The sequence below is a fragment of the Enterobacter sp. Res13-Sevr-PEC09-46 genome (assembly GCF_015672585.1).
GTDB lineage: Bacteria > Pseudomonadota > Gammaproteobacteria > Enterobacterales > Enterobacteriaceae > Enterobacter > Enterobacter hormaechei_C.
The window spans coordinates 1-56,577 of the sequence record NZ_JADABR010000012.1 but is presented as its reverse complement, the minus strand read 5'-3'; the positions used below and the strand labels follow the sequence as shown (position 1 = coordinate 56,577).

Genomic DNA, 56,577 nt, shown 5'->3' with positions numbered 1-56,577 from the left:
GCGGTGGCCGTCGGTATCTCACAGGGGTTACTGGCAGAAGAGGTTCGCGTGGAATTACCGGGCGGACGTCTTGATATCGCCTGGAAAGGTGCGGGTCATCCACTGTACATGACTGGCCCGGCGACACATGTTTATGACGGGTTTATCCATCTATGAAGCAACCAGGGGAAGAACTGCGGGAACCTGTAACGGAGCTGGACGACAGCGCTGTTGTGGATTACCTGCTGCACAATCCTGAGTTTTTTATCCGCAATGCACGCGTCGTCGAACAGATGCGCGTGCCGCATCCGGTTCGCGAGACCGTGTCGCTGGTTGAATGGCACATGGCGCGCTCGCGCAACCACATCAATCAGCTCGAAGAGAACATGACACTGCTGATGGAGCAGGCCAGCAATAACGAAAGCCTGTTCTACCGTCTACTGCACCTTCAGGCGCGTCTGGCTTCCGCGCACAGTCTCGAAGAGTTCCTCAACCGCTTCCACCGCTGGGCGCGCGAGCTGGGGCTGGCAGGCGCGACGATCCGTCTCTTCCCTGACCGCTGGCGCATTGGCGCGCCGTCCGGGTTTACCCATCTGGCGCTGAGCCGTCAGGCGTTTGAGCCGCTGCGCATTCAGCGTCTGGGCCATGAGCACCACTATCTGGGGCCGCTTAACGGGCCAGAACTGCTGGTGGTGCTGCCGGAAGCCAAAGCTATCGGCTCGGTGGCGATGTCGCTGATGGGGCGCGATGGTGACCTGGGCGTGATGTTATTTACCAGCCGCGACGCGCATCATTATGAACAGGGGCAGGGCACGCAACTGTTGCAGGAGATCGCCCTGATGCTGCCTGAGCTGCTGGAGCGCTGGATTGAGCGCGTATGACGGACGGATTGCTCGCCACTGACGTCAACCGCTTTCTGCGCTATCTGGGCGTAGAACGCCAGCTCAGCCCTATTACGCTGCTCAACTATCAGCGTCAGCTTGATGCCATCATGCAGCTTGCCGATGAAATCGGCCTGAAAAGCTGGCAACAATGTGACGCCGCCACGGTACGCGGGTTCGTCGTGCGTAGCCGTAAAAAAAATCTCAGCCCGGCGAGCCTGGCGCTCCGGCTCTCTGCCCTGCGCAGTTTCTTCGACTGGCTGGTCAGTCAGGGCGGTCTGAAAGCCAACCCGGCAAAAGGGATCGCCACGCCGAAAGCCCCGCGTCATCTGCCGAAAAATATCGACGTCGACGACGTAAACCGCCTGCTGGATATCGATCTTAACGATCCGCTGGCCGTGCGCGACCGCGCGATGCTGGAGGTGATGTACGGTGCGGGCCTGCGTCTCTCTGAGCTGGTGAACCTCGACTTAAAGCACCTCGATCTGGAGTCCGGCGAGGTGTGGGTAATGGGCAAGGGCAGCAAAGAGCGCCGCCTGCCGATCGGCCGCAATGCGGTCTCCTGGATTGAGCACTGGCTGGACCTTCGCGGGCTGTTTGGCGCCGACGAAGATGCGCTGTTCCTGTCGAAACTCGGCAAGCGGATCTCGGCGCGTAACGTGCAGAAGCGCTTTGCGGAGTGGGGCATTAAGCAGGGGCTGAACAGCCACGTTCACCCCCACAAGCTGCGCCACTCCTTTGCGACGCACATGCTGGAATCAAGCGGCGACCTGCGCGGCGTACAGGAGCTGCTTGGTCACGCGAATCTGTCGACCACCCAAATCTATACCCACTTAGACTTCCAACACCTTGCCTCGGTGTATGACGCGGCGCATCCACGCGCCAAACGGGGGAAATAATGCGTTTTTACCGCCCACTCGGTCAGATCTCAGCCCTGACGTTTGATCTTGATGACACCCTTTACGACAATCGTCCGGTGATCCTGCGTACTGAGCAGGAGTCGCTGGCGTTTGTGCAGAACTACCATCCTGCGCTGAAAGCGATGCAGAACAAAGACTTCCAGAAGCTGCGTCAGTCCCTGCGGGAAACCGAACCGGAGATTTACCACGACGTGACCGAATGGCGCCGCCGTGCGGTTGAGCAGGCGATGCTCAACGCCGGCCTGAGCGCGCAGGATGCGGCCACGGGGGCCGAAGCGGCCATGGAAAACTTCGCCAAATGGCGCAGTCGGATCGACGTGCCGCAGGAGACCCACGACACGCTGGCGAAGCTCGCCGAAAAGTGGCCGCTGGTGGCCATCACCAACGGCAACGCTCAGCCTGAACTGTTTGGTCTGGGGAACTATTTTCAGTTCGTGCTGCGCGCGGGCCCGCACGGACGCTCGAAGCCGTTCAACGATATGTATCATCTGGCAACGGAAAAACTGGATTTGCCGCTCGGTGAGATCCTGCACGTGGGCGACGACCTGACCACGGACGTCGCCGGGGCGATCCGCTGCGGCATGCAGGCCTGCTGGATCAAGCCGGAAAATGCCGATCTGATGACTACCCCGGATAGCCGTCTTCTGCCGCACGTGGAAATTTCACGGTTGGCATCCCTCACGACGCTGATATAATCATCAATTGTTCTGTATAAATTAACAGGGTTTTGGCGAATGGAAACATTTGCCTGCCCGACATGACGTGACGGTGCCAATGGACGTTTCTTACCTGCTCGACAGCCTTAATGATAAACAGCGTGACGCGGTTGCCGCCTCGCGTACAAACCTGCTGGTACTGGCTGGAGCGGGCAGTGGTAAGACGCGCGTGCTGGTTCACCGTATCGCCTGGCTACAGAGCGTGGAGAACTGCTCGCCGTACTCGATTATGGCCGTGACGTTCACCAACAAGGCGGCGGCGGAGATGCGCCACCGTATCGCACAGCTGATGGGCACCAGCCAGGGCGGCATGTGGGTTGGCACCTTCCACGGCCTGGCGCACCGTCTGCTGCGCGCGCACCATATGGACGCTAACCTGCCGCAGGATTTCCAGATCCTCGACAGCGAAGATCAGCTGCGCTTGCTGAAACGCCTGATCAAGGCGATGAACCTCGATGAGAAGCAGTGGCCGCCGCGTCAGGCGATGTGGTACATCAACGGTCAGAAAGACGAAGGGCTGCGTCCGCATCATATTCAGAGCTTCGGTAACCCGGTCGAGCAGACCTGGCAGAACGTCTACAAGGCCTATCAGGAAGCGTGCGATCGCGCCGGTCTGGTGGATTTCGCCGAGCTGCTGCTGCGCGCCCACGAGCTGTGGCTGAACAAACCGCATATCCTGCAACACTACCGTGAACGCTTTACCAACATCCTGGTGGACGAATTCCAGGATACCAACAACATCCAGTACGCCTGGATCCGCCTGCTGGCCGGGGATACCGGCAAGGTGATGATCGTAGGCGATGACGACCAGTCTATCTACGGCTGGCGCGGCGCGCAGGTGGAGAACATCCAGCGCTTCCTCAACGATTTCCCCGGCGCGCAAACCATCCGTCTGGAGCAGAACTACCGTTCTACCAGCAACATTCTGAGCGCGGCCAACGCCCTGATTGAGAACAACAACGGGCGCCTGGGTAAAAAGCTGTGGACCGATGGCGTCGACGGCGAACCGATTTCGATTTACTGCGCCTTCAACGAGCTCGACGAAGCCCGCTTCGTGGTGAACCGCATTAAAACCTGGCAGGAGAACGGCGGCGCGCTGGAGCAGTGTGCCATTCTCTATCGCAGCAACGCCCAGTCGCGCGTGCTGGAAGAGGCGCTGTTGCAGGTGAGCATGCCGTACCGCATTTATGGCGGTATGCGCTTCTTCGAACGTCAGGAGATCAAAGATGCGCTCTCGTATTTGCGTCTGATTGCCAACCGTAACGACGATGCGGCGTTTGAGCGTGTGGTGAACACGCCGACGCGCGGCATCGGCGATCGTACGCTGGACGTGGTGCGTCAGGCCTCGCGCGATCGTCAGCTCACGTTGTGGCAGGCGTGCCGCGAGCTGTTACAGGAAAAAGCCCTTGCCGGGCGCGCCGCCAGCGCATTGCAGCGCTTCCTGGAGTTAATCGACGCGCTGGCGCAGGAAACGGCCGACATGCCGCTGCACGTCCAGACCGACCGGGTGATCAAAGATTCCGGCTTGCGCACCATGTACGAGCAGGAAAAAGGCGAGAAGGGCCAGACCCGTATTGAGAACTTAGAGGAACTGGTGACGGCAACGCGCCAGTTCAGCTACAACGAAGAAGACGAAGACCTGATGCCGTTGCAGGCATTCCTCTCTCACGCCGCGCTGGAGGCGGGTGAAGGGCAGGCCGATACCTGGCAGGATGCGGTTCAGCTGATGACCCTGCACTCCGCAAAAGGTCTGGAGTTCCCGCAGGTGTTCATCGTCGGGATGGAAGAGGGGATGTTCCCGAGCCAGATGTCGCTGGATGAAGGCGGGCGTCTGGAAGAGGAGCGTCGTCTGGCCTACGTGGGCGTGACCCGTGCGATGCAGAAACTGACCCTGACCTACGCGGAAACCCGCCGCCTGTACGGGAAAGAGGTGTATCACCGTCCGTCGCGCTTTATCGGCGAACTGCCGGAAGAGTGTGTGGAAGAGGTGCGCCTGCGCGCCAGCATCAGCCGTCCGGTCAGCCATCAGCGTATGGGCTCGCCGATCTCTGAAACCGACACCGGTTACAAGCTGGGCCAGCGCGTGCGCCACTCGAAGTTTGGCGAAGGCACCATCGTCAACCTGGAAGGCAGCGGCGAGCACAGCCGTTTGCAGGTAGCGTTCCAGGGGCAGGGGATCAAATGGCTGGTGGCAGCCTATGCCAAGCTGGAAAGTGTGTAACTTTCAGAAAAATATCACTATTTTGTAATAATCTGCTAGCCTTATACGTTGAAGGTCAATTAATGCCCTTCAGCGTTCCGTTGCGTGTTGACGCCACAGTTATTGCTGGCGTAACATGCGCGCACGATTACGCTAAGAGGACATTCGCCTTGGACACACCCAGTAGATACTGGCTCAATTCCCTGTCATCCAGGAACAACTCCTAAGGCTATCTCCTCTTGCTGATGGCCTTAGTGGTTGTCAGCGACTGCATCATTCCCGTCGCGCTGAGTCAGGCTGTTTAATGGTCTGAAACCCAATTTGTTTCTGTGTGCCCACCGAACTGTCCGATATTTTTTGCATTGGGAGTCCCGGTCATGTTGAGCGCATTTCAACTCGAAAATAACCGACTGACTCGGCTTGAAGCCGAAGAGTCACAGCCCCTCATTGATGCCGTATGGGTGGATCTGGTCGAGCCGGACGACGATGAGCGCCTTCGCGTACAATCTGAACTGGGGCAAAGCCTGGCGACACGCCCGGAACTGGAAGACATCGAAGCATCCGCCCGTTTTTTTGAAGACGAAGACGGCCTGCACATTCACTCCTTCTTCTTTTTCGAAGATGCCGAAGACCACGCGGGGAACTCCACCGTGGCGTTTACCATCCGCGATGGCCGCCTGTTCACCCTGCGCGAGCGCGAACTGCCTGCGTTTCGTCTCTACCGTATGCGCGCCCGCAGCCAGGCGATGATGGACGGCAACGCCTATGAGCTGCTGCTGGATCTGTTCGAAACCAAAATCGAACAGCTGGCGGATGAAATCGAAAACATCTACAGCGACCTGGAAAAGCTGAGCCGCGTGATCATGGAAGGCCATCAGGGCGATGAGTACGACGAAGCGTTGTCCACGCTGGCAGAGCTGGAAGATATCGGCTGGAAGGTGCGTTTGTGTCTGATGGATACCCAGCGCGCGCTGAACTTCCTGGTGCGCAAGGCGCGTCTGCCGGGCGGTCAGCTGGAGCAGGCGCGTGAGATCTTACGCGATATCGAATCCCTGCTGCCGCACAACGAATCCCTGTTCCAGAAGGTCAACTTCCTGATGCAGGCGGCGATGGGCTTTATCAACATCGAGCAGAACCGCATCATCAAGATCTTCTCGGTAGTGTCCGTGGTGTTCCTGCCGCCGACGCTGGTGGCGTCCAGCTACGGGATGAACTTTGAGTTTATGCCGGAGCTGAAGTGGAGCTTTGGCTACCCGGGGGCGATTATCTTTATGATCCTCGCCGGGCTGGCGCCGTACCTGTACTTTAAGCGGAAGAACTGGCTGTAAAAATCTGGCGGGTGGCGCTGCGCTTACCCGCCCTACGATCGAATTCCCTCTCCCTGTGGGAGAGGGTTCCCCACAAAATAATGCCTGCACAGACGGCCCCCTCTCCCTTGAGGGAGAGGGCTGGGGTGAGGGGGAACATACGGCTCTGGTGGTCATTCCGTTCACTTTATGTTCCTTGCTACTCTGTCACGACATGACCGGTGAACGTGCCAGGGTGGCTCAGTCGCCACCACCCTGGCGACCCGGGCTTCCGGCGGAAAATCGCCGCTTCGCGGTGCCTTCGGCTTATTCCTTCCGGCTTATCGGGGACGGGCGGAGGTAACATCCCTGTAAAGCCCTCAGTTATTCTGAGGCAACGTTATCGCTTTTGCTTTCAAATTACTGGGGAACCCTCTCCCCTGTGGGAGAGGGTTAGGGTGAGGGCAACATCACAGCCCTTTGCGCACCCTGCGCTGGGTATAAATCGCATCCGCAACAAAGATGGCCAGCGCCACCCAGATAAAGGCGAACGTCACCATCTTATCCGCACCCGGCACCTCGCCGTAAAACACCACCGCCAGCAGGAACATCAGCGTGGGGCCAATGTACTGGAAGAAGCCCAGCGTGGAGAGGCGCAGACGCGTTGCCGCGCCGGTAAAGCACAGCAGGGGGATCGTTGTGACCACGCCTGCGGCCATCAGCATCAGGTTCAGCGACCATGGGTTGCTGCCCATGTGGCTGGTGGCGCTGTCGGCAATACCGAACAGGTAGATCGCGGCGACAGGCAGCAGCCACAGGGTTTCAAACAGCATTCCCGTCTGCGCTTCCACCGCAATCTTCTTACGCACCAGGCCGTAAAACGCAAAGCTGAACGCCAGCCCCAGGGCGATAACCGGCAGTGAGCCGAAGGTCCACAGCTGTACCAGCACGCCGCAGAAGGCCAGAATCACCGCCACCCACTGCATCCGGCGAAAGCGCTCGCCGAGGAAAATCATCCCCAGCAAAATATTGACCAGCGGGTTAATAAAGTAGCCCAGGCTGGCTTCGAGCATGTGATGGTTATTCACCGCCCAGATAAACAGCAGCCAGTTTCCGCCAATCAGCACCGCAGAGAGAGCGAGCAGGAAGACCTTCTTCGGGGTTTTCAGCAGCGTTTTGACGCCTGACCACTGACGGCTGATACTCATCAGCGCAATCATGAAGAAAAACGACCAGATAACGCGGTGAGTGAGGATCTCGTCCGCCGGGACATAGGCGATAAGTTTGAAGTACGCCGGTGCGATACCCCAAATAAAATAAGCGGCAAGGGCGAGTAAAACGCCCTGCCGCGTCTGTTTAGCATCCATCGGGAAAATCCGTTACAAAAAAGTGAAGTAATTTTACCCGAATTTGCCGTCTCAACCCACCATATAAGTGGCGGTTGCGCTGGCGATATAAACCTGCTCCTCGTTATGCAGCTCAACGCGGGCGACGGCAACTTTATTCCCGGCGCGCAGCAGGCTGCTGGTGCAGGTGAAGCGGTTTCCGCGTCCCGGACGCAGGTAGTCGACGCGTAAATCGATGGTGCCCATGCGCGACAGGCGCTGGCGTAACTCATCTTCGTTGATGGTGTCATGGCGCGTCAGCGTGCTACCCACGCACACCAGACCGGCCGCCACGTCCAGCGCGGAGGCAATGACCCCGCCGTGCAAAATGCTTTGCGCCCAGTTACCGACCATCATTGGCTGATTATTGAAACTCAGCTGAGCGAAGTCTTTTTCGTATCGCTCCAGCTCAAGACCCAGTGCACGGTTGAACGGCATGTGGTACACAAAAATCTCGCCCACGAGCTTTAAGGTTTCTTCGGCGGTGAGTGTGGCTGACATCTGACGTGGCATCCTTGTTGTTAACAAAATGTTGATTTTATGCTTCAGGATAAAGGAATGCCACTTTAAGAAACGAGGAAGCGGAAGTTATCGCAGAAGTCTGTAGAATGCCCGGACAAAACTATTCATTAAATGTCACCATTTCAGGAGAACACCACCGATGCGGACGTATCTGGGTTGGTTACTGGCGGCGGTTGCGCTGCCCCTCACAGCATATGCGCAGGAAGCGACGATCAAAGAGGTGCATGATAAACCTGCCGTTAAGGGCAGCATCATCGCCAATATGCTTCAGGAGCATGACAATCCGTTCACGCTGTACCCTTATGATACAAACTACGTGATCTACACCCAGACCAGCGATCTCAACAAAGAGGCGATAAGCTCCTATAACTGGTCTGATAATGCGCGTAAAGATGAGGTGAAGTTCCAGCTCAGCCTCGCCTTCCCGTTCTGGCGCGGCATCCTGGGGCCGAACTCGGTGCTTGGCGCGTCTTACACGCAGAAGTCATGGTGGCAGCTCTCCAACAGCGGGGAATCTTCACCGTTCCGCGAAACCAACTATGAACCGCAGCTGTTCCTCGGTTTCGCCACCGATTATGAGTTTGCAGGCTGGACGCTGCGAGACGCGGAGGTGGGCTATAACCACGATTCCAACGGTCGTTCCGACCCAACCTCACGCAGCTGGAACCGCATCTATACGCGTCTGATGGCGCAGAACGGCAATTTCATGGTGGAAGTGAAGCCGTGGTACGTGGTGGGCAGCACCGATGACAACCCGGATATCACCAAATATATGGGCTACTATCAGCTTAAAGTGGGCTATCAGCTGGGTGACGCGGTGCTGAGCGCCAAAGGCCAGTACAACTGGAATACCGGCTACGGCGGTGCAGAGCTGGGCCTGAGCTACCCGGTAACGAAACACGTTCGTCTTTATACTCAGGTGTATAGCGGGTATGGCGAATCGCTGATCGACTACAATTTCAATCAGACCCGCGTCGGTGTGGGCGTCATGCTGAACGATATTTTCTAAGCTGCTCGAATGTTTTTGCGTTAAACGTTGAAGTTTCTCTCTCAGGCGCTGAAAATAGCGCCTGTTTCATTTCTGGCATATGGGGTTAACGTGGCGCAGGCGGAAGTATTGAATCAGGAATCGCTGGCTAAACAGGTTTTGCAGGAAACCTTTGGCTACCAGCAGTTCCGTCCTGGCCAGGAAACCATCATTGAAACCGTGCTGGAAGGCCGCGATTGCCTGGTGGTCATGCCGACCGGCGGCGGTAAATCGCTCTGCTATCAGGTGCCCGCGCTGGTGCTTAACGGCCTGACGGTCGTGGTATCGCCTCTTATTTCCCTGATGAAAGACCAGGTCGACCAGCTGCTTGCCAACGGCGTGGCGGCGGCCTGCCTGAACTCGACGCAGACCCGCGAGCAACAGCAAGAGGTAATGGCCGGGTGCCGCACCGGGCAGATCCGCCTGCTGTATATCGCGCCAGAACGCCTGATGCTGGACAACTTCCTCGATCATCTGGCGCACTGGAATCCGGTGCTGCTGGCGGTGGATGAAGCGCACTGTATCTCCCAGTGGGGGCACGATTTCCGCCCGGAATACGCCGCTCTTGGCCAGCTTCGTCAGCGCTTCCCCGAGCTGCCGTTTATGGCGCTTACCGCCACGGCGGACGACACCACGCGTCAGGACATCGTTCGCCTGCTGGGGCTAAACGACCCGTATATTCAGGTCAGCAGCTTCGACCGCCCCAACATCCGCTATATGCTGATGGAGAAGTTCAAGCCGCTGGATCAGCTCTTACGCTACGTGCAGGAGCAGCGCGGTAAGTCCGGCATCATCTACTGCAACAGCCGTGCGAAGGTGGAAGACACCGCCGCCCGTCTGCAAAACCGTGGCTTTAGCGCCGCGGCCTATCACGCCGGGCTGGAGAACCATATCCGCGCCGACGTGCAGGAGAAATTCCAGCGCGACGACCTGCAAATCGTGGTCGCAACGGTGGCGTTCGGGATGGGGATCAACAAGCCCAACGTGCGCTTTGTGGTGCATTTCGACATTCCGCGCAATATCGAATCCTACTATCAGGAAACCGGCCGCGCCGGGCGTGACGGCCTGCCTGCGGAAGCGATGCTGTTTTACGATCCGGCGGATATGGCGTGGCTGCGCCGCTGTCTCGAGGAGAAACCGCAGGGGCAGTTGCAGGATATCGAACGCCACAAGCTTAACGCGATGGGTGCCTTCGCCGAAGCGCAAACCTGCCGCCGTCTGGTGCTGCTCAACTACTTTGGTGAAGGGCGTCAGGCACCGTGCGGCAACTGCGATATCTGCCTCGACCCGCCGAAGCAGTACGATGGCCTGATGGACGCGCGTAAGGCGCTCTCGACTATCGGACGCGTGAACCAGCGCTTTGGGATGGGCTACGTCGTTGAAGTGCTGCGCGGGGCTAACAACCAGCGTATCCGCGATATGGGTCACGACAAGCTGCCGGTTTACGGCATCGGGAAAGACCAGAGCCATGAGCACTGGGTGAGTATCATCCGCCAGCTGATCCATCTCGGCTTTGCCACGCAGAACATTGCCCAGCACTCTGCGCTTCAGCTGACCGAAGCGGCGCGACCGGTCCTGCGTGGCGAGGTTGAACTGAAGCTCGCCGTTCCGCGCGTCGTCGCCCTGAAGCCGCGCGTGATGCAAAAATCCTACGGCGGCAACTACGACCGCAAGCTGTTCGCCAAGCTGCGTAAGCTGCGTAAAGCCATTGCGGATGAAGAGAACATCCCGCCATACGTGGTGTTCAACGACGCGACGCTGATCGAGATGGCCGAGCAAATGCCGCTCAGCGCCAGCGAGATGCTCAGCGTCAACGGCGTTGGCACGCGTAAGCTGGAGCGCTTCGGGAAAGAGTTTATGGCGCTCATCCGCTCTCACGCCGACGGTGATGACGAGGAGTAGTCAGCCGGGCGAAAAAGTGCCAGGATGGTGACTCACTACATTATTTCCCCGCGAGCTAATTATGTTAATGCTATTTCTCACCGTGGCGTTAGTGCACATCGTGGCGCTGATGAGCCCTGGCCCTGACTTTTTCTTCGTGTCACAAACGGCCGTCAGCCGCTCCCGCAAAGAGGCAATGATGGGTGTGCTCGGTATTACCATGGGCGTCATGGTCTGGGCGGCGGTTGCGCTGCTCGGTCTGAACCTGATCCTGGCGAAAATGGCGTGGCTGCATAACATCATCATGGTCGGCGGCGGTCTGTACCTGTGCTGGATGGGCTACCAGATGCTGCGCGGGGCGCTGAAGAAAGAAGAGAAAAAGCCGGAAGAGCCAAAGGTTGAGCTGGCAACGGGCGGACGTAGCTTTGTGAAAGGGCTGCTGACCAACCTGGCGAACCCGAAAGCGATTATTTACTTCGGCTCTGTGTTCTCGCTGTTTGTGGGGGATAACGTCGGCGCGGGCGCGCGCTGGGGGATCTTTCTGCTGATCGTTGTTGAGACGTTCGCCTGGTTTACCGTTGTGGCAAGCCTGTTTGCCTTACCGGCGATGCGTCGCGGCTACCAGCGCATCGCGAAGTGGATCGACGGCTTTGCCGGCGCGCTGTTCGCCGGCTTCGGCATTCATCTCATCATTTCTCGCTAAGCATGACGCGCTGACGCAAGCAGCGCGCCAACCAGCATAAACAGCGAACCAAAGACTTTGTTCAGGGCCTTCATCTGTTTAGGCCCTTTGATCCACGCCGCAATTCGCTGCGCCAGCGTCGCGTAACCAATCATCACAATGATATCGACAATAATGGTGGTCGCGCCCAGCACCACGTACTGCATCACCTGTGGCTGATGCGGCACGATAAACTGCGGGAACAGGGCGGCGAGGAACACGATGCTTTTCGGGTTGGTCAGGTTAACGAACACCGCGCGTTTAAACAGGTGGCCGCGTGTTTGCGTCCGGGAGAGCGTATGCAGATCAATCGAGCCTGCGGCGCGCCACTGCTGAATACCCAGCCAGATAAGATACGCTGCGCCAGCCCATTTCAACACCTCGAAGGCCAGCACCGAACGGGAGAACAGCGTGCCCAGACCAATCCCCACCAGCACAATATGAATGCCAAGCCCGGTCTGTAAACCGGCGATTGACGCCGCCGCGCCGCGATAGCCGTGATTAATGGAGGTGGTCATGGTGTTGATTGCGCCCGAGCCAGGTGAAAGGCTGAGGATGATGGATGTCAGCAGGTAGGCGAACCACCATTCGAAGGTCATTTGAAACTCCCGGATCGTCTGTTTTTATGCCACAATACGCTATTGTTGAGTCATTTTGTGACCGGTGACGAAAAAAACGATATTCCCTGAATTACGGTCCCTGAATTACGGGGGGTGGAAACCCAATGTTTCAGCAGAAAAAGGACTGGGAAACACGAGAAAACGCATTTGCTGCTTTCTCCATGGGGCCGCTGACCGATTTCTGGCGCCAGCGTGAGGAAGATGAGTTTATGGGCGTCGGGGAAATCCCGGTACGCTTCGTTCGTCTCCGTGATGAAAAAAATGACCGGGTGATTGTGGTCTGCCCCGGGCGCATCGAAAGCTATATCAAATATGCCGAGCTGGCGTATGACCTGTTCCATCTGGGCTTTGATGTGTTAATTATCGACCATCGCGGGCAGGGGCTTTCTGGCAGGATGTTGCCGGATACCCATCGCGGCCACGTGGATAACTTCAGCGATTACGTCGACGATCTGGCCGCGTTCTGGCAGCAGGAAGTGCAGCCCGGACCGTGGCGCAAGCGTTATATTCTTGCCCACTCCATGGGGGGCGCGATCTCGACGTTGTTTTTGCAGCGCCATAAGCACCAGTGTGACGCCATTGCGCTGACCGCGCCGATGTACGGCATTGTGATACGTTTTCCTGACTGGATGGTGCGCCATCTTCTCGACTGGGCTGAGGGCCATCAGCGCATTCGAGAAGGCTATGCCATCGGAACAGGACGCTGGCGGGCATTGCCATTTGCCATCAACGTGTTAACCCACAGCCGGCAGCGTTATCGCCGCAACTTGCGTTTTTATGCCGATGAACCGCGTCTGCGGGTCGGCGGCCCCACCTGGCACTGGGTGCGGGAAGGTATTCATGCCGGTGAGCAGGTGCTGGCGGGCGTAGGCGATGATGACACGCCGACGCTCCTGATCCAGGCGGAAGAAGAGCGTGTGGTGGATAACCGCATGCATGACCGCTATTGTGAACTTCGCGCCGCTGCGGGCCATCCCTGTGAAGGGGGTAAACCGCTGGTCATCAACGGTGCGTACCATGAGATCCTTTTTGAAAAGGACGCTATGCGCTCAGTCGCGCTCAACGCCATTGTTGAATTTTTCAATAGGCATAACTGATTATTGTTTTCCACCAGAGGTTGAAATCCCTATGTACCAGGTTGTTGCATCTGATTTAGATGGCACGCTGCTTTCCCCCGACCACACCCTGTCGCCTTATGCGAAAGAGACCCTAAAACTCCTGACTGCCCGCGGCGTGAACTTTGTGTTCGCCACCGGTCGCCACCACGTGGACGTGGGACAGATCCGCGATAACCTGGAGATCAAGTCGTACATGATCACCTCTAACGGTGCGCGCGTACATGACACGGACGGCAACCTGATTTTTACCCATAATCTCGATCGTGACATCGCCACCGATTTGTTCGGCATTGTGCATAACAACCCGGATATCGTGACTAACGTTTACCGCGACGACGAGTGGTTTATGAACCGCCATCGCCCGGAAGAGATGCGCTTCTTCAAGGAAGCCGTATTCCAGTACTCACTGTACGAGCCGGGTCTGCTGGAGCCGGAAGGGATCAGCAAGGTATTCTTCACCTGTGTAAATCATGAGGAGTTACTGCCGCTGGAGCAGGCGATCAACGCCCGCTGGGGTGACCGCGTGAACGTGAGCTTCTCCACGCTGACCTGTCTGGAAGTGATGGCGGGCGGGGTGTCCAAAGGTCACGCGCTGGAAGCGGTAGCGAAACGGCTGGGCTTTGATCTGAAAGACTGTATCGCCTTTGGCGATGGCATGAACGATGCCGAGATGCTCTCCATGGCGGGTAAAGGCTGCATCATGCAGAACGCGCATCAGCGCCTGAAAGATCTGCACCCGGAGCTGGAAGTGATCGGCACCAACGGCGATAACGCCGTGCCTAAGTATCTGCGCAAACTGTTCCTTGAATAATCTTCAATTGATTGTTTATTGTTCAGATGTCAACTAAAGAGTTCGCTACAATGCCTCTCCTTCTTTCTGAGAGACAAGCATTGTGGCGCTACTCATTATCACCACTATCCTGTGGGCCTTCTCCTTTAGTCTGATTGGCGAATACCTTGCCGGATCGGTCGACAGCTACTTCTCGGTACTGATGCGCGTGGGGCTGGCGGCGCTGGTGTTCCTGCCGTTCCTGCGTACCCGCGGGCAGTCGCTAAAAACGATACTGCTGTACATGCTGGTAGGCGCGATGCAGCTCGGCATCATGTACCTGTTCAGCTTCCGGGCCTACGTTTACCTGTCCGTCTCGGAATTTCTGCTCTTCACCGTGCTGACGCCGCTCTACATCACGCTGATTTATGACTTGCTCAGCAGGCGCCGTTTGCGCTGGGGATATCTGCTGAGCGCTGCGCTGGCAGTCATTGGCGCGGCGATTATTCGCTATGACAAGGTAAGCGATCACTTCTGGACCGGGCTGATGTTCGTCCAGCTCGCTAATATCAGCTTTGCCATCGGGATGGTGGGTTACAAACGTCTGATGGAGACCCGCCCGATGCCGCAGCATAACGCGTTTGCGTGGTTCTATATGGGCGCGGCGATTGTCGCGGTAGCGGCGTGGTTTCTGCTCGGCAATCCGCAAAAGCTGCCGACTACCTCCGTGCAGTGGAGCGTTCTGGTCTGGCTGGGCGTGGTGGCGTCGGGGCTGGGCTATTTTATGTGGAACTACGGCGCTACGCAGGTAGACGCCGGAACGCTGGGGATCATGAACAACGTGCACGTGCCGGCGGGGCTACTGGTGAACCTCGCCATCTGGCAGGAGCAGCCGCACTGGCCGAGTTTCCTTATTGGGGGAACGGTGATCCTGGCTTCGCTGTGGGTACATCGCCGCTGGGTCGCTCCGCGCTCCGCACAAACGGAAGATGGTCGCACGCGTGGTTCCGCGCTGAGCGAATAAACGCTTCCGTAATCGTCTGACGCTGCTCGCCGTCGCGCACGGCGGCGTACAGCCGGCTCCACAGTCCTTCACCCAGGGTTTTGGTGACCACCAGACCCTGGCGTTCAACCGTCTCGACCACCCAGTGCGGCAGCGCCGCAATCCCCATTCTGGCCGCCACCATCTGAATTAACAGCAGCGTGTTATCCACGCTTTTCAGCTGTGGGCTGATGCCCGCGGGTTGCAGGAAATGGCGCCAGATATCCAGACGACTGCGCTGTACCGGGTAAATCAGCAGCGTCTCCGTTGCCAGATCTTCCGGCGTGATACGCGTTTTGGCGGCCAGCGGATGGTCCGGGGCCAGCACCAGACGCACCTCAAAATCAAACATTGGCGAATAGTGCAGACCGCTGCGCGGCAGAATATCTGAGGTCATCACCAGATCCAGCTCACCCTGCTGAAGCGACGGCTGCGGATCAAACGTGACGCCGGATTTGAAGTCCATCTCCACCTGCGGCCACTTCTGGCGGAAGTTCTCAAGCGCGGGGGTCAGCCACTGAATACAGCTGTGACACTCAATGGCGATGCGCAGGGTGGTCTGCTGCGGCTCGTTGCAGGACTGCAACGCGCTGGCAATCTGCGGCAGCACCTGGTTCGCCAGCTGAAGCAAAATTTCGCCCTGCGGCGTAAAGCGCAAAGGCTGGCTCTTGCGCACAAAAAGACGGAAGCCGAGGCGTTGTTCCAGATCGCTGAACTGGTGAGAAAGGGCAGACTGAGTCTGGTGCAGCGTGGCCGCTGCCGCCGCAAGAGAACCGCAGTTCCGCAACGCTTGTAGCGTTTTCAGGTGTTTTATCTCGATCATGAAAGTCCTTCACTTCGCCATGAACATTTTGCGCTTGAGGAATATACAGTACCTGCCAATTATAGAAGTGTAAACATCTGGACGTCTAAATAACGAATTTCTACAAGGGGTATGCCATGACAATCCGCACTCACACTCTCGGTTTCCCTCGCGTTGGTCTGCGTCGCGAGCTGAAAAAAGCGCAAGAAAGCTACTGGGCGGGTAACGCCACCCGCGAAGAACTGCTGGCGGTGGGGCGCGAGCTGCGCGCGCGTCACTGGGATCAGCAAAAACAGGCGGGCGTAGACCTGCTGCCGGTGGGCGATTTCGCCTGGTACGACCATGTTCTGACCACCAGCCTGCTGCTTGGCAACGTGCCGGCTCGTCATCAGAACAACGATGGATCGGTGGATATCGATACCCTGTTCCGCATCGGCCGTGGCCGCGCGCCAACGGGTGAGCCAGCGGCAGCGGCGGAAATGACCAAGTGGTTTAACACTAACTATCACTATATGGTGCCGGAGTTCGTTAAGGGCCAGCAGTTCAAACTGACCTGGACCCAGCTTCTGGATGAAGTGGACGAAGCGCTGGCGCTGGGTCACCAGGTGAAACCCGTGCTGCTGGGGCCGGTCACCTACCTGTGGCTGGGCAAAGTGAAAGGCGAGCAGTTCGACCGCCTCAGCCTGCTGAACGATATTCTGCCGGTTTATAAGCAGGTGCTGATTGAGCTGGGCAAACGCGGTATTCAGTGGGTGCAAATCGATGAACCGGCGCTGGTGCTTGAGCTGCCACAGGCGTGGCTGGATGCCTTCAAACCGGCGTATGACGCGCTCACGGGCCAGGTGAAGCTGCTGCTGACCACCTATTTCGAGGGCGTAACGCCGAACCTCGACACCATTACCGCGCTGCCGGTTCAGGGTCTGCACGTTGATCTCGTTCACGGCAAAGACGATGTGGTAGAGTTGCACAAGCGTCTGCCTGCGGAGTGGCTGCTCTCTGCCGGTCTGGTGAATGGTCGTAACGTCTGGCGTGCCGATCTCACCGGGAAATATGCACAAATCAAGGACATTGTCGGTAAACGTGAATTGTGGGTAGCCTCTTCCTGTTCCCTGCTGCACAGCCCGATCGACCTGAGCGTGGAGACCCGACTCGACCCTGAGGTGAAAAGCTGGTTTGCCTTTGCCCTGCAAAAGTGTGAGGAGCTGGCTCTGCTGCGCGACGCGTTGAACAGCGGCGACACGGCAGCGATTACCGACTGGAGCGCGCCGATCCAGGCGCGCCGTCACTCGACGCGCGTGCATAACCCGGCGGTGGAAAAACGTCTGGCGGCCATCACTGCCCGGGACAGCCAGCGCCAGAGCCCGTATGAAGTGCGCGCCGAAGCCCAGCGTGCGCGCTTTAACCTGCCCGCGTGGCCGACCACAACCATCGGCTCCTTCCCGCAGACTACCGAGATCCGCGGCCTGCGCCTGGACTTCAAAAAGGGCAATCTGGATGCGAATCACTACCGCACCGGCATTGCGGAGCACATCAAACAGGCGATCGTCGAGCAGGAACGTCTGGGTCTGGACGTGCTGGTGCACGGCGAGGCCGAGCGTAACGATATGGTGGAATACTTCGGTGAACACCTGGACGGCTTTGTCTTTACCCAGAACGGCTGGGTGCAAAGCTACGGCTCCCGCTGCGTGAAGCCGCCGGTGGTGATCGGTGACGTCAGCCGCCCGGAGGCGATCACCGTGGAGTGGGCGAAGTATGCCCAGTCTCTGACCGACAAACCGGTAAAAGGCATGCTTACGGGGCCGGTGACCATTCTCTGCTGGTCGTTCCCGCGTGAAGATGTATCCCGGGAAACCATCGCCAAACAGATCGCCCTGGCGCTGCGTGATGAAGTGGCGGATCTGGAAGCGGCGGGGATTGGCATCATTCAGATCGACGAACCGGCGCTGCGTGAAGGCTTGCCGCTGCGTCGCAGCGACTGGGATGCTTATCTGACGTGGGGCGTGGAGGCGTTCCGCCTCAACGCGGCCGTCGCGAAGGACGACACGCAGATCCACACCCACATGTGTTACTGCGAATTTAACGACATCATGGACTCCATTGCCGCGCTCGACGCCGATGTGATCACCATCGAGACCTCGCGTTCAGACATGGAGCTGCTGGAGTCGTTCGAAGAGTTCGACTACCCGAACGAAATCGGGCCGGGCGTGTATGACATTCACTCCCCTAACGTGCCGAGCGTGGAGTGGATTGAATCGCTGCTGCAAAAAGCCGCCCGGCGCATTCCGGCGGAACGCCTGTGGGTAAACCCGGACTGCGGCCTGAAAACCCGCGGCTGGCCTGAAACCCGCGCGGCGCTGGCGAACATGGTACAGGCGGCGCAGAATTTGCGTCAGGCGTAGTGGGGCTGGATTGCCCGGTTGGCGCAGCCGCCACCGGGCTTTTTGTATTACGCTTTCTTCCCGCCGTACTGGCTGAACCACGCCAGCATTCTCTGCCAGCCATCTTTCGCCGATTCTGCGTGATAGCTCGGACGATAATCGGCATTAAACGCGTGTCCCGCATCCGGGTACACCACGATTTCGGCCTTCGCGTTTGCCGCCCGCAGCGCGTGGCGCATGGTCTCGACGGTATCAAGCGGAATGCCGGTATCCTGGCCGCCATACAGCCCTAGCACCGGGGCATTTAAATCGGTGGCGATATCAACCGGATGTTTCGGCGAGTTCAGGGTCTTTTCACCCACCAGTTTACCGTACCAGGCCACAGCGGCTTTCAGCTGCGGATTGTGCGCGGCATACAGCCAGCTAATGCGTCCGCCCCAGCAAAAGCCGGTCACCATCAGACGGTGCGGGTCGCCACCGTTGCGCGCCGCCCAGCTGGCAACGTGGTCGAGATCGGCCAGCACCTGCGCGTCCGGCACTTTGCTGACCAGGTTGCTGAACAGCGTCGGGATGTCGCTGTAATCATTCGGATCGCCCTGACGGAAATAGAGTTCCGGCGCAACGGCCAGGTAACCTTCCAGCGCCAGACGGCGGCAGAGGTCGCGAATATGTTCATGAACGCCAAATATTTCCTGCACCACGATCACGATGGGCAGCGGGCCATCGGCGGATTTTGGCCGCGCGTGGTACGCTGGCATGTTCTCTCCCTGGGAGGGAATGGAGGTCTCGCCTGCGGTAATAGCCTCTTCAGGGGTTGAGACGATGGTTGAAGCATGCGGGGCCGCAGCAGGTGCAAAACCGATTTTTTCAGTCATGGCATTCTCCGTACCAATGAATGGATTAGCGCAAAGATAAATATAGACACCAGGTTAACAATCCACAGTGCCTTATAGCGTCTATCTTTTGTGCAGCACCCGGCGATATAACTTGTTAATGTGATGTGAATCACTATTTTATGGAAATTAACTGCAATCATTTTCATTCATGGTGAGGTGTGTCACGAAATAATGCACATTGCTTCTGTAAAGTACCGTTTTACTTCTTCTGACAAACCGACCCACAGAGGAGTCACCTATGTCTAAGTCTGATGTTTTTCATCTCGGCCTCACTAAAAACGATTTACAAGGGGCTACGCTTGCTATCGTCCCTGGCGATCCTGAGCGTGTGGAAAAGATCGCCGCGCTGATGGATAAGCCGGTTAAGCTGGCAGCGCATCGCGAATTCACCACCTGGCGCGCAGAGCTGGACGGTAAAGCGGTGATCGTGTGCTCTACCGGTATTGGTGGCCCGTCTACCTCTATCGCCGTAGAAGAGCTGGCGCAGCTGGGCATTCGTACTTTCCTGCGCATCGGCACCACAGGCGCCATTCAGCCGCACATCAACGTGGGCGACGTGCTGGTTACCACCGCATCCGTGCGTCTGGACGGGGCAAGCCTGCACTTTGCACCGATGGAATTCCCGGCAGTGGCCGATTTCGAATGCACCACCGCGCTGGTTGAAGCCGCGAAGTCCGTGGGCGCAACCACCCACGTGGGCGTAACTGCCTCTTCCGATACCTTCTACCCGGGCCAGGAGCGTTACGACACCTTCTCTGGTCGCGTGGTGAGCCGTTTCAAAGGCTCCATGGAAGAGTGGCAGTCGATGGGCGTCATGAACTACGAAATGGAATCTGCGACGCTGCTGACCATGTGCGCAAGCCAGGGTCTGCGTGCCGGTATGGTGGCGGGCGTTATCGTCAACCGTACTCAGCAGGAGATCCCGAACGCTGAAACCATGAAGCAGACTGAAAGCCATGCGGTGAAAATCGTGGTTGAAGCGGCGCGCCGCCTGATCTAATTCTCTCTTCAGTGCTGAAAGGTCGACATGCTCGGCCTTTTCTTTTTGCGTAACGCCTCGCAGGAAAACCCTTTCAAACTGGACGTTCATACAGCACAATTCTATTTTGTGCGGTAATACGTTGATGCAGGGGGCATTGTGGATATCTCAATCCTGATTTATGCAGTGATTGCGCTGGTGAGCGTGGGAATTGGCTGGCTCATTTCCGGCTACCAGCATGCGCAGCAGAAAGCCGAACAGCTGGCAGAGCGCGAGGAGATCGTCGCTGAACTTAGCGCGACGAAACAACAGCTTGCGCTGAGTGATCACTGGCGCGACGAATGCGAACTGCTCAATAACGAACTGCGCAATCTGCGTGATATCAATACCTCGCTGGAGGCCGATCTCCGTGAAGTGACCACCCGTCTTGAGTCCACCCAACTGCACGCCGAAGACAAAATCCGTCAGATGATCAACAGCGAGCAGCGTCTTAGCGAGCAGTTTGAGAACCTCGCGAACCGCATTTTTGAGCACAGCAATCGCCGCGTGGATGAGCAGAACCGCCAGAGCCTGAACAGCCTGCTGACGCCGCTGCGTGAACAGCTGGATGGCTTTCGCCGTCAGGTACAGGACAGCTTTGGTCAGGAAGCCCGCGAACGCCACACGCTGGCGCATGAAATTCGTAATCTCCAGCAGCTGAATGCGCAGATGGCGCAGGAGGCGGTTAACCTGACGCGCGCACTGAAAGGTGATAACAAAGCGCAGGGAAACTGGGGCGAAGTGGTCATGACGCGCGTGCTGGAGGCCTCTGGCCTGCGCGAAGGATACGAATACGAAACGCAGGTCAGCATTGAGAACGATGCGCGCTCGCGGATGCAGCCGGATGTCATTGTTCGTCTGCCACAGGGCAAAGATGTGGTTATCGACGCCAAAATGACGCTGGTGGCCTATGAGCGCTACTTCAACGCTGAGGATGACTACACCCGCGAAACAGCGTTGCAGGAGCACATCGCCTCCGTGCGTAACCATATCCGTCTGTTGGGCAGAAAAGATTATCAGCAGTTGCCGGGGCTGCGATCGCTGGATTATGTGCTGATGTTCATTCCGGTCGAGCCTGCGTTCCTGCTGGCGCTCGACAGACAGCCCGAACTGATCACCGAAGCGCTGAAAAATAACATTATGCTGGTCAGCCCCACCACGCTACTGGTGGCGTTACGTACCATTGCCAACCTGTGGCGCTATGAGCACCAAAGCCGTAACGCGCAGCAGATTGCCGATCGCGCCAGCAAGCTGTACGACAAAATGCGGCTGTTTGTGGACGATATGTCCTCGGTGGGGCAAAGCCTGGATCGCGCGCAGGATAACTACCGCCAGGCGATGAAAAAACTCTCCTCCGGGCGTGGCAATTTGCTGGCGCAGGCGGAGGCGTTTCGCAGCCTGGGGGTGGAAGTTAAACGCGAGATTAATCCGGAACTGGTGGAGCAGGCTACCGCTCAGGACGAAGAGTTTCGTCTGCGTGAAGGCGACGGTAAGCAAAATAGCCGCAATGAAGACAACGATTTAGCGGCGAGTTTATCCCCCGAAGCGCAGCCGGCGCGTTTCTTTCACGGTGGTTGAAACGTAGGGCAAATGCGCCCAATCTGTTACACTTCACGAACATTTGACTGATTAGCAGGCTCTGAGATGGTTGACGATTCACAAGACACAACGCACTTTGGCTTTCAGACTGTCGCCAAAGCGCAGAAAGCTGACATGGTGGCCCACGTATTTCATTCCGTGGCGGCGAAGTACGATGTGATGAATGATTTGATGTCATTCGGCATTCATCGCTTGTGGAAGCGCTTCACTATTGATTGCAGCGGCGTGCGCCGTGGACAAACGGTGCTGGATTTAGCCGGAGGCACAGGGGATCTGACCGCTAAATTCTCCCGTCTGGTTGGCGAAACCGGCCGCGTGGTGCTGGCGGATATCAACGACTCAATGCTGAAAATGGGACGCGAAAAGCTGCGTAATATCGGCGTGGTAGGCAACGTTGAATATGTTCAGGCCAACGCCGAAGCGCTGCCGTTCCCGGATAATACGTTCGACTGCATCACCATCTCTTTCGGTCTGCGTAACGTGACCGATAAAGATAAAGCGCTGCGCTCCATGTACCGCGTGCTTAAGCCGGGCGGTCGACTGCTGGTACTCGAGTTTTCTAAACCGATTATCGACCCGCTGAGCAAAGCTTACGATGCCTATTCCTTCCACGTTCTGCCGCGCATCGGCGAGCTGGTGGCAAACGATGCAGAAAGTTACCGTTATCTGGCCGAGTCCATCCGAATGCACCCGGATCAGGACACGCTGAAAGCGATGATGCAGGATGCGGAGTTTGAAAACGTGGAATACTTCAATATGACGGCGGGTGTCGTCGCGCTGCATCGTGGTTACAAGTTCTGAGTGGAGGTTTCCCGTGCCCATTAAACCCTTAGTCACCGCAGGCATCGAGAATGTACTGAATGCCTTTCTGTATCGCGCTCCGGCGCTGAAAACCGCACGTCAGCGGCTTAACGGAAAGGTGCTGCGCATCGTTTTAAAGGAGTTCTCGACGCCGCTTGTGCTGGTCTTCAGCGAACGCCAGCTTGACGTTCTGGGGGAGTGGGAAGGCGAGGCTGACTGCTCGGTGATTACGCACATGAGCGTATTGCCAAAACTGCGTGACCGTCAGCAGATGACGGCGCTTATTCGCAGCGGTGAGCTGGAGGTCGAAGGCGATATTCAGGTGGTACAGAACTTCGTTGCACTCAGCGATCAGGCTGAATTCGACCCGGCGGAACTGATGGCGCCCTATATCGGCGACATCGCGGCTGAAGGTATAAGCAAAACGCTGCGCACGGGTTCCGCTTTCCTTCGTAAAGGTCTGCTCCGTCAACAGCGCTACGCTGCCGAGGTGCTGACCGAAGAGTGGCGTATGGCGCCGGGGCCTTTAGAAGTCGCCTGGTTTGCAGAAGAGACCGCGGCAGTTGAGCGCGCAGTTGATGCGTTAACCAAACGGCTGGAAAAACTGGAGGGCAAATGACGCCTGGTGAAATTCGGCGCCTCTATTTTATCGTTCGCACCTTTTTGAGCTACGGGCTCGACGAGCTTATCCCCAGAATGCGTATCACCCTGCCGCTTCGGCTTTGGCGTCGCACGCTGTTCTGGATGCCGAATCGCCATAAGGATCAGGAGCTGGGCGCACGCCTGCGTCTTGCGTTACAGGAGCTGGGCCCGGTCTGGATCAAGTTTGGGCAGATGCTCTCAACACGTCGCGACCTTTTCCCACCGCAGATTGCCGATCAGCTCGCGCTATTGCAGGACCGCGTTGCTCCGTTTGACGGAGCGAGAGCGAAGAAACAAATCGAAGAAGCGATGGGCAATATCCCCATCGAGACCTGGTTTGATGATTTCGATATTCAGCCCCTGGCCTCTGCCTCTATTGCGCAGGTTCACACCGCGCGCCTGAAGGAAAATGGCAAAGAGGTGGTCATCAAAGTGATTCGTCCGGATATCCTGCCGGTTATCAAAGCAGACATGAAGCTGATTTATCGCCTGGCTCGCTGGGTGCCGCGTCTGTTGCCGGATGGTCGCCGTCTGCGTCCGCTGGAAGTGGTTCGGGAATACGAAAAAACGCTGATTGACGAGCTTAATCTGCTGCGTGAATCGGCGAACGCCATTCAGCTGCGTCGAAACTTTGAAGACAGCCCGATGCTGTATGTTCCTGAAGTCTATTCTGACTATTGCAGTCAGAACATGATGGTGATGGAACGTATCTACGGTATTCCGGTCTCGGATGTTGTTGCGCTGGAAAAGCAGGGCACCAACATGAAGCTGCTGGCCGAGCGTGGCGTGCAGGTCTTCTTTACTCAGGTTTTCCGCGACAGCTTCTTCCATGCAGACATGCATCCGGGCAACATTTTCGTCAGCTATGAGCACCCGGAAGATCCGAAATACATCGGCATCGACTGCGGTATTGTCGGCTCGCTGAATAAAGAGGATAAGCGCTACCTCGCTGAGAACTTTATCGCTTTCTTCAATCGCGACTACCGTAAGGTGGCCGAGCTGCACGTGGATTCAGGCTGGGTTCCGCCAGATACCAACGTGGAAGAGTTTGAATTTGCGATTCGCACCGTCTGTGAGCCGATTTTTGAAAAGCCGCTCTCGGAGATCTCTTTCGGACACGTCCTGCTCAACCTGTTCAACACCGCACGCCGTTTCAATATGGAAGTGCAGCCACAATTAGTTTTACTTCAGAAAACATTACTTTACGTTGAGGGCGTAGGCCGCCAGCTCTATCCTCAGTTAGACTTGTGGAAAACCGCGAAACCGTTCCTCGAATCCTGGATTAAGGATCAGGTCGGTATTCCAGCCCTGGTTCGCTCGCTTAAAGAGAAAGGCCCGTTCTGGATTGAAAAAATGCCTGAAATTCCTGAACTGGTTTACGACAGTTTGCGTCAGAGCAAGAACCTTCAGCACAGCATGGATAAAATCGCGCACGAGCTTCAATCCAGTCGCGTGCGTCAGGGGCAGTCCCGCTATCTCTTCGGAATTGGCGCGACGCTGCTGATAAGCGGCACGTTGCTGTTGATCAATCGTCCGGACTGGGAAATGATGCCAGCCTGGATTATGGCTGCCGGTGTGGTTGTCTGGCTTGCTGGCTGGCGAAAAACGCGCTGAATTAGCGTCGCTATCGAGAGATTGCATACGTATAATGCGATCTGACTAATTAATCATCTATCACTGGGGAACACGCATGGGTGGTATCAGTATCTGGCAGTTAGTGATCATTGCCGTCATCGTTGTGCTGCTGTTTGGCACGAAAAAACTCGGATCGATTGGTTCCGACCTGGGCGCGTCAATCAAAGGCTTCAAGAAAGCCATGAGCGATGATGAGAATAAGCAGGAAAAAACCAGTCAGGATGCTGATTTTACCGCTAAATCCATCGCCGATAAGCAGGACGAAGCCAAAAAGGAAGAGGCTAAACGTCACGATAAAGAGCAGGTGTAATTCGTGTTCGACATTGGTTTTGGTGAGTTACTGCTGGTCTTTGTGATTGGTCTGATTGTGTTGGGGCCGCAGCGTTTACCCGTTGCGGTGAAAACCGTCGTGGGCTGGGTGCGGGCGCTTCGCTCGCTGGCAACTACCGTGCAGAACGAGCTGGCGCAGGAGCTGAAGCTTCAGGAATTTCAGGACAGCCTGAAAAAGGTTGAAAAGGCGAGCATGGACAACCTGACGCCGGAGCTGAAAGCATCAATGGATGAGTTGCGCGAAGCGGCGGAATCCATGAAGCGTTCTTACAGCATTAACGATCCTGAGAAGGCGAGCGATGAAGCAAACACCATCCACAATCCGGTGGTGAAGGGTAGCGAAGAGCAGCGCGAGGGTGTAACGCCTTCCAGCGCGGAGCATCAGGCTGCTTCGCCAGAGCAATCGCCGCAGGAGCCCGAAGTGAAAAAGCAGGTGCCGCCGGAAGAGCCCGTGGTCAAAACGGCTGAGGTAAAACCCGCCGCGCCCGTTTCCGAATCATCCCCCTCGTCGAGTGATAAAGCGTAAACATGGCAGTAGATGATACTCAACCGCTTATTACGCACCTCATTGAGCTGCGTAAGCGCCTGTTAAACTGCATTATTGCGGTTTTCCTCATTTTTTTATGTCTGGTCTATTTTGCCAACGATATCTATCAGGTGGTTTCCGCGCCGCTGATTAAACAGATGCCTCTGGGCGCGACGATGATTGCAACAGACGTTGCTTCACCGTTCTTTACCCCGATCAAACTGACCTTCTGGGTGTCGTTGATTGCCTCTGCGCCGGTCATTTTGTATCAGGTCTGGGCATTTGTGGCGCCCGCGCTGTACAAGCATGAACGCAAGCTGGTTATTCCGCTGCTGGTGTCCAGTTCGCTGCTGTTTTATATCGGCATGGCGTTCGCCTACTTCGTTGTCTTCCCGCTGGCCTTCGGCTTCCTGACGCATACCGCACCGGAAGGGGTACAGGTGTCGACGGACATCGCCAGCTACCTCAGCTTCGTGATGGCGCTGTTTATGGCCTTTGGTGTCGCCTTCGAGGTGCCCGTAGCAATTGTCCTGCTCTGCTGGGTGGGGGTGACCACGCCTGACGATCTGCGTAAGAAGCGCCCGTACATCCTGGTGGGGGCATTTGTCGTAGGTATGCTGTTAACGCCACCGGACGTCTTCTCGCAAACCTTACTGGCGATACCTATGTACTGCCTGTTTGAAGTCGGCGTGTTCTTCGCTCGTTTCTACGTCGGAAAGGGGCGTACCCGGGACGAAGAAGACGAGCCGTCTGAAGAGACTACTAAAGAATAAAACCAACCGCCCGTCAGGGCGGTTGTCATATGGGGATACGTATGTTTGATATCGGGCTTAACCTCACCAGCGCCCAGTTTGCGAAAGACCACGATGAGGTGGTGGCGCGCGCCTTTGCCGCCGGCGTGGGTGGGCTGCTACTGACGGGAACGAATCTGCATGAGAGTGAGCAGGCACGGCAGCTGGCGCAACGCTATCAACACTGCTGGTCCACCGCAGGCGTGCATCCTCATGACAGCAGCCAGTGGACGCATGAAAGCGCTGAGGCGCTTCATCGTCTGGCACAAACGCCAGAAGTGGTTGCCATTGGCGAATGCGGGCTTGATTTCAACCGTAACTTCTCGACACCTGAAGAGCAGGAGAAGGCATTTACCGCCCAGCTCGCGCTGGCAGCAGAGCTGGAGATGCCGGTGTTTATGCACTGTCGCGATGCGCATGAACGTTTTATGGCGCTACTGGAACCCTGGCTGGAGAAACTGCCGGGCGCGGTGTTGCACTGCTTTACGGGCTCCCGTCAGGAAGCGCTGGATTGCCTGAACCGCGGGCTGTATTTGGGTATCACGGGCTGGGTCTGCGATGAGCGTCGTGGGCTGGAACTGCGTGAGCTGTTACCCGTTATCCCGGCCGATCGTTTGCTGCTGGAAACGGATGCGCCGTATCTGTTGCCCCGGGATATGCAGCCCAAACCGCCATCACGACGTAATGAACCGGCCTACCTGGGGCATATTGCTGAGCGAGTGGCGCACTGGCGCGGAGAAGATGCCCAGTGGCTGGCAGCACAAACCGATGATAACGTGCGTCGTCTGTTCGGCGTGCAGTTCTAAACTTTGCGGAAATCGGTGTTTTTAACGCTCTGCAACACCTCTTTGTTCAGCAGGTTGAGCAGCAGCATGGAGCGCGCTTCACCGTCCGGCTCAGCGAAGATGGCCTGTAACCCTTCAAAGGCGCCTTCGGTGATCACCACGCTGTCGCCGGCATAAGGGGTTTCCGGATCGGTAATATCTTCAGGCTGCTGGTAGACAGAAAGCTGATGAATAACCGATGACGGTACTCTTGCCGGATGGGCGCCAAAACGCACAAAATGGCTGACGCCGCGCGTGGCGCTGATCGTCGTGGTGTGGATCACTTCGGGGTCGAACTCGACGAACAGATAGTTCGGGAACAGAGGCTCACTGACGGTCGTGCGTCTTCCACGCTGCATTTTTTCAAGCGTGATCACGGGTGTCAGGCAGTTAACAGACTGACGTTCAAGATGTTCCTGCGCGCGCTGAAGTTGCCCGCGTTTGCAATACAGTAAATACCAGGCCTGCATAATCACTCTTCCCATTGTTCGGGGCGCAAGCATACCAAAACCCTGGCGGGATCGCTAAGGTGATTATAATGGCGAAAAAGAGAGTAAGTCGTGGAAGTTCACGCTAATTTAACAAAATTACAGCATCACGCGGTCTTACGCCGTATAATGAAGCGCTTACAGAGAGGCCATGATTAACTGCATGAAATACCACGATCTACGCGACTTCCTGGCGCTGCTGGAAAAGCAGGGCGAACTCAAACGCATTACGCTTCCTGTTGATCCGTATCTGGAAATGACAGAAATCGCTGACCGCACCCTGCGCGCGGGCGGCCCGGCGTTGCTGTTTGAAAACCCAAAAGGCTACGCCATGCCGGTGCTGTGCAACCTGTTTGGCACACCTCGCCGCGTGGCGCTGGGGATGGGACAGGAAGATGTCACGGCGTTACGTGAAGTGGGCAAACTGCTGGCCTTTCTTAAAGAGCCGGAGCCGCCAAAAGGGTTCCGCGACCTGTTCGACAAGCTGCCGCAGTTTAAGCAGGTGCTGAACATGCCCACCAAACGCATGCGCGGTGCGCCGTGCCAGCAAAAAGTGCTGGAAGGCGATGCGGTGGATCTGACCAAAATTCCCATCATGCAGTGCTGGCCTGACGATGCCGCACCGCTGATCACCTGGGGCCTCACCGTGACGCGTGGGCCGCATAAAGAGCGTCAAAACCTCGGCATTTACCGCCAGCAGCTGATTGGCAAAAACAAGCTCATCATGCGCTGGTTGTCCCATCGCGGCGGGGCGCTGGATTTCCAGGAGTGGTGCGCGGCCCATCCGGGCGAACGCTTCCCGGTTTCCGTCGCGCTGGGTGCCGATCCGGCAACCATTCTGGGCGCGGTGACGCCTGTTCCTGATACGCTGTCTGAATATGCCTTTGCAGGGCTGCTGCGCGGCACCAAAACCGAAGTGGTGAAGTGCATCTCCAGTGACCTGGAAGTGCCGGCCAGCGCAGAGATTGTGCTGGAAGGTTACATTGAACAGGGCGAGCTGGCGCCCGAAGGGCCGTACGGCGACCACACCGGCTATTACAACGAAGTGGATAACTTCCCGGTGTTCACCGTCACCCACATTACCCAGCGTGAAGATGCCATCTATCACTCCACCTATACCGGCCGTCCACCCGACGAACCGGCGGTGCTTGGCGTGGCGCTGAACGAAGTGTTTGTGCCGATCCTGCAAAAGCAGTTCCCGGAAATCGTTGATTTTTATCTGCCGCCGGAAGGGTGTTCGTATCGCCTGGCGGTGGTGACGATGAAGAAGCAGTATGCCGGTCACGCTAAGCGCGTGATGATGGGCGTATGGTCTTTCCTGCGCCAGTTTATGTATACCAAGTTTGTGATTGTCTGCGATGATGACGTCAATGCCCGCGACTGGAATGACGTCATCTGGGCCATCACCACGCGTATGGATCCGGCGCGTGATACGGTGTTAGTGGAAAACACGCCGATTGATTACCTGGACTTTGCCTCGCCGGTTTCCGGACTTGGCTCAAAAATGGGACTGGATGCCACGAACAAATGGCCTGGCGAAACCGACCGTGAATGGGGTCGCCCGATCGAAAAAGATCCTGCCGTGACCGCGCGAATTGACGCGATCTGGGACGAGCTGGCCATAATGAATAACGGTAAGGCAGAATAAGACCGTTTAGCCCTATAGACTTCCCGACAGAGAGAGCGAATGACAACCTTAAGCTGTAAAGTGACGTCGGTAGATGCTATTACCGACACCGTATATCGCGTCCGTTTGGTTCCTGAAGCGGCCTTCTCATTCCGTGCCGGTCAGTACCTGATGGTCGTGATGGACGAGCGTGATAAGCGTCCTTTCTCTATGGCCTCAACGCCAGCAGAGAAGGAATTTATTGAGCTGCATATTGGTGCGTCTGAGCTTAACCTGTACGCGATGGCCGTGATGGACCGCATCCTGAAAGAGCGTGAAATCGTGGTCGATATTCCTCACGGCGAGGCCTGGCTGCGTGAAGACGAAGACCGTCCGCTGATCCTGATTGCCGGTGGCACGGGCTTCTCATATGTCCGCTCTATTCTGCTGACCGCGCTGGCGCGCAACCCGAATCGCGATATCACCATCTACTGGGGCGGCCGTGAAGAGAAGCATCTTTACGATCTGTCTGAGCTGGAAGCGCTGAGCGTAAATCATCCAAACCTGCGCATTGAGCCGGTTGTCGAGCAGCCGGAAGAGGGCTGGCGCGGGCGCAGCGGTACGGTGCTGACTGCGGTATTGCAGGATCACGGGACGCTGGCCGGGCACGACATCTATATTGCCGGTCGCTTTGAAATGGCAAAAATTGCCCGCGACCTGTTCTGCAACGAGCGTGACGCGCGGGAAGATCGTCTGTTTGGCGATGCGTTTGCGTTTATCTGATTGAGAGACCCGCTTCGGCGGGTTTTTTACGCTCGGGCATTAGCCTGGCGAAAATTTAACCTTGAAATGGGCGGCGCATTGCCGTTATTCTTGTTCCCGTTAAATTTCGCCCTCAGGAGCGCCCCCCAAAAATGAACAAACACGACTGATGAATTTCGATCCTTGCTCAACGCACCGCGTCGGCAGGGGATGTTTTGATTTCATTCAGGAGTGCTTATGGCTCATTTTGCGCAGTCCCCCTCTTTTATTTTGCATCAGGTCACCTGTCAGTTTGCGACGGGCGATATCCTTTTTGGTCCACTGAATCTTTCTCTGGATGCGTCAGTGTGCGCGCTGGTTGGCCGCAACGGCAGCGGCAAAACACGGCTGCTGCGTCTGCTGGCAGGGGTTGATGAACCCGCCAGCGGTCATATTGAGCGCTTTGGTACACACGTCTATGTGGCGCAACAGCAGGATATTTCTGCGGATACCACGCTTGCAGGACTGCTTGGGTACGACGCGATCTTTGCGGCGCGCACGCGCATCGACAGCGGTCATTATGAACCCGACGATCTCGACACGCTTGACGGTTACTGGGATCTGGCTGAACGGCTGAGCCAGGCTTTTATCGCTGCAAAACTTCCCCCTTTTGACCCGAATAAACGCGCGGCAGAGCTGAGCGGCGGCGAGCGCATTCGTGCTTTGCTGTGCAGCGCATTCGCCGCAGATGCTGACTACCTGCTGCTGGACGAACCGACCAACCACCTCGACAGGCAAGGCCGCGTGTTGTTCTACGAGCAGCTTTCCCGGTATCAGGGCGGGGTGCTGGTGGCCTCCCACGACCGTGAGTTGCTGGCCCAGGTATCGCGTATCCTTGAACTGAGCGCATTGGGCCTGCGCAGCTACGGTGGGAATTATGCTGGCTATCGAACCCAGCGTGATGCTGAGCAGCTGGCTGCCCGCGCCGCGCTGGAGCATGCTGCCACCGAACGCAAGCGTACCCGCGCCCGTATGCATAAAGAGCATGACGACAGCCTGCGGCGTTCAGCCAAAACGCTTCGCACGGTCGACAGCCTTAACATCGCCTCGTTTGAACGGGTCAAATACAAAGGGGCGGCGAAAGAGCGTATTGGTTCCTGGAAAAAACAGCATAGCGATCAAAATCATGCTCTGAACGCTGCGGTCAACCAGGCACGCGAGCGGGTTGAAGAGGAGAACGCGGTGATGTTTACCCTGCCGGGCAGTGAAATCCCGGAAGGAAAACAGGTGCTGGTGCTGGAAGAACTGGTGGTTCCGCACGTGCCTGTCTCCCCGATAAACTGGCGAATGGATGGCCCGTTGCGCGTGGCGCTACGCGGGCCGAACGGCTGTGGAAAATCCACGCTGTTGAAAGTGATGTTGGGCGAAACAGCCCCTGTCACGGGAACCTGTAAGGTCTCTGTCAGGTGTGCGTATCTCGATCAGCATCTTTCCCGGCTGGATCTGTCGCAGTCGGTGATGACACACCTTAGCCTGGGCAATACGCCGCTCGAAGAAGGGGCGCTGCGTACCCGTTTAGCGCAGCTTCAGCTGGGCGCAGAGAAAGTGACACTACCACTGGCCGAACTGAGTGGCGGCGAGCGCCTGAAGGCCGCGCTGGCCTGCGTATTGTGGCGTGAAGCGGCAACGCAGCTGTTGCTTCTGGATGAGCCAACCAACCATCTTGATCTGGCCTCTGTTCAGGCTATAGAAGCGGCCTTAGCCGATTACCCCGGCGCGCTGCTGGTGGTGTCGCATGATGAAGCCTTTCTGGCAGGGCTGAAGTTGACGCATGAACTGGTGTGGGAAGAGACGGGATGGCGATGTGAAAGCCTGTAAACACAAGCCCCCGCAAGGGCGGGGGCAAACAAACTTTATCAGGCTAACTGCTTGCGAAGGTCAGGGTTTGCCTGGATCAGGCGCATCAGCTTTAGCTCGGCTGGGGTTGGTTTTTCACGTTTTGACTCCCACTCCAGCACCATCGCTACGCTGACACCCATCGCTCTTGCGAATTCATCTGTTTTCAGGCCCGATCCTTTGCGTAAACGCTCAAATTCACTAAAAGGATTGGACTTTTGATTCAGGGTAACCGTCGGCGGTACATCTTTAAAAATAATCTGTTCCAGGCTGCTCAGCAGCTCAAACTCAGGATCTTTTAATTCCATTGAGAACTCCTCATAAATCACACATCGGGATCATGAACATCAGAGAGCCTGTTAAGAATAGTCCCTAAACCAGACACAGGATCGTCACGGCTGTGATTAATTGTGCGATAACGATCGCTTTACGCGTTTCAGCTATATGGATAGTTATGCTAATTACCTGATTAGTCATATGTAGGGATGCACAGGTATTTTTTTGTAAATAGTCAGTACAAAAACGGGAATACCCGTTTTGCATGAAAACTCTATCTTGCAAGGCTGACCTGGACTATCCTTGTCAGCGTTGGGCACGCGTGTGCCGGTGTGCGCTTTTTGGGTGAAAGGAGTAATAAAATGGCGACAGGAAAGTCCTGCTCTCGCTGGTTTGCGCCTATTGCGGCGTTGTTGATGGTTGTTAGCCTGAGTGGGTGTTTCGATAAAGAAGGCGATCAGCGCAAAGCGTTTATCGATTTTCTACAGAATACAGTGATGCGTAGCGGCGAGCGTTTACCAACGCTGACTGCGGATCAGAAAAAACAGTTTGGTCCATTCGTGTCGGATTACGCCATTCTGTATGGCTATTCACAGCAGGTAAGCCAGGCGATGGATTCCGGTATTCGCCCGGTAGTGGATAGCGTGAATGCCATCCGCGTTCCCCAGGATTATATGACCCAGCGCGAACCGCTGCGCCAGTCAAATGGCGCGCTTGGGGTACTGAGCCAGCAGCTGCAAAATGCCAAAATGCAGGCTGATGCGTCGCGTTCCGCGTTGAAGCAGGGCGAGGATCTCAAACCGGTCTATGACCAGGTGTATGAGAAAGTCGTGACCAAGCCGTCAAACGCCTTGCAACCGCTGATCCCGGCGGCGCAGGTCTTTACTCAGCAGCTGGTTCAGGTGGGTGACTTTATTAGTGAACAAGGTACGCAGGTGAGCTTCGTCTCTAACGGTATCCAGTTCCCGACCTCCCAGCAGGCGAGCCAGTATAACGCGCTGATCGGGCCGCTCGCGTCCCAGCATCAGGCCTTTAGCCAGGCATGGAGCGCAGCGGTCGCTGCTACGGAATAAGAAAAACCCCCGCTTCGGCGGGGTTTTTTTTATGCTTGATGAAAATAACGCTTGTCATTCATCTATCACATCGGTATAACTATGTCCGTCGGTTTGTTACACAGACCTAAAGCAGTTTAGTAAAGCAGTCCAGATTGTTATCCATAGATACCCTTCGTAGTGACCCTTCCTTCATCGCTTAAAAATCTGTAACGCAATCCATCAAGCCGGAAGGCACAATATATTTGTTAATAAGGTAATTTCTATGTCTGCTAAAATGACTGGTCTGGTAAAATGGTTCAACGCTGATAAAGGTTTCGGCTTCATCACTCCTGACGATGGCTCTAAAGACGTGTTCGTACACTTCTCTGCTATCCAGAACGATGGCTACAAATCTCTGGATGAAGGTCAGAAAGTTTCCTTCACCATCGAAAGCGGCGCTAAAGGCCCAGCAGCTGGTAACGTTGTAAGCCTGTAAGCTTCCAACCCAGTAGCACAAAATTCAAAAACCCGCCTTCTGGCGGGTTTTTTCGTATCTACTGTTGTATCTGTGGGTTAACGCAGTTCTTATCCACTTTACCGCCGAGCGCGGCAATCAGATTATCCACGGCGGTCGCCGCCATATTGTAGCGTGTTTCATGAGTGGCAGAGCCGATGTGAGGCAGGGCGACGACGTTCGGCATGGTCAGTAGCGGAGAATCCACCGGCAGCGGCTCCTGTTCAAACACGTCCAGACCGGCGGCGTGGATCTCACCGTTTTGCAGTGCCTCAATCAGCGCCTTCTCATCGACCACCGGACCACGACCCGCGTTGATGAAAATGGCCGATTTCTTCATCTTTTCAAACGCCGCTTTGCCGATGAGATGACGCGTTTCATCCGTCAGCGGCAGGATCAGGCAGACAAAGTCGGCTTCCCGCAACAGCGTATCAAGCTCGCAATAGCGGGCATTGAAACGTTCTTCAGCTTCACTGTGGTGACGGCGTGCGTTATACAGGATGGGCATGTTGAAGCCGAAATGCGCGCGCTGTGCCAGCGCCAGTCCGATACGGCCCATCCCAACAATCCCCAGCGTTTTGCCATGAACGTCCACGCCGAACCAGTCCGGGCCAATGCTTTTCGTCCATTCGCCCGCTTTCACGCGCTCGGCCACTTCCACCACGCGACGGGCGGTGCTGAGCACCAGCGCCATCAGCGTGTCGGCGACGGTTTCCGTCAGGGCATGCGGCGTGTGCATCAGCAGGATGTTGCGTGCGTTTAGCGCATCCACGTCGAAATTGTCGTATCCCACCGAAACGGTTGAGGTAGCACGAAGCTTCGGCATTTTCTCCAGCAGCGCTGCATCCACCTTTTCGCTCGAACCCAGCAGGCCCTCGGCGCTGGCAAACGCGTCGGCGTGCTGCGCCACGGTTTCCGGGCTGAGGTTCTTTACCCGGGTAACGGTAAAGTGTTCCTCCAGGCGTTTTTGCAGATCTTCAGGCAGTGCTTTGTACAAAATGACGGACGGCTTCATGCTAATCTCCGTTGATTTTAAAAGGATTCAGGCGTGGCGTGCGCCGACGGGTAGCTGTTGATTATTAGCAGGCTTAACAATCAAAGTAAGCCATACCGAGGCAAAAAGCGCCACCCCCATAAAGATGTAAGAGGCCGACGGGCTGCCGGTGGTGCCGTTCAGATAGCCCACAAACCACGAGCCAAAGAACGAACCCAGCGCGCCCATACTGTTGATCAACGCCATCGCGCCCCCTGCGACGTTACGCGGCAGCATTTCCGGGATGATGGCAAAGAACGGACCATACGGGGCATACATGGCCGCACCCGCAATCACCAGCAGAGTGTACGAGACCCAGAAGTGGTTTGCGCCTACGGCCCAGGAGCCAATGAAGGCAAAAGCAGCGATCAGCAGCAGCGGCCAGACGAACAGCTTACGGTTTTGCAGCTTGTCCGATGCCCAGGAGACGATAATCATCGCGATGGTCGCAGCCAGGTAAGGCACCGATGACAGCCAGCCCACTTCCACCATGCCAAGGTTTTCACCGCCGCTGCGGATAATCGACGGTAGCCACAGCACAAAGCCGTACACGCCAATACTCCAGGTAAAATACTGTGCGCACAGCAGAATAACGTTCCGTGAGCGGAAGGCTTCGCCGTAGTTACGCACCGCTTTCAGCCCCTGCTGCTCTTTATCCAGCTGCGCCTGGAGTGCGGCTTTTTCGTCCTCAGAAAGCCATTTTGCCTGGGCTGGCTTATCTTTCACCAGCACCCACCAGCAGAAGGCCCAGATAATCGCGGGAACCCCTTCGATGATGAACATCTCGCGCCAGCCGAAGGACTGGATCAGGTAGCCGGAAACCACCGACATCCACAGCACGGTGACCGGGTTACCGAGTATCAGGAACGTATTGGCACGTGAACGCTCAGATTTTGTGAACCAGTTGCTGATATAAATCAGCATTGCTGGCATGACGGCCGCCTCAACCACGCCGAGAATAAAGCGAATAGCCGCCAGAGCAGGAATGTTATTCACCACGCCAGTAAGCGACGCACAGGCACCCCATAAGATCAGGCAGATGAAAATGAGCTTTCGCACGCTGCGGCGTTCAGCGTAAATCGCGCCGGGGATCTGGAAGAAGAAATAACCCAGGAAGAAGAGGGCACCCAGCAGGGAGGAGACCCCTTTGGTGATCCCGAGGTCTTCGTTGATCCCGGCGGCGGATGCGAAACTGAAGTTGGCACGATCCAGGTACGCCAGGCTGTACGTGATAAACACGATTGGCATGATGTACCACCAGCGTTTTACTGCATTGGTCGAACTGTTCATAGGCTTGCCTCTGTTGTTGAGGTTGTTGCCGCCGTTGTCTGTAGGGTACACGGTGGCTTAATTATCTGGTGCGGATTGCTGCCCTCACCCTGGCCCTCTCCCACAGGGAGAGGGAATTTAGACGCCGAGCTCTGCTCGTGTTGGTAATCCTTCGCTGTCGCCCTGCACCTGAATCGCCAGCGAACCAATTTTGTTGCCTCGCGCCACGGCCTGCGACAGCGGTTTGCCCTCCAGCAGAGCGCTGATGACCCCGACGGCAAACCCATCGCCCGCGCCCACGGTATCGACCACGTTGTCGACTTTTACCGCAGCGACAGCGCCTTGCTCACCGTCGGCAGTTTTGAACCATGCGCCGTCGGCACCGGTTTTCAGCACCACGGCTTTTACCCCTCTGTTGAGGTAAAAATCAGCAATGCCTTCGGGCGTGCTTTCGCCAGTGAGGATCATTCCCTCTTTTATGCCAGGCAGAACCCAGTCCGCCTGAAACGCCAGTCGGTTGAGTTTCTCAGCCATCTCCGCTTCGCTTTTCCACAGCACCGGGCGCAGGTTCGGATCGAAAGAGATCGTTTTGCCCTGCGCTTTCATTGCCGAAGCCGCGTGATCCAGTAAATCGTACGAGCTGGTCGAGAGCGCCGCCGCCACGCCGCTCAGGTGCAGGTGGCGCGCGGAGGAGAAATACGCGGCGTGATAATCATCCACGGAGAGATGGCTTGCCGCTGAGCCTTTGCGGAAATACTCCACGATGGGATCGGTTCCATTTTCAACTTTAGATTTCAGCTGAAAGCCCGTCGCAAAGCGTCCGTCGAGGGTCACGCCTGCGGCATCAATGCCCTCTTTTTTCAGTGAGTCGAGAACAAAATGGCCAAAGCTGTCATTTCCCACGCGGCTTACCCAGCCGACATTCAGCCCCAGCCGCGCAAGGCCGGTAGCAACATTCAGCTCGGCACCTGCCACGCGTTTAATGAAGTACTCCACTGCGCTCAGCTCGCCCGTTTCGGTGGCGACAAACATCGCCATGGCCTCGCCAATGGTGATGACATCCAGCGTCTTGTGCATGGTTTACTCCTCGCGCAGCAGGTTGACGTAATGGCGGGTGACGGCGGTGAGATCCGTCCCTTCCAGCGGAAATTCGATACCGCGTGGCGCATCGGCAGGGAGTTGATTAAGCAGATCCCGCCAGCGAGAATCGGTCTGATCCGGCGCGACGGCGCGGAACTGCGCCTTATGCGGGACTGCGGACTTCACATGAATATAGCTCACGGCGGGAGCCAGCTGACGTGCAGCCTCTTCCGGAGAGTCGCCAACCCACAGCCAGTTGCCCATATCGAACGTCAGCGTGACCGGCAGCGCCATTACCCGGCAGGCGGCTTTGAAGCGCTGCATCGGCGCGAGCTGCCCGCAGTCGGTCTGGTCGTTTTCCACCACCAGTGTCATGCCGCTTTCATCCAGCAGTGCGCGCAGGGCTTCAAGCGGCTGTTTGTCGCTGAAATGACCCAGCGAGACTTTAAGCCACAGCGCGTTCAGGGCGCTGGCTTCGCTAAGGTAGCGCGGGAGATCCGTGTTGAGGGTGCCATCGGGCATAAACAGGGGGGCCGGGGCGGAGTAGCACGCCAGTAAACCCAGCAGTTCAATGGACTCGCCGAGCGCAGGCAGGGCCATTAACTCGTCGTTGCTGAAGAGCTCGCGGCGGATTTCAACGCCATCAGCTCCTGCGCCGGCAATAACGGGAAGCATTGCCCGTTGACCGCCTGCCTGTCGCACCTGATCCGCACCATACGCGGCGGTGACCACCATAATTTTCCTGCTCATTTCCTGACTCCAGAGCGTAATCGATAGTATTACGCTAGATGGAACCGGTTCCAAAGAAAAGATCGGGATGCTGAATTTATGATCGCTGTCACGAAGGGGAAATTAACGGGCAGTAGAGCCGCGAACGATCAGTTCGCCGGAAAACACCTGCTCGCGTACGGCGTCGCGGGTGCCTTCAATGCGGCGAACCACTTGTTCAACCGCGGCATAGCCGATCTGCCAGGTGGGCTGTTTGAGGGTGGTGATGCCTACGCCAGCAAGTTCTGCCCACTCCAGTTCATCAAAGCCGAGTAAGCCGATGTCGCTGCCCCAGTGCAGGCCAATGCGTTTAAGCGAGCGGGCAACCTGAAGCGTCAGCGCCCCGTTCGCGGAGATCACCGCCTTGCGCATACCCCGATGGCGGGTATGGAACTGGCGCAGGGTATTATCCAGCTGCCCGGCTTCATGCAGGGGGATTTCGGCATTCTCGGCGATCACGCCGGGATATCGCGCCAGCGTGGCACGAAATGCAGCCAGGCGGTCGCGGCGGGTGTTAACCATGCCCAGCGGTTCGCTCAGGAATAAAATGGCTTCGAAGCCCTGTTCAATCAGGTGCTCGGTGGCGGTGGTAGCCGCCTGGGTGTTATCCAGCCCGACCACATCGCAGGCAAATTCCGGGATTTTTCGGTCAATAAGCACCATTGGCAGAGACGATTGTTGCAGACGATTTAGCCCCTCTTCTCGCATCCCGACGGCATTCACCACAATCCCTTCCACCTGATAGCTGCGCAGCAGATCGAGGTAATGCAGCTCCTGATCAACCTCGTTATTGGTGTTACAGACCAGCGGGGTAAAGCCTTTCTCACGGCATGCCGCTTCGATGCCGCTGAGGACGTTTACGGAGTAGGGGTTGGTGATATCGGCGATGATGAGGCCAATCAGACGGGTGCGGCCCCGCTTGAGGCCGCGCGCCATCAGGCTGGGACGGTAGTCGAGATCGGCAATGGCCTGTTCGATTCGCGCCAGCAGCGCATCGGAAAGCAGGTGTTTCTCGCCGTTGAGGTAGCGTGAAATGCTGGTTTTACCGGTTTTGGCGGCTTTCGCCACGTCGCTGATGGTGGCCCGGGTTGGTTTGATCATCGCTGATTTCCCTGAATTTAGTGAGAATACCTTAGCGGGAAAATCTGGCGAATCAAGCTATTTGCCGGGTGGCGCTGCGCTTAACGGAGGTTGCGGTCTGATGTCTTCACCCCAACCCTCTCCCACGGGAGAGGGCGCAAACACTAAAAACGGCAACGGGGTTACCGTTTTGCTTTTACCTACTGCACAGGACTCAACGTAATCTCAACGCGGCGGTTCTGCGCTTTGCCTTCCGCCGTGCTGTTGCTGGCGATCGGGTTAGCCGGACCCATGCCGCTGGTGCGGATGCGGTTCGCTTCTACGCCCTGGGCGATCAGCGAGCTGGCCACGGAATCGGCGCGCTGCTGGGACAGACGCATGTTCAGATCCTGGCTGCCGGTGCTGTCGGTGTAGCCAATCACGTTCACGGCAGTTTTATTGTACTCTTTCAGCACTGCGGCCACGCCGGTCAGGGTGTTTGCGCCTGCGGGTTTCAGCGTCGCGCTGCTGCTGTCAAAGGTCACGTTGTTTGGCATGTTCAGGATGATGTTGTCACCGCTGCGCGTCACGCTCACGCCCGTACCTTTCATTTTGTCACGCAGTTTTGCTTCCTGCACGTCCATGTAATAACCCACGCCGCCGCCCAGGGCTGCGCCTGCCGCTGCGCCAATCAGTGCACCTTTGCCGCGATCTTTCTTGGAGGAGGAGAGTGCGCCAACGCCAGCGCCCACCAGGGAACCAATACCCGCGCCAATGCCGGATTTGCCCGCTTCGCGTTCACCGGTGTAAGGGTTGGTTGTGCAGCCAGAAACAGCCAGTGCGCCGCTCACCAGAGCGGCAATAACGAGTACGCGTTTTTTCATCTTATTTCCTTAATCCTTTTTATTCTTTGCCACGATGGACGTGGCAGTGGATTATGACGTCCGGATACGGAGAAAATTCAGTGTATAACTCTGAAATTTGTCACAAACGATAAACTGCCTCAATGAAAGGCCGAAACACCTGCACGCAACCAGGAGCGCACGCTTTGAGCACCTCAACAAAAACCATTCTGACCGCCGCCCACTGGGGGCCGATGCTGGTCGAAACCGATGGCGACACTGTGCTGTCGTCTCGCGGGGCTTTGCCTTCGCGCCATCTCAACTCTTTACAGACCGTCGTTCGCGATCAGGTACACAGTAAAACCCGCGTCCGCTGGCCGATGGTGCGTAAAGGCTTTCTGGCGTCACCGGATAAGCCGCAGGGTATTCGTGGGCAGGATGAGTTCGTACGCGTGAGCTGGGACGACGCGCTGGCGCTGATCCATACCCAGCATAAACGCATTCGCGACAGCTATGGCCCGTCGTCCATTTTTGCCGGCTCCTATGGCTGGCGCTCGAACGGCGTGCTGCATAAGGCCGCAACCCTGCTGCAACGCTATATGAGCCTGGCCGGAGGATACACCGGCCATCTGGGCGATTACTCGACCGGCGCGGCGCAGGCAATCATGCCGTATGTCGTGGGCGGGAATGAGGTTTATCAGCAGCAGACCAGCTGGCCGCTGGTGCTGGAGCATGCGGAGGTGGTGGTGCTCTGGAGCGCCAACCCGCTCAATACCCTGAAAATTGCCTGGAATGCGTCCGACGAGCAGGGCGTTTCCTACTTTGATGCGCTGCGCAAAAGCGGCAAGCGCATCATCTGTATCGATCCGATGCGTTCTGAAACGCTGGATTTCTTCGGCGACAGCGCCGAGTGGATCGCGCCGCATATGGGCACCGACGTGGCGATGATGCTGGGCATCGCCCACACCCTGGTGGAGAACGGCTGGCACGATACGGAATTTCTGGCGCGCTGCACCACGGGCTTCGATAAATTTGCCGACTACCTGACGGGACAAACCGACGGTATCGCCAAAACCGCAGAGTGGGCTGCGGCGATTTGCGGCGTTGATGCCGTTAAAATCCGCGAACTGGCGACGTTATTCCATAGCCGTGTCACGATGCTCATGTCCGGCTGGGGGATGCAGCGCCAGCAGTTTGGCGAGCAGAAGCACTGGATGCTGGTGACGCTCGCCGCGATGCTCGGGCAGATTGGCACACCCGGCGGCGGTTTTGGGCTTTCCTATCACTTTGCTAACGGCGGCAACCCGACGCGAAAAGCCGCGGTGCTGGCCTCCATGCAGGGCTCGGTGCAGGGTGGCGTGGACGCGGTAGATAAAATTCCGGTGGCACGCATTGTTGAAGCCCTGGAGAACCCAGGCGGGTTTTATCAGCACAACGGCCAGGATCGGCATTTCCCGGATATTAAGTTTGTCTGGTGGGCGGGTGGGGCCAACTTCACCCATCACCAGGATACTAACCGCCTGATCCGCGCCTGGCAGAAACCGGAGCTGGTGGTGATCTCGGAGTGCTTCTGGACCGCGTCAGCGAAACATGCCGATATCGTTTTGCCCGCCACGACCTCGTTCGAGCGTAACGATCTCACCATGACGGGGGATTACAGTAATCAGCATATGGTGCCGATGAAGCGCGTCGTGGCTCCCCGGGATGAAGCGCGGGATGATTTTGATGTCTTTGCCGACCTGAGTGAAATGTGGGAAGCGGGCGGTCGGGAGCGTTTCACCGAGGGCAAAACCGATCTGCAATGGCTGGAAACGTTTTACCAGATTGCCAGCCAGCGTGGGGCTGCGCAGGGCGTGACGCTGCCGCCATTCGCTGAGTTCTGGGAGGCGAATCAACTCTTCGAAATGCCGGAAAGCGAGCAGAATGCGCGGTTTGTGCGCTTTGCTGACTTCCGTCGCGATCCGGAGAATCACCCGCTAAAAACCGAAAGCGGGAAGATTGTGATCTACAGCGAACGCATCGCCAGCTTTGGCTACGCGGACTGTCCGCCACATCCGGCGTGGCTGGAGCCGGACGAATGGCATGGCAATGCGCAGCCGGGGCAGCTTCAGCTGCTGTCTGCCCATCCCGCCCATCGTCTGCACAGCCAGCTCAACTATTCGGCTTTGCGCGAGCAGTATGCGGTGGCGGGTCGTGAGCCGATTGCGCTGAACAGCGATGACGCAAAGGCGCGGGGGATTAACCACGGCGACCTCGTTCGGGTCTGGAACGCGCGCGGGCAGGTGCTGGCAGGCGCCGTGGTGAGTGACGGGATCCGCCCTGGCGTTTTCTGCATTCATCAGGGCGCATGGCCGGATCTGGCGCTGGACGAGGGCGGTATTTGTAAGAACGGCGCCGTAAACGTGCTGACCAAAGATCTCCCCAGCTCGAAGCTGGGGAATGGCTGCGCGGGGAATACGGCGCTGGCATGGGTGGAGAAATATGAGGGGCCGGCGCTTACTCTTACGGCGTTTGATCCGCCTGCCAGCTCATGATCCACGTCGGGTGTTGGGTATCATCCTGCCAGGCGCTGTCTTCGATGCGAAAACCCTGAGCATGATAGAAATTCACCGCCCGCACGTTTTTCTGATACACCTCCAGAGTTAAATACGGATAGTGCTGCTGAACGTGGTTCAGCAGCGCACGCCCGATCCCCTTTCCGATGAACGCCGGGGCGACAAACAACGCCCCCACGAACTGGAACTGCATGACGCTGATAAAACCGCACAGGGTACCGTTTTCTTCCCAGACCCAGGTCTCGGCGGCGGGAAGGTATTCATCCCGCACTACCGCTTCATTCGCTTGCCAGTAACTTGCGTCGATAAACGGATGCGCCTCGGTGGTGCTCTCCAGCCACAGACTCAAAAGCGGAGCAGTGTCCTCACTTTGCCATTTGCGGATCATGGTGGCCCTCCGGATGGCAGAAGCAGCCCGTAATGTGGTCATTGATCAGCCCGCAGGCCTGCATAAAGGAGTAACAGATGGTGGTGCCCACAAACTTAAAGCCGCGTTTTTTCAGCGCTTTCGACAGGGCATCTGAGGCGGGGGTCGACGTTGGGATCTCTGCAAGCGTGGCGGCCTGCGTCACCTTCGGCTCGTTATCCACAAACGACCAGACGAATGCTGAGAAGGGTTCGCCGTTTTGCTCCATCGCCAGATAAGCACGCGCGTTACCAATAATGGCCTGAATTTTACCGCGATGGCGGATGATACCGGTATCCAGAACCAGCCTTTCCACGTCGTCGTCGGTCATGGCGGCAACCGCAGCCGGATCGAACTGGTGGAAGGCTTTGCGATAGTTCTCACGCTTTTTCAGAACGGTGATCCACGACAGTCCGGCCTGCTGGCCTTCAAGGCAAATCATTTCAAACAGTTTTTTACCGTCGGTTTCCGGTACGCCCCATTCCTTGTCGTGATAATCGATATAAAGCTGATCCTGGCTTACCCAGCCGCAACGTTGCATAGGTCATCTCCCTTCCTGATACGGTAAACGCAAAAATTTCAATCTGCCCGGCTTGACGTGTCTGCTAAAGAGACAATAGTTAATACAGGGCTATACGCCCTAATACCTCTTCGAACAATGACATATATCGCCGAACTCGGCTCTTTCTGGAGTCGCTTTGATGATGATAAAAAAAATCAGTGGTCGCCATGCTGCTTCTGGCCTGGTGGGTGTTTCAGTCTGCCTGCTTTTTTGTAACACCGCTTTTGCGTGGCAACAGGAATATATCGTTTCAGATGCTCAAAGTAATACGATGGAACGCTATACATGGGACGCCGATCACCAACCTCGTTATGAAGATATTCTCGCGGAGCGTATTAACCGCACGCAGAATGCTGCGGGGTTTACCCTGAACGATCCCTCCGGTTCGGATGCGGAAACCGTTCTGAGCGTTGGCTGGAATTTTCCCGTGGCGGGACATTTCACCACCGGGCCCGTAATGGCGTGGCGCACTGATGGCGCTCCCTCCGCACCAGTGAATGCGTTTGAGGATACAACCACCACGCAGTCGCTTACCGATCCACTATGGCATGCCAGCGTGAACTCATTGGGGTGGCGTGTCGATACGCAGTATGGTGATTTACACCCCTGGGCGAAGATCAGCTATAACCAGCAAACTGAAGAAGAATATTTATATACGCTGGGATTGAGCGCCAAATTTTAAAGGGTTGTCACTTTTTTAAACGCTGCCGTAACATATTTAATACAATAACGGCAGGGACTGTAGCGATAGTGATCGCTCACCTTTGAGCTTTTTCTTCTCCGGCAAGGTCATTCATTCCCGCTTCCAGGCATTTCATTCCGTTTCTCCTGCATTTCATGCCGTTTTACCCCTGGCGTTATGGGGTTTTGTTTATCGTGTCCTCAGCGAATTTCCTTAATTTATCTTGCAGGATACTGCCATGAACACATCAACTTATAACCGCACGCGTTGGCTGACGCTATTCGGCACCATCGTTACCCAGTTCGCACTGGGATCGGTCTATACCTGGAGCCTGTTTAACAGCGCCCTGTCTGATAAGATCGGCGCGCCGATAAGCCAGGTGGCGTTCTCCTTCGGCTTGCTGAGTCTTGGGTTAGCAATTTCCTCTTCCGTGGCGGGCAAACTTCAGGAGCGCTTCGGCGTGAAGCGTGTAACCATGGCCTCCGGGATCTTGCTGGGCGTGGGCTTCTTCCTGACGGCATATTCCGACAACCTGATGATGCTGTGGCTGAGCGCCGGGGTGCTGGTGGGGCTGGCGGACGGCGCAGGTTACCTGCTGACGCTGTCTAACTGCGTGAAGTGGTTCCCGGAGCGTAAAGGGCTTATCTCCGCGTTTGCCATCGGTTCATATGGCCTGGGCAGCCTCGGCTTCAAATTCATCGATGCGCATCTGCTGGCCTCGGTGGGGCTTGAGAAAACCTTTATGATCTGGGGCGTGATTGTGCTGGTGATGATCCTCTTCGGCGCAACGCTGATGAAAGACGCGCCGCAGCAGGAAGTGAAAACCGTTAACGGTGTGGTGGAGAATGATTTCACCCTTGCACAGTCCATGCGTAAACCGCAGTACTGGATGCTGGCGGTGATGTTCCTGACGGCCTGCATGAGCGGTCTGTATGTCATCGGCGTGGCGAAAGATATCGCGCAGGGAATGGTGAAACTGGACGCGGCGACGGCGGCGAACGCGGTAACGGTCATCTCCATTGCTAACCTCTCGGGTCGTCTGGTACTGGGTATCCTGTCTGACAAAATCGCCAGGATCCGCGTGATTACGCTGGGGCAGGTGATATCCCTGGTGGGGATGGCGGCGCTGCTGTTCGCTCCGCTGAACGAAGCGACATTCTTTGCGGCGATAGCCTGCGTAGCCTTTAACTTTGGCGGCACCATTACCGTCTTCCCGTCGCTGGTGAGCGAGTTCTTCGGGCTGAACAATCTGGCGAAAAACTACGGTGTGATTTATCTCGGCTTCGGTATCGGCAGTATTTGCGGATCGCTGATTGCCTCGCTGTTTGGTGGCTTCTACGTGACATTCTGCGTGATATTTGCCTTGCTGATTATTTCACTGGCGCTGTCCACCACGATTCGTCAGCCGCAACGCGAGGTCTATAAAGAAGCGCATGCATGATTCGATAAAAAGGGGCCGCAGGGCCTCTTTTTTTATCGCCATATCACTTCCGGACTTGTTATTTTGTAAAAATTTTCATCGATTCACATTCTCTGCTGCCACTTTTCTTCCTCGCTGTGGTCTACTTATCGCGCTTGTAGACGTTTCTGATAACGGTTTATCTCGCACCTACTTACTCTGTCTGCTTTCTCAATGAGATTCGGCGGGTCTTTATACCCCTTCCCCCAGGGTTGTTTGCATGAAATATATCAGGTCTCTTACCCAGCAAAGATTGTGTCTGATGCTGGCTGTCTATATCGGTTTGTTTCTGAATGGCGCGGTGCTGTTCAGAAGAGTGGAAGGTTATTTTGAACACCTCACCGTAAGAAACGGGATTTTCGCCGCGATTGAAGTGTTTGGCTCAATTCTGGCAACCTTCTTCCTGCTACGTCTGCTCTCGCTTTTTGGCAGACGTACATGGCAGGTTCTGGCCTCGCTGGTGGTGATTATCTCTGCCGCCGCAAGCTATTACATGACATTCATGAATGTGGTCATTGGCTACGGTATTGTGGCCTCGGTGATGACCACGGACATCGACCTCTCGAAAGAGGTGGTGGGGCAAGGGTTCATCATGTGGACGATTTTGACCTGCCTGATCCCGCTCTTCTTTATCTGGAGTAATACCTGTCGCTATACCCTGTTACGCCAGCTGCGTACCCGTGGGCAACGCATCCGCAACGTCGCCGTCGTTCTTCTGGCGGGTCTGCTGGTATGGGCGCCTATTCGCCTGATGGAAAAACAGCAAAAGCGGATCGAAAAAGCGACAGGCGTAGATATGCCAAGCTACGGCGGCGTGGTGGCTAACTCGTATCTGCCGTCTAACTGGCTGTCGGCGCTAGGTCTCTATGCCTGGGCTCAGGCGGACGAATCCAGCGATGTGAAATCGCTGATTAATCCGACCAAAAAGTTCACCTACCAGGCTCCGGCTGACGGGCTGGATGATACTTACGTGGTCTTCGTTATCGGCGAAACGACGCGCTGGGATCATATGGGTATTCTCGGTTATGACCGCGATACCACCCCGAAACTGGCACAGGAAAAGAACCTTGTAGCCTACCGCGGCTACTCCTGCGATACCGCCACGAAGCTCTCGTTGCGCTGTATGTTTGTTCGTGAGGGCGGTGCGAGTGATAATCCTCAGCGCACTCTCAAAGAGCAAAACGTGTTTGCTGTTCTGAAGCAGCTTGGATTTAGCTCCGATCTGTTCGCCATGCAAAGTGAGATGTGGTTCTACACCAACACCATGGCGGATAACATCGCCTACCGCGAGCAGATTGGCGCCGAGCCGCGTAACCGCGGAAAGAACGTTGATGACATGCTGCTGCTCTCTGAGATGGAACAGTCGCTGAAAAACCATCCGCAGGGTAAGCACCTTATTGTTCTGCATACCAAAGGTTCACATTACAGCTACTATCAGCGTTACACGCGCGATTTCGCCAAATGGACGCCTGAGTGCGTCGGCATTAACAAGAACTGTAGCAAGCAGGAGCTGATCAATGCCTATGATAACTCGATTCTGTATGTGGATACCTTCCTCAGTCGGGTGATCGACCAGCTTCGCGATAAGAAAGCGATTGTGATTTACGCGGCCGACCACGGCGAGTCCATCAACGAGAAAGAGCATTTACACGGCACGCCGCGTAAGCTGGCCCCGCCTGAGCAGTTCCGCGTGCCGATGATCATGTGGATGTCGGATAAGTACCTGGAAAACCCGGACAAAGCCAAAATGTTTGCCCATCTGAAACAGCAGGCAGAGATCAAGGTACCGCGCCGTCACGTTGAGCTGTACGACACCATTATGGGTTGTCTCGGCTATACCTCACCGAACGGTGGGATTAACGAAAACAACAACTGGTGTAAACTCCCTGATAACACCACAAAAGCCGCGCAGTAGCTGGTCTGGCGAGAATATCGCCAGTTGAATGGCTTTTTGAAAATAAGGGATTGACGGGGGCGCACCTCAGCAGTAAGATGCGCTCCGCATTCGGCGAGTAGCGCAGCTTGGTAGCGCAACTGGTTTGGGACCAGTGGGTCGGAGGTTCGAATCCTCTCTCGCCGACCACATTCTAAAAAGGGCTAACCGCAAGGTTAGCCCTTTTTGCATTAACGCGTTACCCCGCACGAGTCCTCAAAATACCCCTTAGCCCTGCTTCCCCCTGCCTGCTTGCGGTTTTGTGACATAATCCATTGTATTTTTTTATATATAGTTTGATCTTTTTTCGCGTTGCTTATGGATAACCTCAGCATTTTTCGCTGTGCGTTTTAACGTTCGCGGTATTTAGTGCTCAGATAATCACCATTCTGTAAGAAAATTTACCCATTCTGAATAAAACTTAATCACTGAGTGTTGCGAAATATGAAGATAATTGTGCTGCATCATGGCGAGTAGCATAAATTTCTCTGCTGAAAACTCACGGTCAGGGTTTTTTTAATCTTTGTTTGCGGTTTCTCACACTCCACGTAAATCCCCGCCACCTGTATTGACGTTTTCACATTCTGTTGACAGATTGTAGGGCACGAGGGGCATTTCAGGGAGGATCTGCGCTGCAACTCAAACGCTCTTCTGAAAGGATTCTCTATCCCTTTTAACGCCTTCGGGCATCACCGACCGGACCGGGTAAAAAATAAATAAAGGTCAGGCGGCGTAACACAACAAAGCAAAACATCACATTGGAGCACAATAATGAGTATTTCCTTGAAGAAGTCAGGGATGCTGAAGCTTGGTCTGAGCCTGGTGGCCATGACCGTTGCAGCAAGCGTACAGGCAAAAACCCTGGTTTACTGTTCTGAAGGCTCTCCGGAAGGCTTTAACCCACAGCTCTTTACCTCTGGTACGACTTACGACGCAAGCTCTGTACCGATCTATAACCGTCTGGTTGAATTTAAAACCGGCACCACGGAAGTAATTCCTGGCCTGGCTGAAAAGTGGGATATCAGCGAAGACGGTAAAACCTATACCTTCCACCTGCGCCAGGGCGTGAAGTGGCAGGACAGCAAAGAATTTAAACCTACGCGCGACTTTAACGCCGACGACGTTGTGTTCTCCTTCGACCGTCAGAAAAATGCCCAGAACCCGTACCATAAAGTGTCTGGCGGCAGCTATGAATACTTCGAAGGGATGGGTCTGCCAGACCTGATCGCTGAAGTGAAAAAAGTGGACGATAAAACCGTTCAGTTTGTGCTGACGCGTCCGGAAGCGCCATTCCTGGCTGACCTGGCGATGGACTTCGCCTCGATTCTCTCTAAAGAGTACGCTGACAACATGCTGAAAGCCGGCACGCCGGAAAAAGTGGACCTGAACCCAATCGGTACCGGCCCGTTCAAGCTGCTTCAGTACCAGAAAGATTCCCGTATTCTGTATAAAGCCTTCCCGGGCTACTGGGGCACCAAGCCGCAGATCGACCGTCTGGTCTTCTCCATCACGCCTGACGCATCCGTGCGTTACGCAAAATTGCAGAAAAACGAATGTCAGGTGATGCCGTATCCAAACCCGGCTGACATCGCGCGCATGAAGCAGGACAAAAATATCAACCTGCTGGAGCAGGCGGGCCTGAACGTGGGTTATCTCTCCTTCAACACCGAGAAGAAACCGTTCGATGACGTGAAAGTGCGTCAGGCGCTGACTTACGCGGTGAACAAAGAAGCGATCATCAAAGCCGTTTACCAGGGCGCGGGCGTTGCGGCCAAGAACCTGATCCCACCAACCATGTGGGGTTATAACGACGACATTAAGGACTACACCTACGATCCTGAGAAAGCGAAAGCGCTGCTGAAAGAAGCGGGCCAGGACAAAGGCTTCACCGTCGAGCTGTGGGCGATGCCGGTACAGCGTCCTTACAACCCGAACGCACGTCGTATGGCGGAAATGGTTCAGGCTGACTGGGCGAAGATTGGCGTACAGGCCAAAATTGTAACCTACGAGTGGGGCGAGTACCTGAAGCGCGCTAAAGCGGGCGAACACCAGGCGGTCATGATGGGCTGGACCGGCGACAACGGGGATCCGGACAACTTCTTCGCGACCCTGTTCAGCTGTGCGGCAGCGAAAGACGGTTCCAACTACTCTCGCTGGTGCTACAAGCCGTTTGAAGATCTGATCCAGCCGGCGCGTGCGACCGACGATCACAACAAACGTATCGAACTGTACAAGCAAGCTCAGGTTGTCATGCACGATCAGGCTCCGGCGCTGATTGTTGCTCACTCCACCGTGTACGAGCCAGTGCGTAAAGAAGTGAAGGGCTACGTGGTTGATCCACTGGGCAAACACCACTTCGAAAACGTGTCTGTTGAATAATAAGTAGGGTGTTCTCCCTCTCCCTGTGGGAGAGGGCAGGGGTGAGGGGCGTGCATGCATCCCCTCATCCTAACCCTCTCCCACAGGGAGAGGGAATTTACATTTGTGAGCAATACAGACGTCACGCCACTGGGCGTGCGTCATCAGAGAGAATCCGGGTTATGTTGCAGTTCATCCTCCGACGTCTGGGACTGGTTATCCCGACGTTTATCGGTATCACCCTTCTCACTTTTGCCTTCGTCCATATGATCCCGGGTGACCCGGTGATGATTATGGCGGGCGAGCGTGGTATCTCCCCTGAACGTCATGCGCAACTGCTGGCTGAACTCGGCCTTGATAAGCCGATGTGGCAGCAGTATCTCCACTATATCTGGGGCGTGTTGCACGGCGATTTAGGGATTTCACTGAAAAGCCGTCTTCCGGTGTGGGACGAGTTCGTACCGCGCTTTAAAGCGACGCTGGAACTCGGTATCTGCGCCATGATCTTCGCGACCGCAGTAGGGATCCCCGTTGGCGTACTGGCTGCCGTTAAGCGTGGCTCTATTTTCGACCACACCGCTGTTGGCCTGGCACTGACCGGCTACTCCATGCCTATCTTCTGGTGGGGCATGATGCTGATCATGCTGGTCTCGGTGCAGTGGAACCTGACGCCGGTCTCCGGACGCGTCAGCGACATGGTTTTCCTTGACGACACCAACCCGTTAACCGGCTTTATGCTGATTGATACGGCGATCTGGGGCGAAGAGGGCAACTTCATTGATGCGGTTGCGCACATGATCCTGCCTGCAATGGTGCTGGGCACCATCCCTCTGGCGGTGATCGTGCGTATGACCCGTTCCTCCATGCTGGAAGTGCTGGGCGAGGATTATATTCGTACAGCCCGCGCTAAAGGCCTGACCCGTATGCGCGTCATCATCATTCATGCCCTGCGTAACGCTATGCTGCCGGTGGTGACCGTTATCGGTTTGCAGGTCGGTACGCTGCTGGCGGGGGCGATCCTGACCGAAACCATCTTCTCCTGGCCGGGTCTTGGACGCTGGCTGATTGATGCGCTGCAACGCCGTGACTATCCGGTTGTGCAGGGCGGTGTACTGCTGGTCGCGACGATGATTATCCTCGTCAACCTGCTGGTCGATTTGCTGTACGGCGTGGTGAACCCGCGTATTCGTCATAAGAAGTAAGGGGCCATCATGTCACAAGTTACTCAAAATAAAGTGGTCACCGCACCGGTGCCAATGACGCCGATGCAGGAGTTCTGGCACTACTTCAAGCGCAACAAAGGCGCGGTCGTCGGGCTGGTGTATGTTTCCATCATGATCCTGATTGCGGTGTTTGCGAACTTCCTTGCGCCGTATAACCCGGCTGATCAGTTCCGCGATGCGCTGCTGGCACCTCCTGCATGGCAGGACGGCGGAAGCCTGACGCACCTGCTGGGCACCGACGACGTGGGCCGCGATGTGCTGTCGCGCCTGATGTACGGCGCACGGCTGTCGCTGCTGGTTGGCTGCCTCGTTGTCGTACTGTCGCTGATCATGGGGATCGTACTCGGCCTGGTGGCAGGCTACTTCGGCGGCATTGTTGATAACATCATCATGCGCGTCGTCGACATTATGCTGGCATTGCCAAGCCTGCTGCTGGCGCTGGTGCTGGTGGCGATCTTTGGTCCGTCGATTGGTAACGCCGCGCTTGCGCTGACGTTTGTTGCGCTACCGCATTACGTGCGTCTGACCCGTGCGGCGGTGCTGGTGGAAGTGAACCGCGACTACGTTACCGCCTCTCGCGTGGCGGGTGCTGGTGCGATGCGTCAGATGTTTATCAATATTTTCCCAAACTGCCTTGCGCCGCTGATTGTTCAGGCTTCGCTCGGTTTCTCTAACGCCATTCTTGATATGGCCGCTCTTGGCTTCCTTGGCATGGGTGCGCAGCCGCCAACACCGGAGTGGGGCACCATGCTCTCCGACGTGTTGCAGTTCGCGCAAAGCGCCTGGTGGGTCGTCACCTTCCCGGGTCTGGCGATTCTGCTGACGGTGCTGGCATTTAACCTGATGGGTGACGGTCTGCGTGATGCACTTGATCCCAAACTGAAGCAGTAAGAGGCACGAGATGGCGTTATTAAATGTAGATAAATTATCCGTGCACTTTGGCGACGAAGGCACACCGTTTCGCGCCGTGGACCGCATCAGCTACAGCGTTAATCAGGGCGAAGTGGTCGGGATTGTAGGAGAGTCGGGCTCCGGTAAGTCAGTGAGTTCGCTGGCGATTATGGGGCTGATTGACTACCCCGGTCGCGTGATGGCGGAAAATCTGGAGTTCAACGGTCAGGATCTGAAGCGCATTTCCGAAAAACAGCGCCGCCAGCTGGTGGGCGCGGAAGTGGCGATGATCTTCCAGGACCCCATGACCAGCCTGAACCCATGCTACACCGTCGGTTTCCAGATTATGGAAGCCATTAAGGTGCATCAGGGCGGCAACAAGAAAACCCGTCGCCAGCGTGCTATCGATCTGCTGAACCTGGTGGGGATACCTGACCCAGCATCGCGTCTGGACGTTTACCCGCATCAGCTTTCCGGCGGCATGAGCCAGCGCGTGATGATCGCCATGGCGATTGCCTGTCGACCAAAACTGCTGATTGCGGATGAACCAACTACCGCGCTGGACGTAACCATCCAGGCGCAAATCATCGAGCTGCTGCTGGAGTTGCAGCAGAAAGAGAATATGGCGCTGGTGCTGATTACGCACGACCTGGCGCTGGTGGCGGAAGCGGCACACAAAATCATCGTGATGTACGCGGGTCAGGTGGTGGAGACCGGAAGTTCGCACGATATCTTCCGCGCTCCGCGTCACCCGTATACGCAGGCGTTACTGCGCGCGCTGCCGGAGTTTGCCCAGGACAAAGCGCGTCTGGCGTCACTGCCGGGTGTGGTTCCGGGTAAATATGACCGTCCGCAGGGCTGCCTGCTGAATCCGCGCTGCCCGTATGCGACGGATAAATGCCGCGCCGAGGAGCCAGAGCTGAATCTGCTGGCCGATGGTCGGCAGTCAAAATGCCACTACCCACTCGATGATGCCGGGAGGCCAACACTATGAGTACGCACGAGGCCACCACGCAACAGCCGCTGTTGCAGGCTATCGACCTGAAAAAACATTACCCGGTGAAGAAGGGGATTTTTGCCCCCGAGCGCCTGGTAAAAGCGCTGGACGGCGTCTCCTTCAGCCTTGAACGCGGTAAAACGCTGGCGGTCGTCGGGGAGTCGGGCTGTGGAAAATCCACGCTGGGCCGTCTGCTGACGATGATCGAAACGCCAACCGGCGGCGAGCTTTACTATCAGGGCCAGGATCTGCTCAAGCACGATCCGCAGGCGCAGAAGCTGCGTCGTCAAAAAATCCAGATTGTGTTCCAGAACCCGTACGGTTCTTTAAACCCGCGTAAAAAAGTGGGGCAGATTCTGGAAGAGCCGCTGCTGATTAACAGCAATCTGAGCAAAGAGCAGCGTCGTGAAAAAGCGCTGGCGATGATGGCGAAGGTGGGGCTTAAAACCGAGCATTACGATCGCTACCCGCATATGTTCTCTGGCGGTCAGCGTCAGCGTATTGCCATCGCCCGTGGGCTGATGCTTGACCCGGACGTGGTGATTGCCGATGAGCCGGTCTCAGCGCTTGACGTGTCCGTTCGTGCGCAGGTGCTTAACCTGATGATGGATTTACAGCAGGATCTGGGACTGTCGTACGTCTTCATCTCCCATGACCTGTCCGTGGTTGAGCACATTGCCGATGAGGTGATGGTGATGTATCTGGGACGCTGCGTGGAGAAGGGGACGAAAGATCAGATCTTTACTAACCCGCGTCATCCGTATACGCAGGCGCTGCTGTCTGCAACGCCGAGACTGAACCCGGATGACCGCCGGGAGCGCATTAAGCTGACCGGCGAGTTGCCAAGCCCACTTAACCCGCCGCCGGGATGTGCGTTCAACGCCCGCTGCCGTCGCCGCTTCGGTCCGTGCACGCAGTTGCAGCCACAGCTGAAGGATTATGGCGGACAGCTGGTGGCCTGCTTCGCAGTCGATCAGGATGAAAACGGCGAAAAGCCGCAGGCATAAATAAAAAAACCGGCGCTAAGCCGGTTTTTTTACGTCTGAGATCTACTTCCGTAAACGAATCTGGTCGACGGCGTGTTTCTCACTCTTGGTGAGGATCAGGCTTGCGCGTTCGCGCGTCGGCAGGATGTTCTCTTTGAGGTTGACGTAGTTGATCTCATTCCACAGCCCGGTCGCCACGCTGATAGCCTCTTCTTCAGAGAGCTGGGCGTAGTTGTGGAAGTAGGAATCCGGGTCGGTGAACGCGCCTTCGCGGAACTTCAGGAAGCGGTTGATATACCAGCGTTGCAGCAAATCTTCCGGCGCATCGACATAAATTGAGAAATCGACAAAGTCAGAGACAAACACATGATGCGGATCGTGAGGATAATCCATCCCGCTTTGCAGGACGTTTAAGCCTTCCAGAATCAGGATGTCGGGCTGCACAACCGTTTTGTCGCCATCCGGGATGCGGTCGTAGATCAGATGCGAGTAAACCGGCGCGGTAACGTGAGGTACGCCCGATTTTAGATCTGAAACAAACTTTACCAGGCGGTGCATATCATAAGAGAGCGGGAAGCCCTTCTTTTTCATCAGGCCGCGTTCTTTCAACACCTCGTTGGGATGCAGGAAGCCGTCGGTGGTGATCAGCTCCACGCTGCGGTGTTCCGGCCAGCGGCTCAGCAGCGCCTGTAGCACGCGCGCGGTGGTACTTTTACCCACTGCCACGCTGCCCGCAATACTGATGATATAAGGAATACGTTGACCGTTCGTGCCGAGGAACTGTTCCAGTACGGCCTGACGACGCAAATTGGAGCTGATATAGAAGTTAAGCAAGCGAGAGAGGGGGAGATAGATTTCTGCCACCTCTTCCAGGGAGAGATCTTCGTTTATCCCTTTTAGCCGTGCGATTTCACCTTCCGTCAGTGTCATAGGGACGGAGTCACGCAGGGCTGCCCACTGGCTACGGTTAAACTGAAGATAGGGCGTCATTAACGTTTGCTCTTTTTTGCTCATAAGCATGCTTCTGTGAACCATCACGAAACGGCGGGTGCGGGCTCATCACATAGTTAATTTTGGACAATGGGCAGGAGGTTAACACCAGATGAGAGGAATAATAAGAAAAAATATGGGAAAGCGATGCTTAACCGGGCAGGCATCACCTGGGGCTATAGCGTGCCGAAATCAGGCGTTCATGTTGAATTTTTAACCGTGAGCGGATGAATTTACAGCGGTTAGCCCTGGTTTCGAATAAAATGTGAGCGAAAGAACGTTTTATGCAATTTTTTAGTTGCATGACTGCGCAGGTCTCCATAGAATGCGCGCTACTTGATGCCGACTTAGCTCAGTAGGTAGAGCAACTGACTTGTAATCAGTAGGTCACCAGTTCGATTCCGGTAGTCGGCACCATCAAGTCCGGTGGGGTTCCCGAGCGGCCAAAGGGAGCAGACTGTAAATCTGCCGTCACAGACTTCGAAGGTTCGAATCCTTCCCCCACCACCACTTTCTGGCAGCGACAACGCCGCCGGAGCTGGTTGGAAAAATTGACCAGCTCGAACAGAAAAGAGAGAAATCTCTTTTTTTGTTACAGAAAGAACTGGGTAGCCGAGTTTCAGGATGCGGGCATCGTATAATGGCTATTACCTCAGCCTTCCAAGCTGATGATGCGGGTTCGATTCCCGCTGCCCGCTCCAATACGTGCTGATATGGCTCAGTTGGTAGAGCGCACCCTTGGTAAGGGTGAGGTCCCCAGTTCGACTCTGGGTATCAGCACCACTTCACTTCTCCCTCCCTTTCTCTCTGTTTCAATGTAAATGTATTCAACAGTTCAGGCATTTTCGCCTGGTTGATGTGGTGATATCACCGATTTATCCGTGTCTTAGAGGGACAATCGATGTCTAAAGAAAAGTTTGAACGTACAAAACCGCACGTTAACGTCGGTACTATCGGCCACGTTGACCATGGTAAAACAACGCTGACCGCTGCAATCACTACCGTACTGGCTAAAACCTACGGCGGTGCTGCTCGTGCTTTCGACCAGATCGATAACGCACCAGAAGAAAAAGCTCGTGGTATCACCATCAACACCTCTCACGTTGAGTATGACACCCCGACTCGCCACTACGCACACGTAGACTGCCCAGGCCACGCCGACTATGTTAAAAACATGATCACCGGTGCTGCGCAGATGGACGGCGCGATCCTGGTTGTTGCTGCGACTGACGGCCCTATGCCTCAGACTCGTGAGCACATCCTGCTGGGTCGTCAGGTAGGCGTTCCTTACATCATCGTGTTCCTGAACAAATGCGACATGGTTGATGACGAAGAGCTGCTGGAACTGGTAGAGATGGAAGTTCGTGAACTGCTGTCTCAGTACGATTTCCCAGGCGACGACACTCCAATCGTTCGTGGTTCCGCGCTGAAAGCGCTGGAAGGTGACGCAGAGTGGGAAGCGAAAATCATCGAACTGGCTGGCTACCTGGATTCTTACATCCCAGAACCAGAGCGTGCGATTGACAAGCCATTCCTGCTGCCAATCGAAGACGTATTCTCCATCTCCGGTCGTGGTACCGTTGTTACCGGTCGTGTAGAGCGCGGTATCATCAAAGTGGG

Annotated in this window: 54 protein-coding genes and 5 tRNA genes (1 of these 59 only partly in view); 43 read left to right on the top strand and 16 right to left on the bottom strand. The window is 56.2% G+C overall.

All coding sequences use genetic code 11. From position 1 onward, the window contains the following. The 7 genes from dapF to corA form a co-directional block, all read left to right on the top strand. Positions 1 to 156: the 3' portion of a diaminopimelate epimerase gene (gene dapF / locus IMQ56_RS07030; protein WP_017383590.1), read on the top strand. Its footprint begins 669 nt before the window's first position; only the last 156 of its 825 coding nucleotides appear in the window; the start codon falls outside the window, past its left edge; the stop codon is at positions 154 to 156. Next, entirely contained in the window at positions 153 to 860 is a 708-nt protein-coding gene (locus tag IMQ56_RS07025) for a DUF484 domain-containing protein (RefSeq protein WP_017694746.1), read from the top strand. Before dapF ends, IMQ56_RS07025 begins: the two co-directional genes overlap by 4 nt. Continuing rightward, entirely contained in the window at positions 857 to 1,759 is a 903-nt protein-coding gene (gene xerC / locus IMQ56_RS07020; RefSeq protein WP_017383588.1) for a tyrosine recombinase XerC, read from the top strand. The genes IMQ56_RS07025 and xerC overlap by 4 nt, the downstream gene beginning before the upstream one ends. Further along, positions 1,759 to 2,475, top strand: a complete 717-nt coding sequence (yigB, locus tag IMQ56_RS07015) for a 5-amino-6-(5-phospho-D-ribitylamino)uracil phosphatase YigB (protein ID WP_196063615.1) — start codon at positions 1,759 to 1,761, stop codon at positions 2,473 to 2,475. The genes xerC and yigB overlap by 1 nt, the downstream gene beginning before the upstream one ends. A gap of 79 nt (positions 2,476 to 2,554) precedes the next feature. Then, a complete protein-coding gene (uvrD, locus tag IMQ56_RS07010) occupies positions 2,555 to 4,717 on the top strand; it encodes a DNA helicase II (RefSeq protein WP_017383586.1) in 2,163 nt (720 codons plus the stop codon). A gap of 149 nt (positions 4,718 to 4,866) precedes the next feature. Then, on the top strand, positions 4,867 to 4,923 hold the full coding sequence (ysgD, locus tag IMQ56_RS22990) for a YsgD/CorL family protein (RefSeq protein ID WP_212743980.1): 57 nt from the start codon (positions 4,867 to 4,869) through the stop codon (positions 4,921 to 4,923). Between the two features lie 150 nt (positions 4,924 to 5,073). Next, positions 5,074 to 6,024 (top strand): magnesium/cobalt transporter CorA, encoded by a 951-nt coding sequence (corA, locus tag IMQ56_RS07005; RefSeq protein WP_003860807.1) that lies wholly within the window; start codon positions 5,074 to 5,076, stop codon positions 6,022 to 6,024. Between the two features lie 428 nt (positions 6,025 to 6,452). Here corA and rarD read toward each other — a convergent pair whose 3' ends face one another. Further along, positions 6,453 to 7,349, bottom strand: coding sequence for an EamA family transporter RarD (rarD, locus tag IMQ56_RS07000; RefSeq protein ID WP_017694744.1), 897 nt, complete (start codon positions 7,347 to 7,349; stop codon positions 6,453 to 6,455). 51 nt (positions 7,350 to 7,400) lie between these two features. Then, positions 7,401 to 7,868, bottom strand: a complete 468-nt coding sequence (gene yigI / locus IMQ56_RS06995; RefSeq protein ID WP_006812366.1) for an acyl-CoA thioesterase YigI — start codon at positions 7,866 to 7,868, stop codon at positions 7,401 to 7,403. A 160-nt stretch (positions 7,869 to 8,028) separates the two neighbouring features. Here yigI and pldA point away from each other — a divergent pair, with 160 nt between their 5' ends. From pldA to rhtC, 3 genes are all read left to right on the top strand, one after another. Continuing rightward, positions 8,029 to 8,898, top strand: a complete 870-nt coding sequence (pldA, locus tag IMQ56_RS06990) for a phospholipase A (protein ID WP_023295733.1) — start codon at positions 8,029 to 8,031, stop codon at positions 8,896 to 8,898. Between the two features lie 90 nt (positions 8,899 to 8,988). Further along, the gene (recQ, locus tag IMQ56_RS06985) at positions 8,989 to 10,818 is read left to right on the top strand and encodes an ATP-dependent DNA helicase RecQ (protein WP_017383584.1); all 1,830 of its coding nucleotides are present in this window, start codon (positions 8,989 to 8,991) and stop codon (positions 10,816 to 10,818) included. A 61-nt stretch (positions 10,819 to 10,879) separates the two neighbouring features. After that, on the top strand, positions 10,880 to 11,500 hold the full coding sequence (rhtC, locus tag IMQ56_RS06980) for a threonine export protein RhtC (protein WP_006179256.1): 621 nt from the start codon (positions 10,880 to 10,882) through the stop codon (positions 11,498 to 11,500). Here rhtC and rhtB read toward each other — a convergent pair. Beyond that, a complete protein-coding gene (rhtB, locus tag IMQ56_RS06975; RefSeq protein WP_006812363.1) occupies positions 11,497 to 12,117 on the bottom strand; it encodes a homoserine/homoserine lactone efflux protein in 621 nt (206 codons plus the stop codon). The two genes, rhtC and rhtB, sit on opposite strands and share 4 nt — an antisense overlap. Positions 12,118 to 12,242: 125 nt before the next feature. Between rhtB and pldB the strand changes: the two genes are divergently transcribed. The 3 genes from pldB (at position 12,243) to IMQ56_RS06960 (ending at position 15,049) form a co-directional block, all read left to right on the top strand. Then, positions 12,243 to 13,235 carry a lysophospholipase L2 gene (gene pldB, locus IMQ56_RS06970; RefSeq protein ID WP_163313731.1) on the top strand — a complete coding sequence of 331 codons (993 nt, stop codon included), beginning with the start codon at positions 12,243 to 12,245 and terminating at the stop codon, positions 13,233 to 13,235. A gap of 31 nt (positions 13,236 to 13,266) precedes the next feature. Further along, positions 13,267 to 14,067, top strand: a complete 801-nt coding sequence (gene yigL / locus IMQ56_RS06965; protein WP_015570001.1) for a sugar/pyridoxal phosphate phosphatase YigL — start codon at positions 13,267 to 13,269, stop codon at positions 14,065 to 14,067. Between the two features lie 82 nt (positions 14,068 to 14,149). Next, on the top strand, positions 14,150 to 15,049 hold the full coding sequence (locus tag IMQ56_RS06960) for a carboxylate/amino acid/amine transporter (protein ID WP_023295736.1): 900 nt from the start codon (positions 14,150 to 14,152) through the stop codon (positions 15,047 to 15,049). On the opposite strand, the gene metR is transcribed toward IMQ56_RS06960, so the two are convergent. Beyond that, a complete protein-coding gene (gene metR, locus IMQ56_RS06955) occupies positions 14,937 to 15,890 on the bottom strand; it encodes an HTH-type transcriptional regulator MetR (RefSeq protein ID WP_045349544.1) in 954 nt (317 codons plus the stop codon). The two genes, IMQ56_RS06960 and metR, sit on opposite strands and share 113 nt — an antisense overlap. A gap of 116 nt (positions 15,891 to 16,006) precedes the next feature. On the opposite strand from metR, the gene metE reads away from it, so the two are divergent. Next, entirely contained in the window at positions 16,007 to 18,268 is a 2,262-nt protein-coding gene (gene metE, locus IMQ56_RS06950) for a 5-methyltetrahydropteroyltriglutamate--homocysteine S-methyltransferase (RefSeq protein WP_039269333.1), read from the top strand. 47 nt (positions 18,269 to 18,315) lie between these two features. Here metE and IMQ56_RS06945 read toward each other — a convergent pair whose 3' ends face one another. Continuing rightward, the gene (locus IMQ56_RS06945) at positions 18,316 to 19,122 is read right to left on the bottom strand and encodes a dienelactone hydrolase family protein (RefSeq protein ID WP_023302906.1); all 807 of its coding nucleotides are present in this window, start codon (positions 19,120 to 19,122) and stop codon (positions 18,316 to 18,318) included. Between the two features lie 259 nt (positions 19,123 to 19,381). Between IMQ56_RS06945 and udp the strand changes: the two genes are divergently transcribed. The 9 genes from udp to tatD all read left to right on the top strand — a co-directional run bounded on the left by udp (position 19,382) and on the right by tatD (position 27,291). Continuing rightward, positions 19,382 to 20,143: a uridine phosphorylase gene (gene udp, locus IMQ56_RS06940; RefSeq protein ID WP_003860792.1), complete on the top strand. Its 762-nt coding sequence runs from the start codon at positions 19,382 to 19,384 to the stop codon at positions 20,141 to 20,143. Between the two features lie 138 nt (positions 20,144 to 20,281). Beyond that, entirely contained in the window at positions 20,282 to 21,739 is a 1,458-nt protein-coding gene (gene rmuC / locus IMQ56_RS06935) for a DNA recombination protein RmuC (protein ID WP_017383581.1), read from the top strand. Positions 21,740 to 21,805: 66 nt separating this feature from the next. Further along, complete coding sequence (gene ubiE / locus IMQ56_RS06930; RefSeq protein WP_003860790.1) at positions 21,806 to 22,561, top strand: bifunctional demethylmenaquinone methyltransferase/2-methoxy-6-polyprenyl-1,4-benzoquinol methylase UbiE; 756 nt, start codon at positions 21,806 to 21,808, stop codon at positions 22,559 to 22,561. Between the two features lie 13 nt (positions 22,562 to 22,574). Beyond that, on the top strand, positions 22,575 to 23,180 hold the full coding sequence (locus IMQ56_RS06925; protein WP_023295740.1) for an SCP2 domain-containing protein: 606 nt from the start codon (positions 22,575 to 22,577) through the stop codon (positions 23,178 to 23,180). Then, positions 23,177 to 24,817 carry a ubiquinone biosynthesis regulatory protein kinase UbiB gene (gene ubiB, locus IMQ56_RS06920; protein WP_023295741.1) on the top strand — a complete coding sequence of 547 codons (1,641 nt, stop codon included), beginning with the start codon at positions 23,177 to 23,179 and terminating at the stop codon, positions 24,815 to 24,817. The genes IMQ56_RS06925 and ubiB overlap by 4 nt, the downstream gene beginning before the upstream one ends. A 76-nt stretch (positions 24,818 to 24,893) precedes the next feature. Next, complete coding sequence (gene tatA, locus IMQ56_RS06915; protein ID WP_003860787.1) at positions 24,894 to 25,148, top strand: Sec-independent protein translocase subunit TatA; 255 nt, start codon at positions 24,894 to 24,896, stop codon at positions 25,146 to 25,148. Positions 25,149 to 25,151: 3 nt separating this feature from the next. Then, positions 25,152 to 25,694: a Sec-independent protein translocase protein TatB gene (gene tatB, locus IMQ56_RS06910; RefSeq protein WP_003860783.1), complete on the top strand. Its 543-nt coding sequence runs from the start codon at positions 25,152 to 25,154 to the stop codon at positions 25,692 to 25,694. Between the two features lie 2 nt (positions 25,695 to 25,696). Next, positions 25,697 to 26,467 carry a Sec-independent protein translocase subunit TatC gene (tatC, locus tag IMQ56_RS06905; protein WP_015569997.1) on the top strand — a complete coding sequence of 257 codons (771 nt, stop codon included), beginning with the start codon at positions 25,697 to 25,699 and terminating at the stop codon, positions 26,465 to 26,467. 41 nt (positions 26,468 to 26,508) lie between these two features. Further along, on the top strand, positions 26,509 to 27,291 hold the full coding sequence (gene tatD, locus IMQ56_RS06900; RefSeq protein WP_017694739.1) for a 3'-5' ssDNA/RNA exonuclease TatD: 783 nt from the start codon (positions 26,509 to 26,511) through the stop codon (positions 27,289 to 27,291). Here the strand turns inward: tatD and rfaH are convergent. After that, entirely contained in the window at positions 27,288 to 27,779 is a 492-nt protein-coding gene (gene rfaH, locus IMQ56_RS06895) for a transcription/translation regulatory transformer protein RfaH (protein WP_003860779.1), read from the bottom strand. The genes tatD and rfaH overlap by 4 nt on opposite strands. A gap of 169 nt (positions 27,780 to 27,948) precedes the next feature. On the opposite strand from rfaH, the gene ubiD reads away from it, so the two are divergent. The 3 genes from ubiD (at position 27,949) to IMQ56_RS06880 (ending at position 32,022) form a co-directional block, all read left to right on the top strand. Beyond that, positions 27,949 to 29,445: a 4-hydroxy-3-polyprenylbenzoate decarboxylase gene (ubiD, locus tag IMQ56_RS06890; protein ID WP_196063614.1), complete on the top strand. Its 1,497-nt coding sequence runs from the start codon at positions 27,949 to 27,951 to the stop codon at positions 29,443 to 29,445. Positions 29,446 to 29,484: 39 nt separating this feature from the next. Next, positions 29,485 to 30,186 (top strand): NAD(P)H-flavin reductase, encoded by a 702-nt coding sequence (gene fre / locus IMQ56_RS06885; RefSeq protein ID WP_003860778.1) that lies wholly within the window; start codon positions 29,485 to 29,487, stop codon positions 30,184 to 30,186. 216 nt (positions 30,187 to 30,402) lie between these two features. Further along, positions 30,403 to 32,022 carry an ABC-F family ATP-binding cassette domain-containing protein gene (locus tag IMQ56_RS06880; protein ID WP_159402965.1) on the top strand — a complete coding sequence of 540 codons (1,620 nt, stop codon included), beginning with the start codon at positions 30,403 to 30,405 and terminating at the stop codon, positions 32,020 to 32,022. Positions 32,023 to 32,060: 38 nt separating this feature from the next. On the opposite strand, the gene IMQ56_RS06875 is transcribed toward IMQ56_RS06880, so the two are convergent. Continuing rightward, entirely contained in the window at positions 32,061 to 32,348 is a 288-nt protein-coding gene (locus tag IMQ56_RS06875; RefSeq protein WP_003860776.1) for an HTH-type transcriptional regulator, read from the bottom strand. A gap of 330 nt (positions 32,349 to 32,678) precedes the next feature. On the opposite strand from IMQ56_RS06875, the gene IMQ56_RS06870 reads away from it, so the two are divergent. Together IMQ56_RS06870 and cspA are read left to right on the top strand one after the other, a co-directional pair. Continuing rightward, positions 32,679 to 33,389, top strand: a complete 711-nt coding sequence (locus IMQ56_RS06870) for a DUF3053 domain-containing protein (RefSeq protein WP_017383576.1) — start codon at positions 32,679 to 32,681, stop codon at positions 33,387 to 33,389. Positions 33,390 to 33,633: 244 nt separating this feature from the next. Beyond that, complete coding sequence (cspA, locus tag IMQ56_RS06865; protein ID WP_003860775.1) at positions 33,634 to 33,846, top strand: RNA chaperone/antiterminator CspA; 213 nt, start codon at positions 33,634 to 33,636, stop codon at positions 33,844 to 33,846. Positions 33,847 to 33,904: 58 nt separating this feature from the next. On the opposite strand, the gene ghrB is transcribed toward cspA, so the two are convergent. From ghrB to IMQ56_RS06835, 6 genes are all read right to left on the bottom strand, one after another. Continuing rightward, entirely contained in the window at positions 33,905 to 34,879 is a 975-nt protein-coding gene (ghrB, locus tag IMQ56_RS06860) for a glyoxylate/hydroxypyruvate reductase GhrB (protein ID WP_017694736.1), read from the bottom strand. Between the two features lie 27 nt (positions 34,880 to 34,906). After that, positions 34,907 to 36,187, bottom strand: coding sequence for an MFS transporter (locus IMQ56_RS06855; protein WP_023302911.1), 1,281 nt, complete (start codon positions 36,185 to 36,187; stop codon positions 34,907 to 34,909). Between the two features lie 117 nt (positions 36,188 to 36,304). After that, the gene (locus IMQ56_RS06850; protein ID WP_032668836.1) at positions 36,305 to 37,243 is read right to left on the bottom strand and encodes a sugar kinase; all 939 of its coding nucleotides are present in this window, start codon (positions 37,241 to 37,243) and stop codon (positions 36,305 to 36,307) included. A gap of 3 nt (positions 37,244 to 37,246) precedes the next feature. Beyond that, the gene (locus IMQ56_RS06845; RefSeq protein WP_033486944.1) at positions 37,247 to 37,996 is read right to left on the bottom strand and encodes a sugar phosphate isomerase/epimerase; all 750 of its coding nucleotides are present in this window, start codon (positions 37,994 to 37,996) and stop codon (positions 37,247 to 37,249) included. A 102-nt stretch (positions 37,997 to 38,098) separates the two neighbouring features. After that, positions 38,099 to 39,115, bottom strand: a complete 1,017-nt coding sequence (locus IMQ56_RS06840) for a LacI family DNA-binding transcriptional regulator (protein ID WP_015569988.1) — start codon at positions 39,113 to 39,115, stop codon at positions 38,099 to 38,101. A 179-nt stretch (positions 39,116 to 39,294) separates the two neighbouring features. Then, complete coding sequence (locus IMQ56_RS06835; RefSeq protein ID WP_015569987.1) at positions 39,295 to 39,957, bottom strand: OmpA family lipoprotein; 663 nt, start codon at positions 39,955 to 39,957, stop codon at positions 39,295 to 39,297. Positions 39,958 to 40,079: 122 nt separating this feature from the next. Here IMQ56_RS06835 and IMQ56_RS06830 point away from each other — a divergent pair, with 122 nt between their 5' ends. Beyond that, positions 40,080 to 42,449, top strand: a complete 2,370-nt coding sequence (locus tag IMQ56_RS06830; RefSeq protein ID WP_044488942.1) for a molybdopterin guanine dinucleotide-containing S/N-oxide reductase — start codon at positions 40,080 to 40,082, stop codon at positions 42,447 to 42,449. Here the strand turns inward: IMQ56_RS06830 and IMQ56_RS06825 are convergent. Next, positions 42,418 to 42,858, bottom strand: coding sequence for an N-acetyltransferase (locus tag IMQ56_RS06825; protein ID WP_032652174.1), 441 nt, complete (start codon positions 42,856 to 42,858; stop codon positions 42,418 to 42,420). The two genes, IMQ56_RS06830 and IMQ56_RS06825, sit on opposite strands and share 32 nt — an antisense overlap. Further along, positions 42,836 to 43,417, bottom strand: coding sequence for a DNA-3-methyladenine glycosylase I (tag, locus tag IMQ56_RS06820; protein ID WP_045343854.1), 582 nt, complete (start codon positions 43,415 to 43,417; stop codon positions 42,836 to 42,838). Before tag ends, IMQ56_RS06825 begins: the two co-directional genes overlap by 23 nt. A gap of 160 nt (positions 43,418 to 43,577) precedes the next feature. On the opposite strand from tag, the gene IMQ56_RS06815 reads away from it, so the two are divergent. The 9 genes from IMQ56_RS06815 (at position 43,578) to dppF (ending at position 53,988) form a co-directional block, all read left to right on the top strand. After that, positions 43,578 to 44,120 (top strand): hypothetical protein, encoded by a 543-nt coding sequence (locus IMQ56_RS06815; protein WP_015569983.1) that lies wholly within the window; start codon positions 43,578 to 43,580, stop codon positions 44,118 to 44,120. 238 nt (positions 44,121 to 44,358) lie between these two features. Next, positions 44,359 to 45,561: an MFS transporter gene (locus IMQ56_RS06810; RefSeq protein ID WP_015569982.1), complete on the top strand. Its 1,203-nt coding sequence runs from the start codon at positions 44,359 to 44,361 to the stop codon at positions 45,559 to 45,561. A gap of 238 nt (positions 45,562 to 45,799) precedes the next feature. Beyond that, on the top strand, positions 45,800 to 47,494 hold the full coding sequence (gene eptB / locus IMQ56_RS06805; RefSeq protein ID WP_017383570.1) for a kdo(2)-lipid A phosphoethanolamine 7''-transferase: 1,695 nt from the start codon (positions 45,800 to 45,802) through the stop codon (positions 47,492 to 47,494). A gap of 91 nt (positions 47,495 to 47,585) precedes the next feature. Then, positions 47,586 to 47,662, top strand: a tRNA-Pro gene (locus IMQ56_RS06800). 621 nt (positions 47,663 to 48,283) lie between these two features. Continuing rightward, complete coding sequence (dppA, locus tag IMQ56_RS06795) at positions 48,284 to 49,891, top strand: dipeptide ABC transporter periplasmic-binding protein DppA (RefSeq protein WP_196063613.1); 1,608 nt, start codon at positions 48,284 to 48,286, stop codon at positions 49,889 to 49,891. A 161-nt stretch (positions 49,892 to 50,052) separates the two neighbouring features. Continuing rightward, positions 50,053 to 51,072: a dipeptide ABC transporter permease DppB gene (dppB, locus tag IMQ56_RS06790; RefSeq protein ID WP_006810536.1), complete on the top strand. Its 1,020-nt coding sequence runs from the start codon at positions 50,053 to 50,055 to the stop codon at positions 51,070 to 51,072. A gap of 9 nt (positions 51,073 to 51,081) precedes the next feature. After that, positions 51,082 to 51,984, top strand: a complete 903-nt coding sequence (gene dppC, locus IMQ56_RS06785; protein ID WP_017383569.1) for a dipeptide ABC transporter permease DppC — start codon at positions 51,082 to 51,084, stop codon at positions 51,982 to 51,984. A gap of 10 nt (positions 51,985 to 51,994) precedes the next feature. Then, complete coding sequence (gene dppD, locus IMQ56_RS06780) at positions 51,995 to 52,978, top strand: dipeptide ABC transporter ATP-binding protein (protein ID WP_015569978.1); 984 nt, start codon at positions 51,995 to 51,997, stop codon at positions 52,976 to 52,978. Then, positions 52,975 to 53,988 (top strand): dipeptide ABC transporter ATP-binding subunit DppF, encoded by a 1,014-nt coding sequence (dppF, locus tag IMQ56_RS06775; protein WP_017383568.1) that lies wholly within the window; start codon positions 52,975 to 52,977, stop codon positions 53,986 to 53,988. Before dppD ends, dppF begins: the two co-directional genes overlap by 4 nt. 42 nt (positions 53,989 to 54,030) lie before the next feature. Here the strand turns inward: dppF and coaA are convergent, their stop codons facing one another. Then, positions 54,031 to 54,981: a type I pantothenate kinase gene (gene coaA, locus IMQ56_RS06770; protein ID WP_015569977.1), complete on the bottom strand. Its 951-nt coding sequence runs from the start codon at positions 54,979 to 54,981 to the stop codon at positions 54,031 to 54,033. A 317-nt stretch (positions 54,982 to 55,298) separates the two neighbouring features. Here coaA and IMQ56_RS06765 point away from each other — a divergent pair. The 5 genes from IMQ56_RS06765 to IMQ56_RS06745 form a co-directional block, all read left to right on the top strand. After that, a tRNA-Thr gene (locus tag IMQ56_RS06765) sits at positions 55,299 to 55,374 on the top strand. A gap of 8 nt (positions 55,375 to 55,382) precedes the next feature. Continuing rightward, a tRNA-Tyr gene (locus tag IMQ56_RS06760) sits at positions 55,383 to 55,467 on the top strand. Positions 55,468 to 55,583: 116 nt separating this feature from the next. Continuing rightward, positions 55,584 to 55,658 (top strand) — tRNA-Gly (locus IMQ56_RS06755). 6 nt (positions 55,659 to 55,664) lie between these two features. Beyond that, positions 55,665 to 55,740: transfer RNA gene (locus tag IMQ56_RS06750), tRNA-Thr, on the top strand. A gap of 118 nt (positions 55,741 to 55,858) precedes the next feature. Then, positions 55,859 to 56,577 (top strand): elongation factor Tu (locus IMQ56_RS06745; RefSeq protein WP_161348780.1); only part of this gene is annotated, 719 nt, incomplete at its 3' end.

Excerpts from the sequence above, each read along its gene's own strand:
- corA (WP_003860807.1), top strand. The coding sequence starts at position 5,074 with ATGTTGAGCGCATTTCAACTCGAAAATAACCGACTGACTCGGCTTGAA.
- IMQ56_RS06870 (WP_017383576.1), top strand. The coding sequence starts at position 32,679 with ATGGCGACAGGAAAGTCCTGCTCTCGCTGGTTTGCGCCTATTGCGGCG.
- tatC (WP_015569997.1), top strand. The coding sequence starts at position 25,697 with ATGGCAGTAGATGATACTCAACCGCTTATTACGCACCTCATTGAGCTG.
- dppD (WP_015569978.1), top strand. The coding sequence starts at position 51,995 with ATGGCGTTATTAAATGTAGATAAATTATCCGTGCACTTTGGCGACGAA.
- IMQ56_RS06845 (WP_033486944.1), bottom strand. The coding sequence starts at position 37,996 with ATGAGCAGGAAAATTATGGTGGTCACCGCCGCGTATGGTGCGGATCAG.
- IMQ56_RS06815 (WP_015569983.1), top strand. The coding sequence starts at position 43,578 with ATGATGATAAAAAAAATCAGTGGTCGCCATGCTGCTTCTGGCCTGGTG.
- IMQ56_RS06835 (WP_015569987.1), bottom strand. The coding sequence starts at position 39,957 with ATGAAAAAACGCGTACTCGTTATTGCCGCTCTGGTGAGCGGCGCACTG.
- ubiD (WP_196063614.1), top strand. The coding sequence starts at position 27,949 with ATGATTAACTGCATGAAATACCACGATCTACGCGACTTCCTGGCGCTG.
- rhtB (WP_006812363.1), bottom strand. The coding sequence starts at position 12,117 with ATGACCTTCGAATGGTGGTTCGCCTACCTGCTGACATCCATCATCCTC.
- rhtC (WP_006179256.1), top strand. The coding sequence starts at position 10,880 with ATGTTAATGCTATTTCTCACCGTGGCGTTAGTGCACATCGTGGCGCTG.
- IMQ56_RS06880 (WP_159402965.1), top strand. The coding sequence starts at position 30,403 with ATGGCTCATTTTGCGCAGTCCCCCTCTTTTATTTTGCATCAGGTCACC.
- pldA (WP_023295733.1), top strand. The coding sequence starts at position 8,029 with ATGCGGACGTATCTGGGTTGGTTACTGGCGGCGGTTGCGCTGCCCCTC.
- IMQ56_RS06850 (WP_032668836.1), bottom strand. The coding sequence starts at position 37,243 with ATGCACAAGACGCTGGATGTCATCACCATTGGCGAGGCCATGGCGATG.
- cspA (WP_003860775.1), top strand. The coding sequence starts at position 33,634 with ATGTCTGCTAAAATGACTGGTCTGGTAAAATGGTTCAACGCTGATAAA.
- IMQ56_RS06855 (WP_023302911.1), bottom strand. The coding sequence starts at position 36,187 with ATGAACAGTTCGACCAATGCAGTAAAACGCTGGTGGTACATCATGCCA.
- IMQ56_RS06810 (WP_015569982.1), top strand. The coding sequence starts at position 44,359 with ATGAACACATCAACTTATAACCGCACGCGTTGGCTGACGCTATTCGGC.
- IMQ56_RS06840 (WP_015569988.1), bottom strand. The coding sequence starts at position 39,115 with ATGATCAAACCAACCCGGGCCACCATCAGCGACGTGGCGAAAGCCGCC.
- fre (WP_003860778.1), top strand. The coding sequence starts at position 29,485 with ATGACAACCTTAAGCTGTAAAGTGACGTCGGTAGATGCTATTACCGAC.
- IMQ56_RS06875 (WP_003860776.1), bottom strand. The coding sequence starts at position 32,348 with ATGGAATTAAAAGATCCTGAGTTTGAGCTGCTGAGCAGCCTGGAACAG.
- coaA (WP_015569977.1), bottom strand. The coding sequence starts at position 54,981 with ATGAGCAAAAAAGAGCAAACGTTAATGACGCCCTATCTTCAGTTTAAC.
- rarD (WP_017694744.1), bottom strand. The coding sequence starts at position 7,349 with ATGGATGCTAAACAGACGCGGCAGGGCGTTTTACTCGCCCTTGCCGCT.
- tatA (WP_003860787.1), top strand. The coding sequence starts at position 24,894 with ATGGGTGGTATCAGTATCTGGCAGTTAGTGATCATTGCCGTCATCGTT.
- IMQ56_RS06945 (WP_023302906.1), bottom strand. The coding sequence starts at position 19,122 with ATGACTGAAAAAATCGGTTTTGCACCTGCTGCGGCCCCGCATGCTTCA.
- dppA (WP_196063613.1), top strand. The coding sequence starts at position 48,284 with ATGAGTATTTCCTTGAAGAAGTCAGGGATGCTGAAGCTTGGTCTGAGC.
- metE (WP_039269333.1), top strand. The coding sequence starts at position 16,007 with ATGACAATCCGCACTCACACTCTCGGTTTCCCTCGCGTTGGTCTGCGT.
- eptB (WP_017383570.1), top strand. The coding sequence starts at position 45,800 with ATGAAATATATCAGGTCTCTTACCCAGCAAAGATTGTGTCTGATGCTG.
- metR (WP_045349544.1), bottom strand. The coding sequence starts at position 15,890 with ATGATCGAGATAAAACACCTGAAAACGCTACAAGCGTTGCGGAACTGC.
- dppC (WP_017383569.1), top strand. The coding sequence starts at position 51,082 with ATGTCACAAGTTACTCAAAATAAAGTGGTCACCGCACCGGTGCCAATG.
- dppF (WP_017383568.1), top strand. The coding sequence starts at position 52,975 with ATGAGTACGCACGAGGCCACCACGCAACAGCCGCTGTTGCAGGCTATC.
- yigI (WP_006812366.1), bottom strand. The coding sequence starts at position 7,868 with ATGTCAGCCACACTCACCGCCGAAGAAACCTTAAAGCTCGTGGGCGAG.
- xerC (WP_017383588.1), top strand. The coding sequence starts at position 857 with ATGACGGACGGATTGCTCGCCACTGACGTCAACCGCTTTCTGCGCTAT.
- tatD (WP_017694739.1), top strand. The coding sequence starts at position 26,509 with ATGTTTGATATCGGGCTTAACCTCACCAGCGCCCAGTTTGCGAAAGAC.
- ubiE (WP_003860790.1), top strand. The coding sequence starts at position 21,806 with ATGGTTGACGATTCACAAGACACAACGCACTTTGGCTTTCAGACTGTC.
- udp (WP_003860792.1), top strand. The coding sequence starts at position 19,382 with ATGTCTAAGTCTGATGTTTTTCATCTCGGCCTCACTAAAAACGATTTA.
- yigL (WP_015570001.1), top strand. The coding sequence starts at position 13,267 with ATGTACCAGGTTGTTGCATCTGATTTAGATGGCACGCTGCTTTCCCCC.
- tag (WP_045343854.1), bottom strand. The coding sequence starts at position 43,417 with ATGCAACGTTGCGGCTGGGTAAGCCAGGATCAGCTTTATATCGATTAT.
- ghrB (WP_017694736.1), bottom strand. The coding sequence starts at position 34,879 with ATGAAGCCGTCCGTCATTTTGTACAAAGCACTGCCTGAAGATCTGCAA.
- uvrD (WP_017383586.1), top strand. The coding sequence starts at position 2,555 with ATGGACGTTTCTTACCTGCTCGACAGCCTTAATGATAAACAGCGTGAC.
- pldB (WP_163313731.1), top strand. The coding sequence starts at position 12,243 with ATGTTTCAGCAGAAAAAGGACTGGGAAACACGAGAAAACGCATTTGCT.
- IMQ56_RS06825 (WP_032652174.1), bottom strand. The coding sequence starts at position 42,858 with ATGATCCGCAAATGGCAAAGTGAGGACACTGCTCCGCTTTTGAGTCTG.
- yigB (WP_196063615.1), top strand. The coding sequence starts at position 1,759 with ATGCGTTTTTACCGCCCACTCGGTCAGATCTCAGCCCTGACGTTTGAT.
- dppB (WP_006810536.1), top strand. The coding sequence starts at position 50,053 with ATGTTGCAGTTCATCCTCCGACGTCTGGGACTGGTTATCCCGACGTTT.
- rfaH (WP_003860779.1), bottom strand. The coding sequence starts at position 27,779 with ATGCAGGCCTGGTATTTACTGTATTGCAAACGCGGGCAACTTCAGCGC.
- ubiB (WP_023295741.1), top strand. The coding sequence starts at position 23,177 with ATGACGCCTGGTGAAATTCGGCGCCTCTATTTTATCGTTCGCACCTTT.
- IMQ56_RS06830 (WP_044488942.1), top strand. The coding sequence starts at position 40,080 with ATGAAAGGCCGAAACACCTGCACGCAACCAGGAGCGCACGCTTTGAGC.
- IMQ56_RS07025 (WP_017694746.1), top strand. The coding sequence starts at position 153 with ATGAAGCAACCAGGGGAAGAACTGCGGGAACCTGTAACGGAGCTGGAC.